Source organism: Sphingomonas sp. GW821-FHT09E03 (assembly GCF_059416225.1).
On the sequence record NZ_JBWKOS010000006.1, the window covers coordinates 114242 to 158610 of the forward strand.

The window sequence follows — 44369 nt, forward strand, 5'->3', positions numbered from 1 at the left end:
CGCCGTCGGCATAAGCGGCGGCGAGGCCGCGTCCGATGAGCCCTATGTCCGCGTCGACGATGGCGTGGTCGAGGGCGGCGAGGTCAGCATGTTCTACGACCCGATGATCGCCAAGCTGATCACCTGGGCACCGACGCGTGACGCGGCGGCCGATCTGCAGATCGCCGCGCTCGACGCGTTCGAGCTCGAGGGTGTCGGCAACAACGTGGATTTCCTGTCGGCGCTGATGCAGCACCCGCGCTTCCGTGCCGGCGCGCTGACCACCGGCTTCATCGCCGAGGAATATCCCGACGGCTTCCACGGCGCACCCGCCGACGCGGCGCTGCTGCAAACGCTCGCCGCGGTGGCGGCGTTCGCGGCGACCGCCGAGGCGGATCGGGCGCGGCGGATCGACGGGCAGCTCGGGCGGCGGCTGCACCCGCCGGCGGACTGGGTGGTGCGGATCGGCGGGGTGGATCACGCCGTGACCGTGTCGCCCGATGCGATCAGCGTCGATGGTGCCGATCTCGACCTCGACATCGCCTATACGCCGGGTGATCGGATGATCGCGGTTGAGCATGGCGACGAGGCGCTGACGGTGCGGCTGGCGCGGGCTGCCGGCGGCTTCCGCCTCACCGCGCGCGGCGCCAGCCATGCCGCCCGGGTGCTGCCGGCGCGGTTCGCAGCCTATGCCGAGCATATGATCGAGAAGATCCCGCCCGATCTGTCGAAGTTCCTGATCGCGCCGATGCCGGGGCTGCTCGTCCGCCTCGATGTCGCGGCGGGCGACGCGGTCGAGGCCGGCCAGCCGCTGGCGGTGGTGGAGGCGATGAAGATGGAGAATATCCTGCGGGCGCAGAAATCCGGCACGATCAAGTCTGTCGAGGCCGCCGCCGGCGACAGCCTCGCGGTCGATCAGGTCATCCTCGAACTCGATTAGCGTGGTTTGTGTCGGCGTCGACACCGGCCGGCGACATGATGTGATATGAATTGGCTGGACTAGCGACGGTGCGCTGGCCACACAGCCTGACATGTCGCGTGTCCTCGTCCTGCTGCTTGCCACCGCCGCGCTTGGCGGGTGCACCGTCGGCCCCGATTACCATCCCCAGGGCGCCGCCGAGCTTGGCGTGCCGACCGGCTATTCGGTGCCCGCCGCGCAGACCGCCGAGGATCTGACCCGCTGGTGGGGCAAGTTCGATGATCCGACGCTCGGAGCGCTGGTCGAGCAGGCGCGGGTCGCCAACACCGACGTGGGCCAGGCGGTCGCGCGGCTGCGCCAGGCCCGCGAGGCACTGGTGCAGAACCGCGCGCAGCTGCTGCCGACGCTGACCGGCTCGGCGGGCTACAACCGGTCGCAGAATCTGATCGGCGGTACCCGCAACATCCAATTGTCGGATGGCAGCATCACCACCGTCAGCAACAGCGGCGGCAGCAGCTTCTCGCTGGGGCTCGACGCGCAATATCAGCTCGGCCTGTTCGGCGAGCTGCGCCGTACCGTCGAGGCGAGCCGGGCGAGCTACCAGGCCTCGGGCTTCGATTATGCGACCACGCTGATCTCGGTGGAGAGCGAGGTCGCGCGCAATTACGTGCTGGCGCGCGCCTATCAGGCGCAGATCGCCAATGCGCGGGCGAGCCTCGCCATCCAGGACGACAATCTCGAGATCGCCGGCTTCAGGGTGCAGGCGGGGCTGGTGTCGTCGGTGGATGCCGAGCAGGCACGCGCGACGCGGGCGCAGACCGCCGCGACCGTGCCGCAGATCGAGCAGCAATATAGCGCCGCGGTCGCGCGGCTCGGCGTGCTCACCGGCCAGGCGCCGGGCGCGCTGCGCGAGGCGCTCGCTGCGACGCGGCCGATCCCGATCGGGCCTCAGACCGTAGGGGTGGGGATCCCCGCCGATACGCTGCGCCAGCGCCCCGACGTGCGCGCCGCCGAGCGGACGCTCGCCGCCGCCACCGCGCAGATCGGCGTCAGCAAGGCGGCGCTCTACCCGGCGCTGGCGATCACCGGCAACATCCAGACCAACGCGACGTCGTTCGGCAATCTCGGCGATGCGATCACCGGCGGGCTGTTCGCGGGCGTGACCCAGGCGATCTTCAACGGCGGCCGGCTGCGCAGCGCGGTGCGCTCGAGCGAAGCCGCCGCCGACGCCTCGCTCGCCGCCTACAAGGGTATCGTGCTGACCGCGCTGGAGGATGTCGAAAATGCGATCGTCGCGCTGGACACCGCGCGCCAGCGCGAGGCGCAGTTCCGCATCGCCTATGATGCCGCCAATGCCTCGGCGATCCTCAGCCGCAGCCAGTATCGCTCGGGGCTGACCGATTTCACCACGCTCAACACCCAGGAGACCGCGCTGCTCTCCGCGCAGAACGGCCTCACCCAGGCGCAGTCCGACCAGGCGACCGCGCTGATCGCGCTCTATGCCGCGCTCGGCGGCGGCTGGGATGCGACCGCCATTCCCGAGGCGCCGGCCCGCGGCACTCCTATTCCCGTTCCCGCGCCCCCCGTTTCCGCGACAGAGACCCGCTGATGGCCGATGCACAACTCGACGACTTCCTCGGCGTGAAGCCGACGCCGGCGTGGCGGCGTTATGCGAAATGGGTGGCGATCGTCGCCGGCCTGATCGTGCTCGCGCTGCTGCTGTCGCGCTGCCTCGGCGGCAAGGCGCCGATCAATTACGCCACCCAGACCGCGGATCGCGGCAATCTGACGGTGACGGTGTCGGCGACCGGCAAGCTCGCGCCGACCAATCAGGTGACGGTCGGCTCGCAGCTGTCCGGCCTCGTCACCAAGGTGGTGGTGGACGTCAACGACCGGGTGGTCGCCGGCCAGCCGCTGGCGCTGATCGACCCCGAGCAGCTCGACGACCAGATCCGCCAGGGCCAGGCGACGCTCGATGCCAATCTCGCCCAGGTCAACCAGGCGCAGGCCACCGTGGCCGAAAGCCAGGCGCAGCTCGCGCGGCTTCAGGAGGTGTACCGCCTATCCAACGGCCGCGTGCCGTCCGCCACCGAGTTGCAGACCGGCCGTGCCGACGCGCAGCGCGCGGTCGCCGCGCTCAAGGTCGCCCAGGCCAATGTCGTCGCCAGCCGCGCGTCGCTCGCGCAGAGCCAGACGCAGCGCGCGCGCGCGATCATCCGCTCGCCCGTCAACGGCGTGATCCTCGCCCGCCAGGTCGATCCGGGGCAGACCGTGGCGGCGTCGTTCAGCACGCCGACGCTGTTCGTGATCGCCGAGGACCTCAGCAAGATGAAGCTCGAGGTCGCGATCGACGAGGCCGACGTCGGCGAGGTCCAGGTCGGCCAGAAGGCCAATTTCACCGTCGATGCCTTCCCAGGCAAGACCTTCCCGGCGGTGATCACCCGGGTGGATCTCGGCTCCAACCTGACGGTGAGCTCGGCGACCTCGTCCAGCACGACGACCACAACCTCCACCACCGGCCAGGTCGTCTCCTATGCCGCGGACCTGACGGTCGGCAATCCGACGCTGCAGCTGCGCCCCGGGATGACCGCGACCGCCGACATCGTCACCTCCGATAAGCAGGGCGTGCTGCTTGTTCCCAATGCCGCGCTGCGCTTCAAGCCGAGTGCCGGGGGTGCCGGCAGCGGCATCGCCGGCGCGATCGTGCCACGCGGACCGCGCCGCGACACCGGCGCGACCCGCACCGCGACGGTCGGCCGCGGCGGCACCCAGACGGTGTACGTCAAGGGCGCCGACGGCACGCCGCAGCCGGTCCAGATCACCACCGGCGACACCAACGGCACCGTCACCGAGGTGCTCGGCGGCGATCTCAAGCCCGGTGCCGAGGTGATCACCGGTCAGTTGGCGGAGGGCAGCGCGGCAAGCAGCAAGCGCGGCGGTACGGGACAGCGCAAGGCGGGAGGGGGCGGTGGCCAGTAACCCTGCCGATCCGATCGCCGAGGCGCCGCTGATCAGCATGCGCGGCGTCACCAAGACCTATGGTAGCGGCGCGACCCTGTTCCAGGCGCTCAAGGGCGTCGACCTCGACATCGCCGGCGGGGACTTCGTCGCGGTGATGGGCCCGTCGGGCTCGGGCAAGTCGACAACGATGAACATCCTCGGCTGCCTCGACGTGCCGAGCGAGGGAAGCTTCACGTTCCGCGGCCACCATGTCGAGGCGCTCGACCGCGACCAGCGTGCGCTGCTGCGGCGCCGCTATCTCGGCTTCGTGTTCCAGGGCTTCAACCTGCTGAGCCGGACGAGCGCACTCGAGAATGTCGAGCTGCCGTTGCTCTACCGCGGCGACGAGAAGAAGGCGCGCCGCGAGATCGCGATGGCGGCGCTAGAGAAGGTCGGGCTCGACCGCTGGTGGGATCACACCCCGGCGGAACTGTCCGGCGGCCAGCAGCAGCGCGTTGCCATCGCCCGCGCGATCGTCACCCAGCCCGATGTGCTGCTCGCCGACGAGCCGACCGGCAACCTCGATTCCGAGCGATCGATCGAGATCATGGAATTGCTCACCGATCTCAACCGCGGCAGCAACATCACGGTGCTGATGGTCACCCACGAGCCCGACATGGCGGCGTTCGCGCGCACCGTGGTGCACTTCAAGGACGGGCTGGTCGAGCGGATCGAGGCGCAGCACCCGCCGGGCGTCGTCCCGGAGATGCATTGATGATCGGCACGACCTTCGTGCTCGCGCTGCGTTCGATCCGGCGGCACATCCTGCGCTCGTTCCTGACCATCCTCGGCATCGTCATCGGTGTCGGCGCGGTGGTGACGATGGTGACGCTCGGCAAGGCGACCACCGCGGCGGTGCAGAGCCAGATCGCCGCGCTCGGCACCAACATCCTCCAGGTCCGGCCCGGCCAGGGCTTCGGCCGCGGCGGCGGCGGGCCGCAGCCGCCCAACTTCAAGCCCGAGGACGTCGAGGCGATCGCCAACCAGATCGCCGGCGTCACCGCGGTCGCGCCGCAGGCGCAGAGCACCGCCACCGCGATTTACGAGGGCGCCAATTGGTCGACCACGATCAACGGCACCACCAGCGCCTATTTCCAGGTGCAGCCGTGGCCGCTGGTGTCGGGCCGAACGTGGACGCCGGCGGAGGAAGCCGCGGGCAAGGCGGTGTGCATCATCGGCAACACCGTGCGCACCAACCTGTGGCATGGCGCCGATCCGGTGGGGAACCGGTTTCGGATCGGCTCGATCAGCTGCGACGTGATCGGCGTGCTCTCCACCCGCGGCCAGGCCGGGTTCGGCGGCGACCAGGACGATGTGGTGATCATGCCGATCAAGACGGTGCAGCGCCGCTTCACCGGCAGCCGCGACATCAGGCTGATGCTGGTCGGCGTCGACCAGGCCTTTTCCACCGCCGCCGTGCAATCGTCGATCTCCGATCTGCTGCGCGAGCGGCGCAGCATCACCGGCGGCAAGGAAGACGATTTCAACATCTTCGACACCAAGCAGATCTCCGACACGCTGACCGGCACGACGACGCTGCTGACCCGCATCGTCGCCGCGGTGGCGGCGATCAGCCTGGTGGTCGGTGGCATCGGCATCATGAACATCATGCTGGTGTCGGTCACCGAGCGAACCCGCGAGATTGGCATCCGCCTCGCGATCGGCGCGGTGGCGCGCGAGGTGCTGCTGCAGTTCCTGGTCGAGGCGGTGGCGCTGTCGTGCCTCGGCGGCGTGATCGGGCTGGTGATCGCGCAGGGGACAATCGCCGCGATCACCCCACTGATGCAGGTGCCATGGACGTTCGATCTGCAGATCAACCTGATCGCCTTCGCGATCTCGGCGGTGATCGGCGTGGTGTTCGGTTACTTCCCGGCGCGGCGCGCGGCGGCGCTCAACCCGATCGACGCGCTGCGGCACGAATAAGCCCGCGGCGCCGACCGGGGAGGGCTGAGGCTAGGTGAGGTCGCCGAGCGCGGTGCTGGTCGTTGCCGGCCGGGTCCGCGCCTCGGGGGCATGGACCAGCTCGCGCAGCCGCTCGAGCTCTTCGGGCGTGTCGACGTCGATCAGCTCGGCCGGGGTGGTGACGACATGGCGGCCGGCGCGGACTAGGTCGCGCGCGCCGGCGTCGCCCTCCAGCGTCAGCAGGAAGTCGAACTGGTCGCGCCCGAACACCGCCGGCGGCTTGGGAGAGTGGCCGTCGCTCGAGGCGACCACCGCATCGCTCGAATCGGCGGCGTCGAGCAGGCGATAGATGTGGCTCGCGGTCACCCGCGGCATGTCGGCGAGCGCGATCACCACTGCCTCGGCGCCGACCGATTTGGCGAAGGCGACACCCCGCCTGACCGATACCGCCATGCCGACTGCGGGATCGTCATTCTCGACCACGGTGAAGCCGTGGCCGGCGTAATCGCATCGCGTGCCGGCGGTCACCGCCACCCGGTGCTTGAACGGCATGTCTTCGAGCGCGATCGCGACATGGAGGCCGAGCGGGCGGTTGAGGAAGGGCTGGTCGAGCTTGCTGCCGATGTCGCCCATTCGTTCGGAGCGACCGGCGGCGAGCAGGACGAGGACGCAGTCTTCAGCGGCGATCATGAAAGGCTCCCACCATGGCTGCCGCGATCGACAGCGCGATCTCGGAGGGGCCGATCGCGCCGATGTCGATGCCGACCGGTGCGTCGATCCTGTCGAGTTGTTCGGGGGTAACGCCGGCAGCGGCGAGACGCTCCCGCCGCGCCGCATGGCTGCGCCGGCTGCCAAGCGCGCCAACGTACGGCGCGTTGCTGGCGAGCGCGGCGATCAGCGCCGGATCGTCGATCTTGATGTCGTGGCTGAGCGTCACCACCGCGGTCGACGGGCCGGGGCGATAGGCCTCGATCGCTTCGTCCGGCCAGCGATCGTCCAGCGTCACCCCCGGAAAACGCTCCTCGGTGAGGAAGCGCGCGCGCGGATCGATCACCACCGTGTCGATACCGAGCGTGGTGGTCAGCTGCGCCAACGCCTGGGCGATCTGCACCGCGCCGACGATCAGCAGCCGGCGCGGCGGATCGTAGCGGTTGAGGAACGCCTCGCCCGTTTCCTGCGGGCGGACGTCGCTGTGGCCGGTGGCAAGGTCGGTTGTCACCGTCAGCGCCTGGCCGGTCTCGCGCGCCTCGACAATGCGCTCGAACAATTCGGGATCGAAGCCTGCGGCCGAGACCGGCTGGACCATCACCGCGATCTCGCCGCCGCATGGCAGGCCGACTTCCCAGGCGGCAGCATCGGCGACGCCGTAGTTCTTCACCTGGAAGGGCGCGCCCGCGATCACCTCGGCGGCGGTCTGCAGGATGTCGCTCTCGACACAGCCGCCAGACACCGAGCCCTCGAACCGGCCATCGGCATGGACCAGCATGTGGCTGCCCTTGGGCCGGGGCGCCGAGCCCCAGGTGGAGACCACCGTGGCGATCGCCATCGGCTCGCCGTGCCAGTCGCGCGCCGCTGCCAGGACGCTGTCGTTTTCCGCCATAGGTCGTTCTTCCGTGATGCTGGGGCTGGAGGTGCGAACGTCCATAGCGGGTTTCAAGCGCGCCGCGACGATTGCCGCGGTGGAGAATATCCGTCCCTACACCGTCGCCCCAGCGAACACTGGGGCCTCCCGGTTGGCGGGCGATTTGCGCGCCACGAGGAGATCCCAGCTTTCGCTGGGACGACGGTGGGGGCTAAACCGCCGGCAGACCGTCCAGCAATTTGTCCAGCGTCAGCGGATAGTCGCGCACGCGCACGCCGGTGGCGTTGTAGATCGCATTGGCGATGGCCGCGCCGGCGCCCGAGATCCCGAGCTCGCCGATGCCCTTGGCGTGGAGCGGGTTGGAATGGATGTCGCGCTCGGGGAGGAACATCACCTCGAGCTGCGGCACGTCGGCGTTCACCGGAACGTGATATTCCCCGAGATCGTGGTTGACGACCTTGCCGTTGCGATGGTCGTGAACCAACTCCTCGGTCAGCGCCGCGCCGATGCCGAAGGTCATGCCGCCGAGGCATTGCGATCGCGCGGTCTTCTCGTTGAGGATGCGGCCGGCGGCGAACACGCCGAGCATCCGGCGTACCCGGACCTCGCCGGTGACGGCGTTGACCCCGACCTCGCAGAAATGCGCGCCGTACGAGGCTTGGGTGGTCTCGTCCTTCTGCTTGCCGGGCTTGATCTCGCCGGTCGCCTCGATCCCCTCGCCGGCGAGCTCCGCCAGCCGGGTCGAGCGATTGTCGGCGATGACCATGCCATCCTTGAAGGTGATCGCCTCGGGGCTGACGTCGAGCTTCTTGGCGATCTGGTTGCGGATGTCCTCGCACGCCAGATACACCGCCGAGCCCGAGCCGCACGCGCCCCAGGAGCCGCCCGAGCCGCCCGAGGCGGGGCTGTCGCTGTCGCCGAGCTTGATCGTGATCTGATCGGGGGTGAGCCCCAGCAGCTCGCCGGCGACCTGGGCGAGGATGGTGTAGGTGCCGGTGCCGATGTCGGTCATTGCCGTCTCGATGGTGAGATGCCCGGCGGCGTCGAGCGATGCCTTGGCCGAATCGGTCTGCAGCTGGTTGTTGCGCGTCGCCGCGGCCATGCCCATGCCGATCAGCCATTCACCCTCGCGGCGCTGGCCCGGCGTCGCCTGGCGCTCGCTCCAGCCGAATTGCTTTGCGCCCTCGTCGAGGCAGCGGCTGAGCTGGCGGCTGGAGAAGGGGACGTTCTTCTCGGGATCGATCGTCATGTCGTTGCGCTTGCGCAGCTCGACGGGATCGAGGCCGATCTTTTCCGCCAGCTCGTCCATCGCGCCTTCGAGCGCGAGCATGCCCGAGGCTTCGCCCGGCGCGCGCATCGAGCCGGACAGGCCGAGGTTGAGGCGGACGAGGTCGTGATTGATGATGCGGTGTTCGCCCGGGTAGAGCGAATGAGTGCCGATGCCGGCGGGCTCAAAGAAGCCCTCGCCGGGCAGGTTCGAGCACAAGGTTTCGTGGCCGATGCCGACCAGCCGGCCGTCAGCATTGGCCGCAAGCCGGATGCGCTGCTCGGTGTTGGAGCGGCGCGGGGTGATCTCGAACACCTGCGGGCGCAGCATCACCGCCTTGACCGGGCGGCCGAGCTGCTTGGCGGCAATCGCCGCCGCCGCGCTCTCGGGGGAGATGCCGAGCTTGGAACCGAAGCCGCCGCCGACGAACGGAGCGACGATCCGCACCTTCCCCGCCGAGACGCCGAGCGCCTTGGCCAATGCCTGCGCGTCCTGGGTGGGCATCTGGTAGGAGCCGTACAGCGTCAGCTTGCCCTCGTCCCAATAAGCGAGGCTGGCGTGCGGCTCCATCGCCACCGAATTCTGGCTGGGCGTGGTGAAGGTCGCGTCGATCGTCACCGCGGCATCGATCATCGCTTGGTCGAGGTCGCCCTGGCTGAAGTGCGAGGGGATGTTGTTGAACGGTGGCTTGTCGGTCTCGCCGCGATGGGCGTTGAAGTCGTAGCGACCGGGCGTGGCGTCATAGCTGACCGGGAGCTGCAACGCCGCGTCGCGCGCGGCCTCGTAGCTTTCGCCGAGCACGATCGCGATCACCTGGCCGAAATAGGCGATCTCCTCGACCCCCTGGGTGGGCGCCTTGGTCTCTCCGCCCTGGCCGGCGTTGCGCAGGAAGTGCTTGAAGTCGGTGACGACGTCGATCACGCCGGGGAGCGACTTGACCGCTTCGGCGTCGATCGCGCTGACCTTGCCCGAGCCGATCCCCGCGCTGACCAGCACGCCATAGGCCATGTTGTCGACGCGATATTCGGCCGAATAGGTCGCGGTGCCGGTAACCTTGCGCGGCCCCTCGTAGCGGCTGACCGGCTTGGTGATGACGCCCTGGACGCCAGTATCGAGCAGGCTGGTCGGCTGCGGCTCGTCCATCTTGAGCGTGTTAGTGTGGCCCATGCCGAACATCAGCGTGTCTCCGTCAGTTCGCGCAGGCACGCAATCAGCGTGCGGCGGGCGAGGGGAATCTTGAAATCGTTGGTGCCCTGGCCCTTGGCGTTGGCGACCAGAGCGTCGGCGGCGGCGGCGAAGACGGCGTCGGACGGCGCCTGGCCGATCAGCGCGGCTTCCACCGCGGGATCGCGCCACGGCATGTGCGCGACGCCGCCGAAGGCGAGCGACGCCGAGGCGATCCTGCCGTCCTCGACGCTGACCACGCCGGCCACCGAGACCAGGGCGAAGGCGTAGGACGCGCGGTCACGCACCTTGCGGTAGAGCTGCTTGCCGGCAGGCGGCGCGGGCAGCTCGACATGGGTGATCAGCTCGCCCGGCTCGAGCACCGTCTCGATCTGCGGTGTGTCGCCGGGCAGGCGGTAGAAATCGCCGATCGGGATGCGGCGCTTGTCGCCATCGGCCTTGAGGGTGATGATCACCGCGTCGAGCGCGCGCATCGCTACCGGCATGTCGCCGGGGTGGGTGGCGATGCACTGCTCGCTCGCGCCGAGGATGGCGTGGACGCGGGTGAAGCCGCCGATCGCCGAACAGCCGCTGCCGGGCTCGCGCTTGTTGCACGCCATGGCGGTGTCGTAGAAGTAATAGCAGCGGGTGCGCTGGAGCAGATTGCCGCCGGTGGTGGCCTTGTTGCGCAGCTGGCCCGATGCGCCGGCGAGCAATGCGCGGCTGAGCACCTCATATTTGGCGATCACGCGCGGGTCGGCGGCGAGATCGCTGTTCGGGACCAGCGCACCGATGGTGAGGCCGCCGTCCTCGCGCTCCTCGATCTCGCCGAGCGGCAGCCGGCTGATGTCGACCAGCTTGTCGGGCGTTTCCACCTGCAGCTTCATCAGGTCGAGCAGGTTGGTGCCGCCGGCGATAAACTTGGCGCCGACGGTGACATCGGCGACCGCGGCCTCGGGGGTCGCGGCTTTCTCATAGACGAAGGTCTTCATGCCGTGGCTCCTTCCGCTTCGGCGACGTCGCGGATGGCATCGACGATGTTGGGATAGGCCGAGCAGCGGCAGATGTTGCCGCTCATCCGCTCGGAGATCTCGCCGTCGTCGAATGCGGGATCGGAGAGGTCGCCGCTGACGTGGCTCGGCCAACCCTTCTTGACCTCGTCGAGCATGCCGACCGCCGAGCAGATCTGCCCCGGGGTGCAATAGCCACACTGATAACCGTCGTGGCGCACGAAGGCGTCCTGGAGCGGGTGGAGGTTGTCGGGCGTGCCCAATCCTTCGATCGTCACGATCTCGTCATCCTGATGCATCACGGCGAGCGTCAGGCAGCTGTTCACGCGGCGGCCGTTGATCAGCACCGTGCACGCGCCACACTGGCCGTGATCACACCCCTTCTTGCTCCCGGTGAGGCCCAGATGCTCGCGACACAAATCGAGAACCGACGTACGGATATCGGGTTCGGCCTCGTACGACCGCCCGTTGATGGTGAATTGCATGGCCTGCGCCCCTTCTTGCTTGGAGGGGGTAACGCGCTCCCCCGGCTTGGGCTCCGGTTGCGAATCGCTCTCATGTCATTGATCGCGCTGGCGACATCGCCGGCGCTCGCGCAGGATGGTGCCATGACTGCAACGCCGCTCTCACCGCCGATCCTGATCGCCCACCGCGGCGCCAGCGGCTATCGTCCCGAGCACACGCTCGCCGCGTATGAACTGGCGATCGAGCAGGGCGCCGACTTCATCGAGCCCGATCTGGTGCCGACCAAGGATGGCGTGCTGGTCGCGCGCCACGAGAATGAGATCTCCGGCACCACCGATGTCGCCGCGCGGCCCGAGTTTGCCGCGCGGCGCGCCACCAAGACTATCGACGGCGAAAAGCTGACCGGCTGGTTCACCGAGGATTTCACCCTCGCCGAGCTGAAGACGCTGCGCGCCAAGGAGCGGTTGCCGCAGCTGCGCGCCGCCAATGCCGCCTATGACGGCCGCTTTACCATCCCGACGCTGGCCGAGATCATCGCGCTCGCCAAGCAGCATGGTGTCGGCATCTATCCCGAGACCAAGCATCCGACCTATTTCGCCAGCATCGGCCTCGGCACCGATGCGCCCCTGGTCGCGCAGCTCAAGGCGGCGGGCTGGGACTCGGCGTCGGCACCGGTGTTCATCCAGTCGTTCGAGGTCGCCAATTTGCGCCGGATCCACGGCATGACCGGCATCCGCCTGATCCAGCTGATGGCGGGCGAGGGCGGCCCGGCGGATGGCGCGGCGCCCTCCTATGCGGCGATGCTCACCCCTGAGGGGCTGAAGGCGGTGGCGGCCTATGCCTATGGCATCGGCCCCGACAAGGCGCAGCTGTGGCGCACCGATCGGCCCGAGCTGCCCTCGACGCTGGTCGCCGACGCGCATGCCGCCGGCTTACGCGTCCACCCCTGGACCTATCGCGCGGAAAACTACTTCCTGCCGACCCGCTTCCGCCACGGCACCGATCCCGCGGCCCATGGCGACATCCAGGCCGAGATCAGCGCGGGGCTTGGTCTTGGCATCGACGGCTTCTTCACCGATTATCCCGCGATCGGAACGGCGGCGCTCACGGCTGCCAAGGGAAAATAGTATGCGTGCTTCAATCCTTCTCCTGCCGCTGCTCGCGCTCGCGGCGAGCGGCTGTGTCGCCCAGACGGCGTGGAACGTCGCGACCCTGCCGGTGAAGGCGACCGGCAAGGCGATCGACTGGACCACCACCAGCCAGTCGGAGTCCGACCGCAACTATGGTCGCAAGATGCGCAAGCAGGAGGCGGAGGAGGGCAAGCAGCGCCGCAAGGCGGCCGAGCGCTGCAAGAAGCATCCCGACGACCAGGATGCCTGCCATTATCAGGGGTATCGCGCGGGGTATTGAAGCGGCGCCCGGGGCACATCGCGACAGGCACGAAAAAGGGGAGGGGTGCGAACCCCTCCCCCTCTGTTGTTCGTTGCGTCGCCGATCAGGCAGCCAGGTTGCGCAGCACGTACTGGAGGATGCCGCCGTTGAGGAAATATTCGAGCTCGTTGACGGTATCGATCCGGCAGCGGGTCTCAAAGGTTTCGGTGGTGCCGTCGGCGCGGGTGAGGGTCACCGTCACCGCCTGGCGCGGGCGCAGGCCGGCGACGTTGGTGATGGTGAAGGTCTCCGAGCCGTCGAGCTTCAGCGTCTCGCGGGTGATGCCATCGGCAAACTGCAGCGGCAGCACGCCCATGCCGACCAGGTTCGAGCGGTGGATGCGCTCGAAGCTTTCGGTGATCACGGCGCGGACGCCGAGCAGGTTGGTGCCCTTGGCCGCCCAGTCGCGCGACGAGCCGGTGCCATATTCCTTGCCGGCGACGATAACGAGCGGGGTGCCGTCCGCCTTGTGGCGCATCGCGGCGTCATAGATCGCCATGGTCTCGCCGTCATATTTGGTCATGCCGCCCTCGATGCCGGGGACCATCTCGTTCTTGATGCGGATGTTGGCGAAGGTGCCGCGGACCATGACCTCGTCGTTGCCGCGGCGTGCGCCGTAGCTGTTGAAATCCGACTTGCTGACCTGGCGCTCCTGGAGGAACGAGCCCGCCGGGCTGTCCGCCTTAATGCTGCCGGCCGGCGAGATGTGGTCGGTGGTGATCGAATCGCCGAGGATCGCCAGCGGCTTGGCCTCGATGATGTCGTTCACCGGCGCCGGCGTCATCGACATGCCCTCGAAATAGGGCGGGTTGTGGATGTAGGTCGAGCTGGTCGGCCAGCTGTAGGTGTCCGAGGCGGTGACGGTGATGCCCTGCCAGTGGCGGTCGCCGGCATAGACGTTGCCGTAGCGGCTGCGGAACATCTCGTCGTCGATGTTCGCCGCCATCACGTCGGCGATCTCCTGGTTGGTCGGCCACACGTCCTTGAGGTAGACGTCCTGCCCGTCGGTACCCTGGCCGAGCGGGGTCTCGATCATGTCGGTGGTGACGGTGCCCTTCAGCGCATAGGCAACGACCAGCGGCGGCGAGGCGAGGAAGTTGGCGCGCACGTCCGGCGAGACGCGGCCCTCGAAGTTGCGGTTACCCGACAGCACCGAGGCGGCGACGATGTCGTTGCCGTTGATCGCCGCCGAGATGGCAGGCGCGAGCGGGCCCGAATTGCCGATGCAGGTGGTGCAGCCATAGCCGACCAGGTTGAAGCCCAAAGCGTCGAGATCGGCGCTGAGCCCGGCCTTGTTGAGATAGTCGGTGACGACTTGGCTGCCCGGCGCCAGCGACGTCTTCACCCAGGGCTTGGGCTTGAGGCCGAGCGCATTGGCCTTGCGCGCGACCAGGCCCGCGGCGACCAGCACCGAGGGATTGGAGGTGTTGGTGCACGAGGTGATCGCGGCGATCACCACGTCGCCATCGCCGATGTCATGGTCGCGGCTCTCGACCGCGGTGCGCTCGGGGCGCTCCTTGTGGTAGATCTTGAACAGATCGCCGTTGAACACCTCGTCCACCTTGCCGAGGCTGACGCGGTCCTGCGGACGCTTGGGGCCGGCGAGGCTGGCGGTGACGCTGCCCATGTCGAGCTCGAGCGTGTCGGTGAACACCGGATCCTCGGCGCCGTCGTGGCGCCAGAAGCCGTTCGCCTTGGCATAGGCCTCGACCAGCTCGACCGTCTCGGTCGAGCGCGCGGTGAGGCGCATATAGTCCATGGTCTTGTCGTCGATCGGGAAGAAGCCGCAGGTGGCGCCATATTCGGGCGCCATGTTGGCGATGGTCGCACGATCGGCGAGCGTCATCGAGGCGAGGCCCGGGCCGAAGAACTCGACGAAGCGGCCGACCACGCCCTTGGCGCGGAGCATCTGGGTGACGGTGAGCACCAGATCGGTCGCGGTGATGCCCTCGGCAAGCGCGCCGGTGAGCTTGAAGCCGACCACCTCGGGGATCAGCATGCTGACCGGCTGGCCGAGCATCGCCGCTTCCGCCTCGATGCCGCCGACGCCCCAGCCGAGCACGCCGAGGCCGTTGACCATGGTGGTGTGGCTGTCGGTGCCGACCAGCGTGTCCGGGTAAGCGATGGCGTTGCCGCCCTTGGCGTTGTCGCCGGTCTCGACCGACGACCAGATCGCCTGGCTGACATATTCGAGGTTGACCTGGTGGCAGATGCCGGTGCCGGGAGGAACGACCTGGAAGTTGTCGAGTGCCTTGGAGCCCCATTTGAGGAACTCATAGCGCTCGGCGTTGCGCTGATATTCGAGATCGACATTGTCCTCGAACGCCTTGGGCGTGCCGAACTCGTCGACCATCACCGAGTGATCGATGACGAGGTGGACGGGGACCTGCGGGTTGATCTTGGCCGGGTCGCCGCCGAGCTTGGTGATCGCATCGCGCATCGCGGCGAGATCGACAACGCAGGGCACGCCGGTGAAATCCTGCATCAGCACGCGCGCGGGGCGATACTGGATCTCGCGGTCGCTGCGGCGCTCCTTCTGCCAGTCGACCACCGCCTGGATGTCGGCCTCGGTGACGGTGACGCCATCTTCGAAGCGGAGCATGTTCTCGAGCAGCACCTTCATCGAGAAGGGCAGGCGGCTGATATCGCCGTACTTCTCGGCAGCCTTGGCGAGGCTGTAATAATCGTAGCTCTTGCTGCCGACGCTGAGCGTCGTGCGAGCGTTGAGGTTGTCCTGGCCGATCGCGGTCATGTGCTTTCCCTTCTGGTTCCTGGCTCAAGGCGCTCGGGGAGGCGGCATGGGGCCGCGCGGGCGCGCGTGAACGCTCTAGGCGAATGCGAATGTCGCCGCGGGCCTTAGCAAGGGGTTAGCGGCGGGGGAAGGGCGGCGGCGCGGTTAAGCGATGTCGCCCGTGTTTCAGGAGGTTGCCGGCATTCAGCGGCGGGCGAGGCGAAGCCGGTCGATCTGATCGATCACTTCCTCAAGCCGGGCGAGCGGCGCGGTGGCATTGACCTGGTCGAGGGCCGCGGCGGCCTGGATCAGATGCTCGCTGGCCCGCTCCAGCCAGGGGAGATCGTGGTCGCCGATCTCGCCGCCGTGCAGCATCGCCTCTACCGTCGCGGCGCGGTGATGGCGCATCTCGCGGCGCATCTCGAACGCCGCGACCGTGCGCCGGGCGAGATCGCGCAACGCGGCCTGCTCGTCTTCATCGAGCCCAGCGCGCGGCTCGACATCGATCACGCACAAGGTGCCGATGCATACGCCATTGTCCATCCGCAGCGGTGCGCCGGCATAGAAGCGGATGTTGGGCTCGCCGGTGACATTGGCAAAATCCTGGAAGCGCGGATCGGCGGTAGCATCGGCGACGATGAACAGATCGTCGCCCTGGATCGCATGCGCGCAGAAGCTCTGCTCGATCGGCGTTTCGTCTGCCTCGAGCCCGATCCGTGCCTTGAACCACTGGCGATCGTCGTCGACCAGGGTGATGGTGGAGATGGGGGCGCCGGTGCGATAGGCCGCGGCACCGACGATGGCGTCATATTGCGGCTCGGGCGGCGTATCGAGGATCTCATATTCCACCAGCGTGGCAAGCCGGTCGGCTTCAAGCGAGACGTCGATCATGGCAGTTCCGTTCTCCCCCATCATGCGGCACACGTGCGATCTGGCCGCAGATCACTGGTGGGTAGCGGGTGCATGGCAGCGAGAAGGTAAGAAATTATCAACGCGGGCGTCAACGCACGGATTAACCAACCTTGATCAAGCGAATTGGCTGAACCGTCGCATTCAGCTGGTCAGCGCACCGCCGGTGGCCAGCGATTTGCCGCGGGTGATGATCACCCGGTCGCCCAGCCGTGCTTCGCCGAACAGCTTTTGCGCGAAGGCAAGCGGTACGCCGATGCAGCCATGGGTGGCATAGCCCCATTCCACCTTGCTGCCGTGGATCGAGACGCCATCGTTGGTCAGGCGCAGCATGTACGGCATCGGCGCATCGTAGAGGTTGGAGACGTGATGCGCGTCCTTCTGGGTGATCGGGAAGGTGCCGAGCGGGGTCGGCTTGTCGTCCGCGCCATAGAGGATCGCGGTGGCGCCGATCTCATAGCCGTTGCGGAACACCGAGAGCGTCTGCGCGGCGAGATCGACGGTGATGATCAGCGGTCCGGCGGGCACGCCTGCCTCGTCCCAGGTGAAGTCGCCGAACTTGATCGGGCCAATATCGAGCACGCGCTTGACCATCAGCGGCTCGGCGGTGGGGTGAGGAAGCGGCGCCGGCGCGGCGGGGACGACGACCGGCTGCGTCGTGGCCGGACTGGGCTGCGCAGGTGAGCGAGGAGCCGCCGCGAAGGTGGCGCGGGGGCTGTGTGCCGGCAGACTTGCGGCAAGGATCCCGGCGAGGCCTGCACAGGCGAGGATCAGCTTGGCGGCGATCGTCTGTCGTCTCACGTCATCTCCTTTCCCGGCTGTCGAGGTGGCGGCTAACAGCTTAGCGGCGGCGCGCCGCTTGGCGAGGGGGGTAAATCGCGCTGTTCCGCTGCGGGACGAAGCCGAGGGTCGTCAACGTCTGCGTGTTTGTCGCCGTCGCTGCCGGTGGACGCTGCCGCCGTCCGCCGCCTAGAAGGCGGGGATGCCGCGCCAGCTAAAGGTCTATCGCACCCCGATCGGGTTCCATGACGCCTATGTCGCGGCACCCAGCCAGAAGGCGGCACTGGCGGCATGGGGCAGCGCCAAGGACCTGTTTGCCCGCGGCGCGGCCGAGCTGGTGACCGATCCGGCGCTGACCGCGGCGCCGCTGGCAACCCCGGGCGTGGTGGTGAAGCTGTCGCGCGGGACCGCCGCCGAGCAGATCGCGGCGCTGCCGCCGTCGCGACCAAAGAGGCGCGCGGCCGAGCCGGTCGGCGAGGGTGAGGCCGCCCCTGCCAGGCCGGCACCGGCACCGGCATCGGCACCGCTGCCAATGCCTAAACCGAGCCGCCAGGGTTTGGAGAAGGCGGAGCAGGCGCTCGCGGAGGCGGAAACGCGCCATCGCCAGGCCGACCGTGCGCTTGCCGCCGAAGAAGCGGCGCTGGCCAAACGGCGCAAGGAGCAGGACCGCGCGAGCGCGGCCGAGCGCGCCAGCCTCGAGGAGGAGCGCGACCACGAGCGACGCACTTATGACAAGGCGATGGCCGCCTGGCGCGGCTGATCGGCAGCGGCCGGGCGGCGTCGGTGGCGGCGCAGGGAACCCGGTCGCGCCGCGCTCTGTTGTGGTCGCGAAAGGATCATCCATGTCGCACATTCCCAATTCGGCCATGAAGCACGCCGGCCCGACCCATCATGAGGAGAAGGCCAAGCCTGCCAAGCCGGCGCCACGCCCCGGTATCAGCGGCTCGCTGATCGCACTCGGCGGGACCCTGCTGGTCGGCGCGGTGGCCGCGGTAGCGGTGCCGCTGTGGCGTCGCCGTGCCGATGCGGACAAGACCCCCGAGCGCAAGCCGCGCGCGCGCAAGCCCGCGGCGGCGAAGGCCACCGGCAAGGGCGCGGCCAAGCACGGTGGCGCCAAGGCGGCCAAAGCGGATGCAGGCGCGAAGGCCAGCACCCACAAATCGGCCGCGCACAAGCCAGCGGATGCCTGAACGGATCGCGGCGATAGTCAGGCGGCCCTTCCAGGTGCCGCCGCATCGCCGCTCGATCCGTCGTGCCGTGGTCCAAGGTCCCGTGCCGCAGCGGAGGGTTTTGGCGGCGTCGCCAATTCATGATAGCCCCCGCTCAACAGGCGGGGGGCTAAGGGAGCGATGACGGAGGCAGGATCACGGGCTGGTGGGATGACGCGTGCGTCGTCCCCGGGGGCCGCCTCCGCATCGCCGGTGGACCAAGCGATGGAGTCACCGCCGACCGGCGATCCGGCGCGGTTCGCCCGGCTCGGCCGTCGTCATCGCGAATGCCTGCAGGCCGTGCGCCAGCTCAAGGGCTCCAAGGAAATTGCCGAGCAGCTCGGCATCGAGAAATCGACGGTCGACGGCTACATCACCGAAGCGGTCAAGCTGCTCGGCGCGCGCAACCGCCGCGAAGCCGCCTTGTGGTTTGCCGAGCATGACGCGACCCGGCTGCCGACCGTGGCCGGCGATGCCTCGATGTCCGCTGATCTTCCACCGCACGACGCCCCCGATAAAATAAGGGGTGATTCTGCGCGGCTAGCCTTGCCGGCCATGTCGCTGGCACCCGGTGCCGCGCCGGACGAGCCATTCGTCGGGCAACCGGGGGGAACCGGGGACGCGCCGTCGAGGCTGCGCTCCCCGGGGATCCGGTTGCCGTTCCGGCGGAAGGGACAAGCGGGCAACGAGCTGTCGATCGGCAGCCGGCTGATCTGGATCCAGGCCATTACCCTGGGCATCGCCATCGGCTTTGGCATGCTCATGATCGGCCTCCAGATCCTCACGGGGATGATCGAATCCGTCACCCGCCACCTTTCCTGATCTTGGCGAACAAACCCGATGAGGGGCCCGAGCAGGGCGGAGGGGTGGTCATGGAATACGCAAATACCCGCGAGGCAGCCCGCAGTGTCGCCGATCTGTTGTGGCGGCTCGAGGCCCAGCTCGACGAGGCGTTCGCGACCAGCGGCGAGCTTCTCGCCTCGCTGCCGCGGGCGCGCCACACCGCCCAGCTGCCGGCGATCGTCGGCCAGCAGGCGTTCGAGCTGTTCAGCCAGGCAGTGGTGGCGATCGGCGCCGCGCGCGGCCACACCGTCGCCGGGCATCGCATCGTCGAGAAAGTGGGCAGGCAGATCGGATTTGAAACGAGCTTCGGTGACGAACAACCCAAGCCCGCGGCAGCCCCGATGGGTACCGACGGCGGTCACTTGCGCGTCGCTGCCTAGGTGTCATGGCTTGGCCGCTAGATTGCTCCTTTGGCAGGCCAAGCCATGATCCACATCCTGTTGTTCAATGCCGTGCTGGTGATCGCCTGCGGCTATGCGCTGATAGTCGGCGGGGCGCCGGAGCGGTTGACCGCGGCGACCTTCCTGCTCGGCGCCGCGGCGACCTTTGCCGTGCCATTCCAGCCGCGGCAGAGCTTCTATGCGGTGCATGGCGTAATCCTGACGATCGATGTCGTCATGCTGGCGGTGCTGGTCGGCATCGCGCTCCGGGCGGACCGCTACTGGCCGCTCTACGTCAGCTCGTTGCACCTGATCACCATCGCGATCCATGGCGTGAAGGCCTACCAGCCGACGCTGGTGCCGTGGATGTACGCCGCTGCGAGTGCCAAGATTGCCTATCCGATGCTGCTGCTGCTGCTGATCGGCGCAGTCCGCCACCGCGACCGCCGGGTCCGGTTCGGGTCCGATCCCGATTGGTCTCCGCTGACGTGAGCAGGATCCTGCGATGACCGCCGATACCCGGTTGCTCCGCTGGCCCGAGCGCGACCGCGACGATTACCAGCGGCTGGCCGCCGCGCTGGAACAGGTGCGCCTGTCCGCGGCGCAGGCGCGCGGCGAACTGGTGGCGCCGCAGTTCGTCGGCCCCGAAGAGCCGAGCGACCTCGATCGTGCCCGCGCGCTGTTTGCCCAGCGGCGCGCCCGCGACGCGGCGGCGGGGCAGGACACCGATCTGTTCTCGGATCCGGCCTGGGACATCCTGCTCGCGTTGTTCATCGCCCAGGCCGAGGGGCGCAGCCTGGCTGATACCGATGCCTGCGCGGCCGCATGCGTAGCGCCGGCGGCGGCGCTGCGCTGGCTGGATGCGCTCGGCGCACGGGGCCTGGCGAGCTTCCGCGCCGGCAATCTGGGTAGGCGAGCGATGCTGACCGCAGCAGGACATGCCCTGGTGGTCCGCTGCATCGGCGAGACGTGACCGCCGCTGCGCTCAGCCGGCGCGGTCGGCCTGGTCGCGCATCATCTCGACACCCTGGCTGATGTGATTGCCCGCGATCGAACAGCCTAGATCGTCAGCGAGCCGCATCAGTTCCTCGCCCAGCGCCACCGCGCGGCGAAGCAGTTCCGCCCGGATCCGTTGTTCCGCCACCGTCCTGTTATGCTGCATCGCGCCGGTGTAGCGGGGTTCGACGACCGCACAACCGCCGCACCCGCGATGCGCGTCCCGCCGTGGCGCAGCAGCGCCGGGCTGCCGCTAGCGGCGCGGCAGTACCGCCGCGACGATCTCGGCGGCAATCGCCTGCGGCGGGCGCATCGCGACGCCATCGAACGTGCCCACCCGCAGCCAGTCGCCGAGCAGATCGGTGTCGCTCAGCGCGGCATAGCGATCTCGCACCCGTCCCTGCAGCGAGCGATCGGCCTCATGCTGGTCGAACACCAGTTCGGTATAGGAGCGTTGCTGCTTCTGCGCGATCTGGCGGCGGGCGGTATCCAGCGGCGTATCGAGGTAGATCGACAGATCGGGCGGCGGCAGCGCGAAACTGCCGGTCTCCAGTGCGACGATCCAGCGCATCAGCGCGTCCGCCTCGTCATCGGCTACCTTGGCGGCCTGGTAGACGATGTTGGAGGCGATATAACGATCGAACACGACGACGTCGTTCGCGGCCGCGACGGCGGCGATGTGATCGCGCGATTCGAACCGGTCGAGCGCGTAGAGCACCGCCGCCGCCTGCGGCGTCACCGGGCGGGGCAGGGTGCCGGCGAGGAACTCGCCGAGCACATGGCCACCGACGGTCGCGGTGTAGCGCGGAAAGGAAATCACCGCGGCGCGCAGCCCCGCCGCCTCGAGTTGGCGGACCACCTCGGCAGCGGTCGTCGCCTTGCCGGCGCCATCGGCGCCTTCGATCGCGAGCAGCAGGCTCATTCGCGCCGCCACAGCTGAGACTTGCAGATCAGGCCGCCGATCAGGCAGCCCTTCACGTTGAGCGTGTTGGCGTCGACCATGGTGATGGTCGAGCCGAACGCCCGCCCCATGTCGGGGATCCACACCTGGCCCGACCAGCGACCGCGACCGCTCGGCTTGTAGCCGCGCAGCAGCGCGGTGCCGATCAGCGGTGGCGCGCCCTTGGCGGCGGCGTCGTTCCTGGCCTTGTCGCTTGCGCGCACGATCCAGCCGCACAGCTTGTCGCCGCACGCGCCGGTGCGCACCGCGACCGAATTCTTCGGATTGTGCCACACGCCGAGAATGGCGGGCTGCGCGGCCGGCGACGCCGCAGCAAGCATGAGAGGTAACAGAACAGCGATCATGCGCGCCGCTCTAGCCGTCCACCGATGAATGAAGCGTGGCGAATCACCCACGCAGGCCCTGGTGGTGGCGGATCACCTCGTCGATGATGAAGCGCAGGAATTTTTCGCTGAATTCGGGATCGAGCTCGGCTTCCTCGGCGAGATGGCGCAGCCGCGCGATCTGGCGTTCCTCGCGGCCGGGATCGGCGGGCGGCAGCCCGGATTCGGCCTTGTAGCGGCCCACCGCCTGGGTGACCTTGAAGCGCTCGGCGAGCAGATGGACCAGCGCGGCATCGATATTGTCGATGCTCTTGCGATACCCCTGCAGCACATTGTCACTCATCGTGGCCCTCCCGCGGCGCGCGTCGAATGGCCGCCCCATGCGGCCTGGGCTTGCCTTTGCCAAGCCCAGCGGCCAGAGCCCCGCGAAGATGACCGCTACCATCCACCGTCTCGACAACCGCGAGCCGTCCCTGGAGCCGATGCTCCAGCTCGTCGCCACCGACATGAATTCGGTGAACGCGGTAATCCTGGACCGCATGCAGTCCGATATCCCGCTGATCCCCGAGCTTGCCGGGCATCTGATCGCCGGGGGCGGCAAACGGATGCGGCCGATGCTCACGCTCGCGAGCGCGCGGCTGATCGGCTACACCGGCTCGCGCCATCACCGGCTCGCCGCCGCGGTGGAGTTCATCCACACCGCGACGCTGCTCCACGACGACGTCGTCGATGGATCGGACCTCAGGCGCGGCAAGCGCACCGCCAATCTGATCTGGGGTAACCCGGCGAGCGTGCTGGTCGGCGATTTCCTGTTCTCGCGCAGCTTCGAGCTGATGGTGGAGGACGGCAGCCTCAAGGTGCTCAAGATCTTGTCGAGCACCTCGGCAATCATCGCCGAGGGCGAGGTCAACCAACTCACCGCGGCGCGGCGGATCGATCTCGGCGAGGACCGCTACCTCGACATCATCAACGCCAAGACGGCGGCGCTGTTCGCCGCGGCGTGCCGGATCTCGGCCGTGGTCGCCGAGCGCGGCGAGGGCGAGGAAACCGCGCTCGACGCCTATGGCCGCAATCTCGGCATCGCCTTTCAGCTGGTCGACGACGCGATCGACTATGTCTCGGATGCAGGCACGATGGGCAAGGATGCCGGCGACGATTTCCGCGAGGGCAAGATGACCCTGCCGGTGATCCTCGCCTACGCCCGCGGCAGCGCCGAGGATCGCAAGTTCTGGAAGGACGCGATGGAGGGCCGCCGCGCCTCCGACGAGGATTTCGTGCTGGCAGTCGATCTGGTGCGGCGGAGCCGGGCGGTCGACGACACGCTCGCCCGCGCCCGTCATTACGGTCAGCGCGCCGTGGACGCGATCGCCGGCTTCCCGGCAGGGCTGGCTAAGGATGCCATGATCCAGGCAGTCGAGTTCGCGGTGGCGCGGGCTTATTAAGGCCGGGGCGGCCTCGCCCCTCCATTGCGTCCTCCCGGGGCTCGATCCGGAAGGACGACCGATCTGCTCTAGACGCTGGCGGGGCTTTGCAGGCGGCAGTCGTGGCCGCCGGTCTCGCATTGCAGCGTCGCATGACCGATGCCGAAGCTGTCGTGGAGCATGGCCTGAGCGTTGACGAGAAAGTCGTCGCCGGGATGGCCGTTGGCCACCACCAGATGCGCCGTCAGCACCGGTTCGGTGGTCGACATCGGCCAGATGTGAAGGTCATGGACCCGATCGACCCCGGGCAGCGCCTCCAGCGCCGCGGTCACGGCATCATAGTCGATGTTGCGCGGCACCGCTGCCAAGGCCATCTCCACCGTCTCGCGGAGCAGTCCCCAGGTCTGCGCGAAGATCAGCGCGACGATCACCAGGCTGACGAGCGGATCGAGCCAGGTGACGCCGGTGTACCAGATGATCAGCCCAGCGACGACCACCCCGGCCGACACCAATGCGTCGGACAGCATGTGGAGATAGGCGCCGCGAATGTTGACATCGCCGTGGCGGCCGCGCGCGAATAGCCAGGCGGTGAAGGCGTTGACGGCGATGCCGACCGCCGCGATCGACGACACGGTCAGCCCTGCCACCGGGGAGGGCTCGGCAAAGCGTTGCACCGCTTCGAGCGTGATCGCCCCGAGCGCGACCAGCAGCAGCAGCGCGTTGGTCAGCGCCGCAAGGATGGTCGAGCCCTTCAGGCCGTAGGTGAAGCGCTTGCTCGGTGCGGTCCGTGCCAGCGCCGCGCCGCCCCAAGCCACCGCCAGCCCGAGCACATCCGACAGGTTGTGGCCTGCATCGGCCAGCAGCGCGACCGAGCCGGTCCAGAAGCCGGCGCCGCCCTCGCCGAGCACGTAGAGGATGTTGAGCGTGATCCCGATCGCGAAGGCGCGATCGAAGTTGGCGGGTGCGTGGGAATGGCCATGCGCGTGGCCGTGGCCGTGTCCGTGTCCGTGCGTATGACCATGATCGTGGCCGTGGTGATGATGTCCGCTCAACCGTCCCTCCGTCGCGGTCCGCCTAGCAGGTCGGGCGCGTGAGACACTAGGACGTGATGATGAGACCTTAGTCATCGCGGGACGAGCGCGAGAGCAAGGAACGAGTCGCGGCTGCTGGCCACCTGCGCCGATGCTGCTAGGACGCCCGCGTGACCGCCGCCTTGCCGATCCATGCCGTTCTGCCCGAGCTGCTCGCCGCCCTACGCGCGTCGCCCAACGCGGTGCTGGTGGCGCCGCCCGGCGCCGGCAAGACCACCGCGGTCGCGCCGGCGCTGCTCGACGAGCCGTGGTGCGACGGCGAGATCCTGCTGCTGTCGCCGCGGCGACTCGCCGCGCGGGCCGCGGCCGAGCGGATGGCGGCGATCGCCGGCGAGCCGGTCGGGCAGACCATCGGCTATGCGACGCGGATGGATTCGAAGCGTTCGGCCGCGACACGTGTCACCGTGATCACCGAGGGCATCTTCGTCGCTCGGATCCAGGCCGATCCCGAGCTCGCCGGCATCACGGCGGTGCTGTTCGACGAGGTGCATGAGCGCAGTCTCGACGGCGACTTCGGCCTTGCGCTCGCGCTAGACACCCAGGCCGCCTGGCGGCCCGACCTGCGGCTGGTGGCGATGTCGGCGACGCTCGACGGCGCGCGGTTTGCGACTCTGATGGGGGCAGGGGGAGCGCCTGCGCCGGTGATCGAGAGCGAAGGCCGCAGCCATCCGCTCGAGCTGCGCCATATCGGCCGGCGTGCGGAGGCGCGAATCGAGGACGAGGTCGCCGCAGCGGTGCGGCGGGCGCTGGGTGACGTGGACGGCGGCGTGCTCGCCTTCCTGCCCGGCGTCGCCGAGATCGAGCGGACCGCCGAGCGACTCGCCGGCCTGCCCGATGACATCGTCATTCACGAGTTGCACGGCAGCCTCGATCCCGCCGCGCAGCGCGCCGCCATCGCGCGCGAACCCGATGGCCGGCGCAAGGTGGTGCTCGCGACCTCGATCGCCGAAACCAGCCTGACGCTCGACGGCATCCGGATTGTGATCGATTCGGGGCTGGCGCGACGCCCGCGTTACGATCGCGCCGCGGGGATGACGCGGCTGGTGACGGAACGGGCGAGCCAGGCGGCGGTGATCCAGCGCGCCGGCCGCGCCGCGCGCCAGGGGCCGGGGGTCGCCTATCGCTTGTGGGAGGCGGCGGCGACCGCCGGCCTGCCGCGGTTCGATCCACCCGAGATCCTCGAGGCCGATCTCTCCTCGCTGGTGCTCGCGGCGGCGATCTGGGGCGTCGGCGACCCGCGCGATCTCGCCTGGATCGATCCGCCGCCGGCGGCGGCAATCGCGGAAGCGCGCGAGCGGCTGGCGACGCTCGGCGCGCTCGACGGCGACGGTCGCCCCACCGCGCATGGCCGGGCGATCGCAGCGCTGCCGATGCCGCCGCGACTCGCGCACATGCTGCTGCGCGCCGCCGCCATGGGATTGTCGGACACCGCCGCGCAGGTCGCGGTGCTGCTGTCAGAGCGCGGCATCGGCGGCAACGACGCCGATCTCGAGGCGCGGCTGCGGCGCTGGCGCGGCGAGCGCGGCACCAAGGCGCAGGCGGCGCGGCGGCTTGCAGAGCGCTGGGCCGGGCTGGCGCGGGAGATACGCAGCACCGCTGCCTTCGCCGGCACGCCCGACGAGGCGATTGCCGCCTGCGTAGCGCTCGCCTTTCCCGATCGGGTGGCGCGGCGGCGCGACGCCTCGGGTGAGCAATGGGCCTCGGTCGGTGGTCGCGGCTTCCGGCTCGATGGCGCCACCGCGCTGGCCCGCGCCGAATGGCTCGCGGTCGCCGATACGCAGGGTGCCGCCTCGGGCGCGCGGATCCTTGCGGCGGCGCCGCTCACCCTCGAGCTGATCGAGCGACTGTTCGCCGATCGGATCGAGACGCGGCGTACGGTCGGTTTCGATCCGGCGACCGGCGGCGTGGTCGCGCTGCGCGAGCGCCGACTCGGCAGCCTGCGTCTCGCCACCGGCCCCGACAGCAACGCCGATCCCGACGCGATCGCCGCGGCGCTGCTGGAGGGCGTGCGCCGCCACGGCCTCGGCTTGCTGCCTTGGAGCCCCGGCGCGCGGGCGCTGCTCACCCGCGGCATCTACGCCGGGCTGGCACTCGATGACGCCGCGCTGCTCGCCCGGCTCGACGAATGGCTGCCGGCGTTGCTGCCGGGCAAGCGCCGGCTCGATGCGATTGCCCCCGGCGCGCTGGCCGATGCCGTGCGCAGCTTGGTCGGCTGGGACGACCTGCGCCGGATCGACCGACTCGCGCCCGCCGAGTTTACCAGCCCCGCGGGCAGCACCCATACAATCGACTATGCCGCCGAGGGTGGGCCGCGCGTCGAGCTGCGCGTCCAGGCGCTGTTCGGGCTCGCCGAGCATCCGATGATCGGCGAGGCGCGGGTGCCGCTGGTGCTGAGCCTCACCTCGCCCGCCGGGCGGCCGATCCAGACCACCCGCGATCTGCCGGGCTTCTGGACCGGCAGCTGGACCGCGGTCGCCAAGGAGATGCGCGGCCGCTATCCCAAGCATCCCTGGCCCGACGATCCCGCCGCGGCCTCGGCGACGCTGCGCACCAAAAAGGCGGATGCGCGCGGCGGCGGGACGCGCTAAGGACGGCTGCATGCCTATCGCCCGTATTTTCCAGCGCCCCAAGAACGCGATGCAGTCCGGCAAGTACCGGACCGACCATTGGCAGCTCGAGTTCGAGCCTGCCGAGGCCAAGCACCCCGATCCGCTCACCGGCTGGGCCGGCAGCGGCGACACCCGCGATCAGATCCGCATGGGCTTTTCCAGCCAGGACGCCGCGATTGCCTTCTGCGAAGCCCAGGGGCTCGACTACGAGGTGATCCCGGCGCCGGTGCGCACGCTCAAGCTGCAGGCCTACGCCGACAACTTCCGCTGAGGTTGGGCGAGCGAGACGCTCGTCCCCGCCACCCTAGAGATTTGCCAGCAGGTCGCCCGCGAGCACCAGCAGCATCTTGGCGTCGATCGCCAGTCCGTCGCGACGCTTGGCGGCGACGAAGTCGGCGACCTCGGCGAGCGGCACGCGGTGCACGGTGATTTTCTCGTCCGCATCGCCGCCGCCGTCGCCGATCCGCTGGAGCTCGGTCGCCAGCACCAGCGTGAAGCGTTCCGAGGTCATGCCCGGCGACGAGTAGAATTCGCCGCGCTCCTCGACGAGCGCCGCGCGATAGCCGGTCTCCTCCTCGAGCTCGCGGCGTGCGGCCTCGGCGACCGCCTCACCGGCGCTCTCGTCACCGACCAGGCCCGCGGGCAACTCCAGGCAGGCGCGACCGACCGGCACGCGAAACTGCTCGACCAGCAGCAGTTCGCGCTCGCCGGTGACCGCGACGATCACCGCGGCGGTGATGTCGCCGACGCGCTCGGCATATTCCCAGGTGCCACTCTTCTTGGCGGAGAGGTATTTCCCCTCCCAGACTGTATCGCTCATAGGATGATCAAACGGTCCGGCAGCTCGTTGGTGTCATCCGCACGGGGCGGAAAATGCTCGGCGAGGACGATGCCGATCTGCGCCACAGCGGCGGCCATGCCGTCGCCCGGCCGGCCGTCGCGTACCGCCACGACCAGCGCCGCCATCGCCTCGCCCCACACCTCGGCGGTGACGCGCGAGTGGATCGCGTCATCGGCGATGATCTCGGCGCGGCGCTCGTCGAGGGAGAGGTACAGCAGCACGCCGGTCGAGTCGCGGGTGCGCTGCTCGGCGCCGGTGCGGAACAGCGTCAGCGCGCGGGCATGGACACGGCGCGCCTCGGTGCTGCCCGGGGTGAGCGCGAGGCGCAGCGGCATCCAGGCGAGCGCCAGCCGGGCGACGAGGAAGGTGATCGCGGTGAGCACCAGCGCCACGGTATAGAGTGCACCGGGCGTCGGTTCGCCCGCCCATGGATCGGCGACCAGCGCGTGGAGCGAATAGGCGACGCCCGGCCACAAGGCGAGCAGCGCCAGCACCAGCAGCATCGCCAGCACTGCCCAGTGCAGCGCGACGTCGTGGTAGGAATCCGAGCGCCGGGCGACGATCGTGACGATCTCGCCGGCAGTATTGCGCTCGGCCTCGGTCACCGCGGCGGTGACCCGGGCATGATCCGCTTCGCTGAGCTGCATCACCATCCTCCCGAGGCGCCGCCGCCGCCGCCGGAGCCGCCGCCGCCACCGGAGAAGCCACCGCCGCCCCAGCCGCCGCTATCACCGCCGCCGCCGGAGCCGCCGCCCCAGCCACCGCCACCGCCGCCCGAGCGACCGATCTCGTTGGCGATCGACCACAGGACGATCGGCAGCGTGCCGCCGCCGCCGCCGCTTTGGTAGCGCTGGCCCCACGGGCCCGCACGCTTGCGGCCGCGCAGCAGCGGCAGCAGCACGAACAGCAGGATCACGCCCCAGAAGATCATCCCGATCGGGACGCCGCCGCCACGCTGCGCGGTGCGGCGATGGGACTTGTCGAAGGCCCGGACTGCGGCATCGGTGCGCGCCTTGGCCTCGTCGGGGCTGGCGCGCAGCTGCGCGATCATCGCGTCGGTGCCTGCGGTCATCGCCCCGGGCACATCGCCGGCGCGCAGCTTGGGGATCATGTCCTGGTTGATGATCACGCTCGACAGCGCGTCGGTCAGGAACGGCTCGAGCCCGTAGCCGACCTCGATCCGCGGGCCGCGATGACCGGCAGGCTCGTTGGGCGCGATGAACAGGATCGCGCCGTTGTTGACGTCCTTGAGCCCGACACCCCAGCTGCGGATCAGCTTGTTGCCATAATCCTCCAGCGGCAGGCCCTGAAGATCGGGGATGGTCGCCACCACCAGCTGGCGATGGGTGTCGCGCTGCAGCGCCTGCAGCTTGGCGGTGAGATCCGCTTCGGTCTGCGGCGGCAGCACGTTGGCGGCGTCCACCACCAGGCCGGTAAATTTGGGTGGGTTGAACGCCGCCGAGGTCTGCGCCTGTGCGGGGACCATCCAGCACAGCGCCAGCAGCAAGGCTGCGAGCCATGGCAGGCCGGATGTCCGCTGCTCGAGAAAACGCCGCACTATCTGGCTCCGCATGGCAAAAGGCGGCGGGCGCCGGTCCGGCCCCGCCCCGTCAGTCGATCGGCGTCGCTCAGCCGTTATTGCCAAAGTTGACGCTGGGAGCGGTTTCGGCGTTGGGCGAGGTGGCCTGGAACGGCGTCAGCGGCTTGGCGCCGTAAAAGATCCGTGCGCCGACCGCATCGGGGAAGGTGCGGATGCGGGTGTTATACGCCTGCACCGCGCCGTTATAGTCGTTGCGGGCGATGGTGATGCGGTTCTCGGTGCCTTCGAGCTGGCTCATCAGCGTGGTGTAATTGCCCTGGCTCTTGAGCTCGGGATAGGCCTCCTGCAACCGCTGCAGCGACATCGTCACCGCGCCCTGCGCCTGCTGGAAGCGCGTCATCTTGGCGGGATCGGCGAGATCATCGCCGCTGAGCTGCACCTGGCTGGCACCGGCGCGGGCCTGGGTCACCTCGACCAGGATCGACTTCTCCTGCGCGCCTGCCGCCTTCACGGTGGCGACGAGGTTGGGGATCAGATCGGCGCGGCGCTGATACTGGTTCTGCACGTCCGCCCAGCGTGCCTTCGCATTCTCCTCCGCGGTGGGCACCGAATTGATGCCGCAGCCGGCGAGGGCGACGGCGAGCGTGACGGCGGCAACGGGACGAAAAGACATGAACAACCCTCCTGGTGTCTGTGCTACCTATATAGGACAGCTCAAGGGGTTGGCGAAGGGCAAATCGCGGCATAGGCTTTGTGTTATTTCGTGAACGAGGGATGTGGCGAATGCTTAAGGAATTCAGGGCCTTCATCATGCGCGGCAACGTGCTTGATCTGGCAGTGGCAGTGATCATCGGCGCGGCGTTCAGCAAGATCGTCAGTTCGTTGACCGACGACATCCTGATGCCGATCATCGGCAGGATCTTCGGCGGCCTCGATTTCTCCAGCTATTTCCTCGCGCTCGGCCCCATTCCCGCGGCGATGCGCGGCTCCACCGATTATGCCGCGCTCAAGAAGGCCGGGGTGCCGCTGCTCGGCTATGGCCAGTTCATCACCCAGGCGGTCAACTTCGTCATCGTCGCCTTCATCATCTTCATGCTGCTGCGCACCATCACCCGGGCGAGCGCGCTGATCGAGCGCGAGGCGGCCAAGCTGCGCCATGCCGAGGAGGCGGCGGCGCCGCCCAAGCCCGAGCCGGTGGAGATCGGGCTGCTCCGCCAGATCCTCGACGAGCTCAAGGCGCGGCCGAAGGACTGATCACCCCGCCCGTGCCAAGGATACGCGTCGACTACCGTCACCTGCGCCCGTTCCACTGGCGCGAGGCGGCGCTGTGCGTGCCGGCGATGCCGCTGCTGATCCTCGTCGGCCTCTTTACCGCTCACCCCGCGCAGGGCGCGATCGCGGCGGGCGCCGCCTTTGCGGTCGGGTTCGGCGCGGCGCGTGAACTCGGCGGACGGCGCTGGGGCGCGATGCTCTCGGCGATGCTGGGCATGGCGATCGCGGCGTTTACCGGCACCGTGCTCGGCCAGGACAGCGCGCTGTTCATCATCGTCGCCGCGGCGTCGGCAGCGGGCTGCGCGGCGCTGGCGCTGTATGACGAGGACGCCTGGTGGGTGGTGCTCCAGGTGGTGATCGTGTTCTTCGTCGCCGGCTATTACGCAGGCGACGCTCATGCAGGGCTGATCCGCGGCGGCCTGACGTTGGCCGGCGGCGCGGTGCAGATGCTCGTGGTGGTGGCGCTCGCCCGGCTGTTTCCCCGCGCCGCCGAGGCGACGATCCGCCCGGCGCCGCTGGCCAACGACGATCGTGCCCTGCTGATCGCCCACATGGCGCGGGCCGCGCTATGCGTCGCGATCAGCCTGTGGCTGGTCAAGCCGCTCGGGCTCGCCAACGGCTATTGGGCCCCTATGACGGCGCTGATCGTGCTGAAGCCGCGGCTCAGCGAGACCCGCGCGCGGGGATTGGCGAGGATCGGCGGCACGCTCGGCGGCTGCGCGCTCGCGACCGGCTTTGCCGTGCTGTGCCGCGATCAGTCCGGCTGGCTGCTGGCGGGCGCGGGCACCGCCGCGGGCGCGGCCTTTGCGCTGCAGAAGGCGCATTATGCCAGCCTTACCGCGTCGATCACCGCGACCATCGTGCTGCTGACCTCGCTAGGCCAGACCAGCGCGCTCGGTAGCGCCGAACATCGGATCGCCGCGACATTGCTCGGCGGCGGGCTGGCGTTGCTGGTGGCGCTGATCGTGCCGCACAAGCTGCCGCGGCGGCGGCTCAAGCCCGACCGGGTCGGCGGCTGACGGCGTCAGGCGGCGGCGAGTTCCTCGGCGGTGGCATCGGCCAGGCTGGTGCCGTCGAGGATCCGCGCGGTCTCGTCGCGGACGCGCATCATCGCATGACGGATCGCGCAATCCGCCTCGCTCTTGCAATCGTGGCAGGGGCGATAGGCGGTGCGGCTGACGCAGGGGACCAGCGCCAGCGGCCCCTCGATGATGCGGATGATGTCGCCGAGCGAGATCAGATGGCTCGGCCGTGCCAGGCGATAACCGCCCATCTTGCCGCGATGGCTGTGGAGCAGCCCGGCATCGCGCAGATCGGCGAGGATCAGCTCGAGGAACTTGCGCGGCACGTTCGCCTCGGCGGCGATCCGCGTCATCGGCGTGGGTGGGCCGGCAGGTGGCGCCTTGGCGAGAAACAGCATCGCGCGCAACGCGTAACGGGAACGCTGGGTTAACATGATCGAGCCGATATGGGCCAATATTGTGGCAAGCGGAAGGCGCTCTGTGCCGATTGTCGGCCGGCGTGGATTGCGGCCGGCGCGGCAGGTCCCTATATCGGCCGTGCCGGGTTCGCCCGGCTATGGCGATAAACGGTGGTGTCAAATAGACATCGCGGACCCGGGGGCAGTACCCGGCGGCTCCACCAAAACCGGCCTTCCAGGCCGGCTTTGACGGGGCCGAACCAGGATCGACGGGTGTTGAAAAACGCTATCTTTCGCTCGGAATGGGACCACCGCAACGGCCCATTACACAAGTGCCAACGATAACGAAGCACTCGCCATTGCAGCGTAACCCCACGGCTTAACGGCCTAAGGTTACTCTAAAATAGCGCGGTTGAGCCGCACCGGGCAACAGAAGCGGATTTCAGCGGCTCCCGGGGGGGCCGGGCAACAGAACCCCCCGGACCTTCCGTGATGCGGAAGGTCCAGGCGTCGCCTTCGCGGCGCGTTCCCCCTTCATCACTGCGCCAGCGACAAGCTCAGGCGAGGATCTTGATCGCCGGCGTTGCCGTCGGCAGCTCCTCCGCTGCGAGATCCGCATAAGCATCGGCCAGTCGCTGGTGGATACGTCGGCTTTCCGGGTGAGTCGCGCGGGCCGCCGCCACCAGTTCCTGGTTCTGGCGAGCGAGGTAGAATTCAGCTCGATCCATGTTCGTCATGATTGCCCCCAGGCATCGTGCCGCTTGCTCGCTGCCGCATCGGCACTGCAAGCATCTGGACAATAATGAAAAATAGCCAGGTCCGCGTTAACCGGGATTAAGTGTCCAGATAGTTTGCGAATATTTGCAGTCTGGCGCCGCGGGCGTACACTGGGCGACAATCATAAAGGAGAGGATGGATGGCGACGCTCGCATCGGTTGATGCCGCGATGGCGCCTGGCGAATGGGAGGCGCGGGTTGATCTCGCGGCCGCTTACCGCTTGGTCGCGCTCTATGGCTGGGATGATCTCATCTTCACGCACCTGTCGGCGCGGGTGCCGGGCCCCGAACACCACTTCCTGATAAACCCCTATGACATGATGTTCGAGGAGATCACCGCGTCGAGCCTGGTCAAGATCGATGTGACGGGCGCGCCGATCGGGCGCAGCGACCATCCGGTCAATCCCGCGGGCTTCACCATCCATTCGGCGATCCACATGGCGCGCGAGGATGCGGGCGCGGTGATGCATCTCCACACGCCGCATGGCCAGGCGGTGTCGGCGATGACATTCGGGCTGTTGCCGCATACGCAGACGGCGATGATCGCCGGCCACGATGTCGCCTATCACGACTATGAGGGCATCGCGACCGACCTTGGCGAGCGTGAACGGCTGGTGCGCGATCTCGGCAGCAAGAACGCGATGATCCTGCGCAACCACGGCACGCTCACCGTCGGTGCGACGATCGGCGCCTGTTTCGTGCGGCTCTATTTCCTCGAGCGGGCGTGCGAAGCGCAGGTGCTGATGCTGGCGGCGGGGCGCGAGAACCTCAACCCGCCGGGCGACGGGATCGAGGAGAAGGTCGCGGGCCAGTCCAATCCCCAAGGACTGGGCATGCTGGCGCAGGCGCTGGCCTGGCCGGCGCTGCTGCGCAAGCTCGATCGGATCGACCCCGGCTTCCGCGACTGATCAGGGCGTTGGCAGCGGGATCGCCATGGTGCAGTGGAGCCCGTTGGCGTGGAAATCGAGCGAAACGTCGGCGCCGAGCTCATAAGGCAGGCTGCGCTGGAGCAGCTCGACGCCAAAGCCCTCATGATCGGGCCGGGCGATGTCGCGCGCGGCAATGGTCTCGCGCCAGTCGACGTGGAGGACGGGCGCGCCGGCTTGCGTGGCGACCCACCAGCTCACCGCCAGCCGCCCGCCGCGCGCGCCCAGCGCGCCGAACTTAACCGCGTTGGTGGTCAGCTCATGGATTGCCAGCCCCACCTGGTCCGCCACCCGCGGCGCCAGGCGAACAGACGGACCCTCAAAGGCGGCGCGCTGACCATCGCCCAATTGATGGGTCAGCAATTCGTCGGCAATCAGGGCGCCGAGATCCACCCCCAGGCCGGGATTACGGGTGAGATAACCTTGGGTGCGCGCGAACGCCGCCAGCCGGCCGTCAAAGTGCATGCGATACTGATCCACCGTCTCGCTATGGTCGGCGGTGCGCCGTGCGATCGAGCGGATCACCGCGAGCGTGTTGCGGACCCGATGCTGGACCTCGGTGGCAAGCTGGCGCTGGTTGCGCTGGACGTTGCCGGCTTCGGCCATGCACAGCAGGCCGCCGACCGCGCCGTGCTCGTCGCGGACCGGCGTCCAGGTGCATCCGAGTTGGTCGTCCGGGTCCGCGGCGTCGATGGACGGCAGGCTGTCGGACGAGATCGCGTGCCCGCTCAGCGCCTGCTCGATAAACGGCAGGTTGCGGTTCCACTGCTGCTGCCATGCCACCGACGCGGCGAGGCCGAGGTCGGCCGGGTGGCGTGCGCCGAGCAGCTTGGCATAGCCGTCATTGTAGAGAAGCAGCAGCTCCGGCCCCCAAGCGAGGCAACTGGGGAGGGGGCTGTCGAGCATGAACAGCAGGATGATGCGTAGCACCGGCGGCCAGTCGTCGAGCGGCCCCAGGGGGGTCGCCGACCAGTCATGCTGATCGAGCGCCGCACCCACCCCCGTTCTCGCGCCGAGCCACGACGTGCCGGCAAGCGCGGGTCGATCGCTGGTCAGGCCTGCCGGGTCATCCATTGGCGTCGAGGTGGGCACCCTCGCGGTTCAGGTGGAGGTAGTTCGGGTTGAACATCGCCACATCGCACAGGGCCTCCATATCCAGCACCTCGACCTCGCGGCCTTTCCAGCGAATCAGGCCGCGGGCGCGCAATTCCTGGATCATGCGGTTGACGTGGACCGGTGTCATCCCCGTTGCTTCAGCAACATCGGATTGGGTGAGCGGCATCTCGCACCGGTTCTGGTCGGTGAGCCGGACGGCGCGGAGCCGGAAGAACAGTTCGCACAGGAGATGGGCGAGACGCTCGATCGCATCGCGCTGCCCGAGATTGAGGGTCCATTCCCGCTGGATCGCCGCGGCGACCAGCCCGTCCCAGCGCAGCGCCTGGGTGAGCCGCGGGTGCTGGGAGGTGAGCGCCTCGATCTTGTCGCGGCCGAGCTCGACGTAGCGCACCGCGGTCAGCGCACCGATCGAGTGATCCATCTCCTGGAGGATGTAGACATAGGGATCGCAGATATCGCCGGGGAGCAGGAACGAGATGATCTGGCGGCGGCCGTCCGCCAGCGTCTTGTAGCGAAACGCCCAGCCATCGAGGATCAGATTGGCAACCCGGGAACGCTCGCCCTCGCGCACGATATCGCGGCGGGGCCTGACGCTGAGCACAGGTCCTGCCGTCGCCGCCTCGAGCGCCTCGCGATCATCGGCGGACAGCCGGGCGAAATGCCCCAGGCGATCCATGAGAGGATTTCGGGTCTCGACTAAATCCATCGGCCCTATCTGACAGGATCGACGGCGAACATTCGTTCACCCATGTTAGCGACGCCAGCGGCCGCGGCGCGATGATGCGGCTAAATTGGATCAAGCTCAAGCTGTGGTGATCACGGTGTGGCGAGGTGGCGGCTGATCGCGACGGCGCCACCAAAAAGGGCCCGGCATTGCTGCCGGGCCCTCCTTGCTAGGCGATGCCGAGCAGGATCAGTCGCGATCGTTGGTCAGGAACGCGGGCGCGAACTCGGGCGCGGGGCCGTCGCTGTTGCCGCCTTCGCTGCGCTCGCGGCGCGGGCCACGACCGCCGTCGCCGTCGCGACGCGGGCCACGCGGGCCGTCACCGTCGCGACGCGGACCACGGGGACCGCGATCGCCGCCGCCGTCGCCACGGGGGCCACGGCCGCCGTCGCCGTCACGGCGCGGGCCGCGCGGACCACGATCGCCACCCTCGCGCGGCTCGCGCGCGGGACGGGTGTCCTCGAGCTCGGCGCCGGTTTCCTGATCGACGACGCGCATCGACAGGCGAACCTTGCCGCGCGGATCGATCTCGAGGACCTTGACCTTGACTTCCTGGCCCTCGGTGAGCGCGTCCGAGACCTTCTCGACCCGCTCGTTCTTGATCTCGCTGACGTGAACGAGACCGTCCTTGCCGCCCATGAAGTTCACGAAGGCACCGAAATCGACCAGATTGACGACCTTGCCGTCATAAACCTTGCCGACTTCCGCTTCCTCGACGAGGCCCTTGATCCACTTGATCGCGGCGTCGATCTGCGACGGATCGGACGAGGAGACCTTGATCACGCCCTCGTCGTCGATGTCGACCTTGGCGCCGGTCTGCGCGACGATCTCGCGGATCACCTTGCCGCCGGTGCCGATCACTTCGCGGATCTTCGACTTGTCGATGGTGAAGGTCTCGATGCGCGGGGCATGCGCCGACAGCTCGGAGCGGGTCTCGCCCAGCGCCTTGGCCATTTCGTCGAGGATGTGCGCGCGGCCGGCGTGTGCCTGCTTCAGCGCGACCTTCATGATCTCCTCGGTGATGCCCGAGATCTTGATGTCCATCTGCAGCGCGGTGATGCCCTCGCTGGTGCCGGCGACCTTGAAGTCCATGTCGCCGAGATGATCCTCGTCGCCGAGGATGTCGCTGAGAACCGCAAAGTCCTTGCCCTCGAGGATCAGGCCCATCGCGATGCCCGAGACCGGGCGCTTGAGCGGCACGCCGGCGTCCATCATCGACAGCGAACCGCCGCACACCGTCGCCATCGACGAGGAGCCGTTGCTCTCGGTGATGTCGCTGGTGACGCGGATCGTGTACGGGAACTCCTCCTTGGTCGGCAGCACCGGGTGCAGCGCGCGCCAGGCGAGCTTGCCGTGGCCGACTTCGCGACGGCCGGGCGCACCGAAGCGACCCACTTCACCGACCGAATAGGGCGGGAAGTTATAGTGGAGCATGAAGTTCTGGTAGCTGAGGCCGTTGAGGCCATCGATCATCTGCTCGGCGTCGCGGGTGCCGAGCGTGGTGGTGGCGATGGTCTGGGTCTCACCGCGGGTGAACAGGGCGGAGCCATGCGCGCGCGGCAGGAAGTGAACCTCGGCCTCGATCGGGCGCACCGTGGTGGTGTCGCGGCCGTCGATGCGGCGGCCGGTCTTGAGGATCGCGGTGCGGACGATGTCCGCCTCGAGCTTCTTGACCAGCTTGAGCGACGCCAGATACGCCTGGGGATCGCTGTCCTTGAGGTCGGCCATGCCGTCACGCGCCTTGGCGCGGGCCTCGTTGATCGCGGTCTGGCGCTGCTGCTTGTCGGTCAGCTTGTAAGCGGCCTCCAGGTCTTTGCCGATGAGCTTCTTGAGCTTGGCCTTGACCTCGACCTTGTCGTCCTGGACCTTGAGCTCCCAGGGCTCCTTGGCGGCCTGCTCGGCGAGCTTGATGATCGCGTCAATGACCTGCTGGCTCGCCTTGTGGGCGAACATCACGGCGCCGAGCATGACGTCCTCGGACAGCTCCTTGGCTTCCGACTCCACCATCATCACCGCGTCATGGGTGGCGGCGACCATCAGGTCGAGCTCGCCGGTGGCGACTTCGCTGTCCGACGGATTGAGGATGTACTCGCCGTCCTTGTAGCCGACGCGCGCGGCGCCGATCGGGCCCATGAACGGCACGCCCGACAGCGTCATCGCCGCCGAGGCGGCGATCATCGCCAGCAGATCGGGCTCGTTCTCGCCGTCATAGCTCATCACCTGCGCAATGCAGTTGATCTCGTTGTAGAAGCCTTCGGGGAACAGCGGACGGATCGGGCGATCGATCAGGCGGCTAACCAGCGTCTCACGCTCGGTCGCGCCACGCTCGCGCTTGAAGAAGCCGCCGGGAATGCGGCCGCTGGAGGAGAACTTCTCCTGGTAGTGGACGGTCAGCGGGAAGAAGTCCTGGCCTTCCTTGACGTGCTTGGCGGCGGTGACCGCGCAGAGCACCACGGTCTCGCCGAGCGTCGCGATTACCGCGCCATCGGCCTGGCGGGCGACCTTGCCCGTCTCGAGGGTCAGCGTCTGGCCGCCCCACTCGATATCTACCTTCTTGGTATCGAACATCGTATTTCCTTCACTCCCACCGCCCAATGCGGTGGGGGCCTATCTGCGGGCTTAGCCGGCCCGCGCGGTGTGGGGCGAGTTGTCGCCCCGCGCCAGAATGCCGAATTGCATCCTGACGGATATGAAAACGGCGCCCGAAGGCGCCGCTTCCGTTACTTGCGAAGCCCGAGCTTCGCGATGAGATCGAGGTAACGCTGCCCCTCCGTCTTGCGGAGATAGTCGAGCAGCGAACGACGCTTGTTGACCATCATCAGCAGGCCGCGGCGCGAATGGTTGTCCTTGGCGTGGCCCTTGAAGTGCTCGGTCAGGTTGCGGATCCGCTCGGTGAGGATCGCGACCTGGACCTCGGGGGAGCCGGTGTCGCCTTCCTGGCGGCCGTGTTCCTTGATCAGCGCGTCCTTGCGCTCTGCGGTAATCGTCATCTGTCTTCCTTCGACATCACAGGTTGAACCCGCGCACGACGCGGACCTCGCGGTCCACCACCTCCACCAACGCGACGGGCTGGTCGCCCAGCAGCGCGAAACGGAGGCCATCGTCAGCGGCGATCCCGGCCAACACACGCCCCTGTCGGAGCGCTCCTGCCTGGTCGGGATCGAGGATCAGAGCCGGGATGTCGTCCAGCCCCGCCCTCAACGGCAGGAGTAACTGTTCAAGGGTGCGCGCCATACCGGCCTCAGCCAAATTGTCCAGCGATATCGCGCCATCGAGGGTAAACGGCCCCGCCTTGAGGCGCCGCAGCATGGTGACATGACCGACGGTGCCGAGCGCCAGCGCGATGTCGCGCGCGAGGCTGCGGATGTAGGTACCCTTGGAGACATGGGCGACCAGGGTGACCTCGTCGAGGCCTTCATGTGCCGGAATACCGTCGCCAGCGTTGCCTGCGTCACCAACCGTCAACTCGTCACCCCAGCGCAAGCTGGGGTCTCCTGCGGTTCTTTCCCCCGCACGATCCCGGCTGTCGCCGGGATGACGGATGTGGAGCGAATGGATGGTGACGTTGCGGCTCGCCAGCGTCACTTCCTCGCCGGCCCGTGCCAGGTCATACGCCCGTTCGCCGTCCACCTTGAGCGCGGAATAAGCCGGCGGCACCTGCGCGATCGGGCCGGTGAAGTGCGGGAGCACCGCCGCCACCGCGCCGAGCGTCGGGCGCTCGGGCGAAGTGGCGATGGGCACGCCCTCGGCATCAAGCGTGTCGGTCTGCTCGCCGAAGCGGATGGTGAAGGCATAGACCTTGTCGCTGTCGAGCATCCGCCCGGCCAGCTTGGTCGCCTCGCCGACCGCGATCGGCAGCACGCCGGTGGCGAGCGGATCGAGCGTGCCGCCGTGGCCGACCTTGAACTTGCCATAGCCGCCCTGGCGCAGCGCGCGCTTGACCGCCGAGACCGCCTGGGTCGAGCCGAGCCCGAGCGGCTTGTCGATGATGATCCATCCGTGCATCGCGCGGCCCTAGTCCAGGCCCGCGCCGATGCGAAGGGCGCTCAGGCGATCGCGCCGGCGAGCTTGAGGAACAGCTGGATCACCGCCTCGGCCGGAGGCCCGACGAGGCGCTGGACGATATTGGCCTGGGGCAGCGCCATCGGCAGCAGCACCAGCAGGCCGATCACCAGCAGGAAGCCGAACCGGCCGAGCTTGGCATAATGATAGGCAAGCCGGCGCGGCAGGATCCCTTCCACCACATGGCCGCCGTCCCACGGCGGCAGCGGCAGCAGGTTGAACAGCGCCAGGAAGACGTTGACGAGCAGGAAGTTGACGAGGTTGGCGAGCAGGAAGGCGGTGACGCCGGTGGGCGCGGTGCTGCCTACCGCCGCACCGGCAAGCCCGAGCGCCACGGCGGCGATCGTCGCCAGCGCTAGGTTCATCCCCGGCCCGGCGAGCGCGACCAGCACCATCCCCCAGCGCGGGTTGCGCAGCCGCTGCGCGACCACCGGCACCGGCTTGGCCCAGCCGAACACCGGCGCGCCGGCGATGGCGAGGCCGAGGGGCAGGATGATGGTGCCCACCGGATCGACATGCCGGATCGGGTTGAAGGTCAGCCGCCGGCGCTCGGCGGCGGTCGGGTCGCCCAGCCATTTCGCGACCCAGCCATGGGCGACTTCGTGGAAGACGATCGCGATCACCAGCGGGATGATCCACACGGCGGTGCGATAGACGATGTTGTCGGGGTTCATGCATGGGATATGGCGTGCCGGCGAGGCTGGCGCCAGCGGCGCGCAGAGATCCATGCCGGTCCGTTCGCCCTGAGCCTGTCGAAGGGCATGAGTCTCACCGTGCTTCGACAGGCTCAGCACGAACGGGAAAAGAAGAATTATCCCCCCAGCGCTTCGGTAAAATGGCGCCGGCACAGCGCGACGTAGAGGTCGTTACCGCCGATCTCGGTCTGCTGGCCCTCGGCGATCGCCTTGCCCGCGGCGTCCACGCGCAGGTTCATGATCGCCTTGCGCCCGCACATGCACACGGACTTGATCTCGACCAACGAGTCTGCGGTGGCGAGCAGCCGCGCCGAGCCTTCGAACAGCCGCCCCTGGAAGTCGGTGCGCAGGCCGTAGGCGAGCACCGGGATGCCGAGCACGTCGCAGACATAGGCGAGCTGCGCGACCTGAGCCGCCGACAGGAACTGCGCCTCGTCGACCAGCACGCAGGCGAGCAACTCCGTGGCGTGGCGCGCGGCGATGCTGGTGGCGAGATCGGTGGTGGCATCGAACGGTGTCGCCGCCGCTTCCAGCCCGATCCGCGAGGTGATGGTTCCCGCCCGGAAGCGATCGTCGACCGCCGCGGTGAACAACATCGTCGCCATCCCCCGCTCGCGATAGTTGAAGTCCGCCTGCAGCAGGTTGGTCGATTTGCCCGCGTTCATCGACGCGTAATAGAAATAGAGCTTGGCCACGGTGGGTCATCCCACGGGCCGGGCAGGGGATCAATCCATCCTTGCGGAGCGATATCGCCGTCGCTCTCGTTTGCCCTGAGCCTGTCGAAGGGCATGTGTCTCATGTGCTTCGACATGCACAGCACGGACGGGCAGGGGGCGGTGCGGTAGGCGGTGCTATTCGGTGAAGAACATCGCCACTGCGGGGCGATGGCCCTGGCTCTTGATCGTGCCGTAGGAAAAGCCGGCGCGGGCGTAGGCGCGCCGCGCGCGGGTGTTGCGGATATCGGGATCGAGCGTCACCACCGGCACGCCGCTCGCGCGCAGCTGCTGGGCGAGCAGGCGGACAAAGGCGGTGCCGTGGCCGCGGCCGATCATCGCCGGATTGCCGATGAACACGTCGATCGCCCGCGAGCCGCGCGGCAGATGCGCGAACTGCGGCTGCGGCCATTCGTGGACGTTGTAATGCTGGGCAAAGGCAAAGGCGATGCCGCGATGCTCGACGATCAGCATCGTCATCGCCGGCTCGTCGAGGTCTTCGACCAGGAAGGCCGCTTCCTTAATGGGGTTGCCCCACCAGCGCCGCGCCGCAGGCGTCTCCAGCCACCGGCGCACCATCGGCATGTCGGTGCCGGTCATCGCCCGAAAGCGATACTCAGCCGAGATCGCGGGAGACCTGAGGGTTGCGGAGCAAGGCATCGATATGGCTGCCTTCGTCGAAGCTGTCGTCAGCGAGGAACTTGAGCTTGGCGGCGTATTTGAGCGTCATCTTCGCCGCAACCTCGCGCTGGAGATAGGCGGTGTTGGTGCGCAGCGCCTTGAGCACCTCCTCCTCGTCCTTGCCGAGCAACGGCTTCACGAACGCGGTCGCATGGCGCAGATCGGGCGACATCCGCACCTCGGTGATCGAGATGACGTGCTTGGCGAGCGTCGCATCATGGACGTCGCCGCGCTGCAGGATCTCGCTGAGGATATGGCGGACCTGCTCGCCGACCCGCAGCGAGCGGACCGACTTTTCCTGGGGTTCTTGGCGCATTTTGGTGCTCCCACAAGCGCGTCACCCCAGCGCAAGCTGGGGTCTCAGGCCGCAGGGGAAACGGCGATCGTTTCGGCCTGCGGCACGAGATGCCAGCGTTCGCTGGCATGACGGTCGATCTTACAGCGTGCGTTCGCGCATCTCGACTTCGAACGTTTCCAGGAAGTCGCCTGCCCGGATGTCGACGAAGTTGTTCGAGAAGGTGACGCCGCACTCCAGGCCGGCGCGCACTTCGGCGACATCGTCCTTGAAGCGGCGCAGCGACGCGATCTCGCCCTGGTAGATGATGACGTCGTTGCGCGTGATGCGGGCCTTGAGCGCCTTGCGGATGATCCCGTCGACCACCAGCAGACCGGCAGCCCGGCCGTGCTTGCCCGCCGAGAACACTTCGCGGATTTCGGCGCGGCCGACCACCGTCTCGAACGCTTCCGGCCCGAGCTCGCCCGCCATGCCGGCGCGGATCTCGTCGATCAGGTCGTAGATGACGTCGTAATATTTCAACGCCACCTTCTGCCGCTCGGCGATTTCGCGTGCCTTGGAATTGGCGCGGACGTTGAAGCCGATGATCGGCGCGCCCGATGCCCCTGCCAGGGTGACGTCGCTCTCGGTGATGCCGCCAACGCCCGAGTGCAGCACGCGGGCCTTGATGAGATCGGTCGAGATCTTGTTGATCGACGCGACGATCGCCTCGACCGTGCCCTGCGTATCGGCCTTGACGACGAGCGGATACTCGATCGCCTGATTGGCCTTGAGCGCGGAGAACATGCTCTCCAGGCTCGCCGGTGCCGAGGTGGTGCGCTTCTGCGTCAGCACGCTCTGGCGATATTCGGCGACCTCGCGGGCACGCGCCTCGTTCTCGACCACCTGCAGCGGATCACCCGCTGACGGCACGCCGGACAGGCCGAGCACCTCGACCGGCATCGACGGACCGGCTTCCTTGAGCTGGCGACCCTTGTCGTCGACCAGCGCACGGACCTTGCCGCTCTCGGCGCCGATCACGAACACGTCGCCGACCCTGAGCGTGCCACGATTGACGAGCACGGTCGCGACCGGGCCGCGGCCCTTGTCGAGCTTGGCCTCGATCACGGTGCCTTCGGCAGCGCGATCGGGGTTGGCCTGCAGCTCGAGCAGTTCGGCCTGGAGCTGGATCTTTTCGATCAGCGTGTCCAGCCCGGTCTTCTTGAGCGCGGAGACCTCGACGTCCTGGACGTCGCCGCCCATTTCCTCGACCACCACTTCCTCGCTGAGCAGCCGCTCGCGGATCTTCTGGGCATTGGCCTCATGCTTGTCGATCTTGTTGATCGCCACGATCATCGGCACGCCCGCCGCCTTGGTGTGGTTGATCGCCTCGATCGTCTGCGGCATCAGCCCGTCGTCGGCCGCCACCACCAGCACCACGATGTCGGTGATGTCGGCACCGCGGGCACGCATGGCGGTGAACGCCTCATGACCCGGGGTGTCGAGGAAGGTGACCTTGGACTTGTCCTTCAGCGTGACCTGATAGGCGCCGATATGCTGGGTGATGCCACCGGCCTCACCGCGCACCACATCGGTGCCGCGCAGCGCGTCGAGCAGGCTGGTCTTGCCGTGATCGACATGGCCCATGATCGTCACCACCGGCGGACGCGGCTTCAGCGTCTCGACCGCATCCTCGACGGTGTCGATCGCGAGATCGATGTCGGCATCGGACACGCGGACGATGTTGTGGCCGAATTCGGTCACCAGCAGCTCGGCAGTATCCTGGTCGATCACCTGGTTCATGGTGACGGGCGAGCCCATCTTGAACAGGGTCTTGACCAGATCGGCGCCCTTCTCGGCCATGCGGTTGGCGAGTTCCTGGACGGTGATCGCCTCAGGCACCTGAACGTCGCGGACCTGCTTGGCCTGCTGCTCGCGCGGGCCGCCGAAGTGGCGCTTTTCCTTTTCACGGGCACGCTTCAGCGCGGCGAGGCTGCGCGAGCGCGCACCATCGTCACCCAGCGCGCGGTTGACCGTGAGCTTGCCGCCACGGCGCTCGTCGCCCTTGCGGTCACGCTGCTGCGGCCGTGCGGGCGGCGCGTTGTTGCGCGGGGTCGCCTGACCCGAGGGCAGCGGACGGCTGGTGCCGCCAGCCGGGGCGGTCGTGCCCTGCTGCGGTGCCGCGGGGGCTGCTGCTGCGGGAGCGGGGGCCGCCTTGGGGGGCGGGGGCGGAGGACGCTCGGGACGCGCGACCGGCGAGAACCGGCGCGGTGCCGGCATCGACGGATCACGGGCCAGGCCCAGCGGCGCGGCAGGCGCCGGCGCGGCGGCGCGCGGCGGGGCTGCCGGTGCCGGCGC

The 44369-nt window shown here is 68.4% G+C and carries 48 protein-coding genes and 1 other RNA gene (1 of these 49 cut by a window edge); 20 read left to right on the forward strand and 29 right to left on the reverse strand.

From position 1 onward, the window contains the following. The 5 genes from AC07M8_RS14110 to AC07M8_RS14130 form a co-directional block, all read left to right on the forward strand. Positions 1-919: the 3' end of an ATP-binding protein gene (locus tag AC07M8_RS14110; protein ID WP_495175008.1), read on the forward strand. Its footprint begins 1067 nt before the window's first position; the window shows 919 of its 1986 coding nt (coding positions 1068-1986); the start codon falls outside the window, past its left edge; it ends in the stop codon at positions 917-919. 91 nt (positions 920-1010) lie between these two features. After that, on the forward strand, positions 1011-2507 hold the full coding sequence (locus AC07M8_RS14115; RefSeq protein WP_495174963.1) for an efflux transporter outer membrane subunit: 1497 nt from the start codon (positions 1011-1013) through the stop codon (positions 2505-2507). Further along, positions 2507-3877 (forward strand): efflux RND transporter periplasmic adaptor subunit, encoded by a 1371-nt coding sequence (locus tag AC07M8_RS14120; protein ID WP_495174964.1) that lies wholly within the window; start codon positions 2507-2509, stop codon positions 3875-3877. The genes AC07M8_RS14115 and AC07M8_RS14120 overlap by 1 nt, the downstream gene beginning before the upstream one ends. A gap of 37 nt (positions 3878-3914) precedes the next feature. Further along, entirely contained in the window at positions 3915-4613 is a 699-nt protein-coding gene (locus AC07M8_RS14125) for an ABC transporter ATP-binding protein (RefSeq protein WP_495175009.1), read from the forward strand. Then, positions 4613-5821 (forward strand): ABC transporter permease, encoded by a 1209-nt coding sequence (locus AC07M8_RS14130; protein WP_495174965.1) that lies wholly within the window; start codon positions 4613-4615, stop codon positions 5819-5821. The genes AC07M8_RS14125 and AC07M8_RS14130 overlap by 1 nt, the downstream gene beginning before the upstream one ends. 30 nt (positions 5822-5851) lie before the next feature. Here AC07M8_RS14130 and AC07M8_RS14135 read toward each other — a convergent pair whose 3' ends face one another. The 5 genes from AC07M8_RS14135 to AC07M8_RS14155 form a co-directional block, all read right to left on the reverse strand. Beyond that, entirely contained in the window at positions 5852-6490 is a 639-nt protein-coding gene (locus AC07M8_RS14135) for a nucleotidyltransferase family protein (RefSeq protein ID WP_495174966.1), read from the reverse strand. Continuing rightward, a complete protein-coding gene (locus AC07M8_RS14140; RefSeq protein ID WP_495174967.1) occupies positions 6477-7400 on the reverse strand; it encodes an XdhC family protein in 924 nt (307 codons plus the stop codon). The genes AC07M8_RS14135 and AC07M8_RS14140 overlap by 14 nt, the downstream gene beginning before the upstream one ends. 193 nt (positions 7401-7593) lie before the next feature. Continuing rightward, positions 7594-9816: a xanthine dehydrogenase family protein molybdopterin-binding subunit gene (locus tag AC07M8_RS14145; protein WP_495175010.1), complete on the reverse strand. Its 2223-nt coding sequence runs from the start codon at positions 9814-9816 to the stop codon at positions 7594-7596. 8 nt (positions 9817-9824) lie between these two features. Continuing rightward, a complete protein-coding gene (locus AC07M8_RS14150; protein WP_495174968.1) occupies positions 9825-10805 on the reverse strand; it encodes an FAD binding domain-containing protein in 981 nt (326 codons plus the stop codon). After that, a complete protein-coding gene (locus AC07M8_RS14155) occupies positions 10802-11308 on the reverse strand; it encodes a 2Fe-2S iron-sulfur cluster-binding protein (RefSeq protein ID WP_495174969.1) in 507 nt (168 codons plus the stop codon). The genes AC07M8_RS14150 and AC07M8_RS14155 overlap by 4 nt, the downstream gene beginning before the upstream one ends. Before the next feature lie 123 nt (positions 11309-11431). On the opposite strand from AC07M8_RS14155, the gene AC07M8_RS14160 reads away from it, so the two are divergent. Then, entirely contained in the window at positions 11432-12415 is a 984-nt protein-coding gene (locus tag AC07M8_RS14160) for a glycerophosphodiester phosphodiesterase (RefSeq protein ID WP_495174970.1), read from the forward strand. 1 nt (position 12416) lies between these two features. After that, positions 12417-12698, forward strand: a complete 282-nt coding sequence (locus AC07M8_RS14165) for a hypothetical protein (protein ID WP_495174971.1) — start codon at positions 12417-12419, stop codon at positions 12696-12698. A gap of 85 nt (positions 12699-12783) precedes the next feature. Here the strand turns inward: AC07M8_RS14165 and acnA are convergent, their stop codons facing one another. From acnA to AC07M8_RS14180, 3 genes are all read right to left on the reverse strand, one after another. Then, a complete protein-coding gene (gene acnA, locus AC07M8_RS14170; RefSeq protein WP_495174972.1) occupies positions 12784-15471 on the reverse strand; it encodes an aconitate hydratase AcnA in 2688 nt (895 codons plus the stop codon). Between the two features lie 183 nt (positions 15472-15654). Further along, positions 15655-16341 carry a GAF domain-containing protein gene (locus AC07M8_RS14175; RefSeq protein WP_495174973.1) on the reverse strand — a complete coding sequence of 229 codons (687 nt, stop codon included), beginning with the start codon at positions 16339-16341 and terminating at the stop codon, positions 15655-15657. Positions 16342-16503: 162 nt separating this feature from the next. Next, a complete protein-coding gene (locus AC07M8_RS14180; protein ID WP_495174974.1) occupies positions 16504-17160 on the reverse strand; it encodes a L,D-transpeptidase family protein in 657 nt (218 codons plus the stop codon). Between the two features lie 181 nt (positions 17161-17341). Between AC07M8_RS14180 and AC07M8_RS14185 the strand changes: the two genes are divergently transcribed. From AC07M8_RS14185 to AC07M8_RS14210, 6 genes are all read left to right on the forward strand, one after another. Beyond that, positions 17342-17899: a hypothetical protein gene (locus AC07M8_RS14185; RefSeq protein WP_495174975.1), complete on the forward strand. Its 558-nt coding sequence runs from the start codon at positions 17342-17344 to the stop codon at positions 17897-17899. Between the two features lie 82 nt (positions 17900-17981). Next, positions 17982-18329 (forward strand): hypothetical protein, encoded by a 348-nt coding sequence (locus AC07M8_RS14190; protein ID WP_495174976.1) that lies wholly within the window; start codon positions 17982-17984, stop codon positions 18327-18329. A 231-nt stretch (positions 18330-18560) separates the two neighbouring features. Continuing rightward, complete coding sequence (locus tag AC07M8_RS14195) at positions 18561-19169, forward strand: LuxR C-terminal-related transcriptional regulator (protein ID WP_495174977.1); 609 nt, start codon at positions 18561-18563, stop codon at positions 19167-19169. A 50-nt stretch (positions 19170-19219) separates the two neighbouring features. Then, complete coding sequence (locus tag AC07M8_RS14200) at positions 19220-19570, forward strand: hypothetical protein (protein WP_495174978.1); 351 nt, start codon at positions 19220-19222, stop codon at positions 19568-19570. 45 nt (positions 19571-19615) lie between these two features. Further along, complete coding sequence (locus AC07M8_RS14205) at positions 19616-20062, forward strand: hypothetical protein (protein ID WP_495174979.1); 447 nt, start codon at positions 19616-19618, stop codon at positions 20060-20062. Between the two features lie 13 nt (positions 20063-20075). Beyond that, positions 20076-20543, forward strand: coding sequence for a hypothetical protein (locus AC07M8_RS14210; RefSeq protein WP_495174980.1), 468 nt, complete (start codon positions 20076-20078; stop codon positions 20541-20543). Between the two features lie 12 nt (positions 20544-20555). Here the strand turns inward: AC07M8_RS14210 and AC07M8_RS14215 are convergent, their stop codons facing one another. The 4 genes from AC07M8_RS14215 to AC07M8_RS14230 all read right to left on the reverse strand — a co-directional run bounded on the left by AC07M8_RS14215 (position 20556) and on the right by AC07M8_RS14230 (position 22193). Next, entirely contained in the window at positions 20556-20732 is a 177-nt protein-coding gene (locus AC07M8_RS14215; protein ID WP_495174981.1) for a hypothetical protein, read from the reverse strand. A gap of 87 nt (positions 20733-20819) precedes the next feature. Further along, entirely contained in the window at positions 20820-21488 is a 669-nt protein-coding gene (locus tag AC07M8_RS14220) for a nucleoside/nucleotide kinase family protein (protein ID WP_495174982.1), read from the reverse strand. Further along, complete coding sequence (locus tag AC07M8_RS14225) at positions 21485-21847, reverse strand: DUF2147 domain-containing protein (RefSeq protein WP_495174983.1); 363 nt, start codon at positions 21845-21847, stop codon at positions 21485-21487. The genes AC07M8_RS14220 and AC07M8_RS14225 overlap by 4 nt, the downstream gene beginning before the upstream one ends. A 67-nt stretch (positions 21848-21914) precedes the next feature. Beyond that, on the reverse strand, positions 21915-22193 hold the full coding sequence (locus AC07M8_RS14230; RefSeq protein WP_267394666.1) for a chorismate mutase: 279 nt from the start codon (positions 22191-22193) through the stop codon (positions 21915-21917). A gap of 88 nt (positions 22194-22281) precedes the next feature. Between AC07M8_RS14230 and AC07M8_RS14235 the strand changes: the two genes are divergently transcribed. Beyond that, positions 22282-23292 (forward strand): polyprenyl synthetase family protein, encoded by a 1011-nt coding sequence (locus AC07M8_RS14235; protein ID WP_495174984.1) that lies wholly within the window; start codon positions 22282-22284, stop codon positions 23290-23292. A 68-nt stretch (positions 23293-23360) separates the two neighbouring features. Here AC07M8_RS14235 and AC07M8_RS14240 read toward each other — a convergent pair whose 3' ends face one another. Beyond that, the gene (locus AC07M8_RS14240; protein ID WP_495174985.1) at positions 23361-24323 is read right to left on the reverse strand and encodes a cation diffusion facilitator family transporter; all 963 of its coding nucleotides are present in this window, start codon (positions 24321-24323) and stop codon (positions 23361-23363) included. Positions 24324-24472: 149 nt separating this feature from the next. On the opposite strand from AC07M8_RS14240, the gene hrpB reads away from it, so the two are divergent. Together hrpB and AC07M8_RS14250 are read left to right on the forward strand one after the other, a co-directional pair. After that, positions 24473-26950: an ATP-dependent helicase HrpB gene (hrpB, locus tag AC07M8_RS14245; RefSeq protein ID WP_495174986.1), complete on the forward strand. Its 2478-nt coding sequence runs from the start codon at positions 24473-24475 to the stop codon at positions 26948-26950. Between the two features lie 10 nt (positions 26951-26960). Beyond that, complete coding sequence (locus AC07M8_RS14250) at positions 26961-27242, forward strand: ETC complex I subunit (protein WP_495174987.1); 282 nt, start codon at positions 26961-26963, stop codon at positions 27240-27242. A gap of 33 nt (positions 27243-27275) precedes the next feature. On the opposite strand, the gene AC07M8_RS14255 is transcribed toward AC07M8_RS14250, so the two are convergent. The 4 genes from AC07M8_RS14255 to AC07M8_RS14270 form a co-directional block, all read right to left on the reverse strand. After that, on the reverse strand, positions 27276-27791 hold the full coding sequence (locus AC07M8_RS14255; RefSeq protein ID WP_495174988.1) for an NUDIX hydrolase: 516 nt from the start codon (positions 27789-27791) through the stop codon (positions 27276-27278). Next, the gene (locus AC07M8_RS14260) at positions 27788-28459 is read right to left on the reverse strand and encodes a TPM domain-containing protein (RefSeq protein ID WP_495174989.1); all 672 of its coding nucleotides are present in this window, start codon (positions 28457-28459) and stop codon (positions 27788-27790) included. Before AC07M8_RS14260 ends, AC07M8_RS14255 begins: the two co-directional genes overlap by 4 nt. Beyond that, on the reverse strand, positions 28459-29298 hold the full coding sequence (locus AC07M8_RS14265; RefSeq protein WP_495175011.1) for a TPM domain-containing protein: 840 nt from the start codon (positions 29296-29298) through the stop codon (positions 28459-28461). The genes AC07M8_RS14260 and AC07M8_RS14265 overlap by 1 nt, the downstream gene beginning before the upstream one ends. 142 nt (positions 29299-29440) lie before the next feature. Beyond that, positions 29441-30025, reverse strand: coding sequence for a LemA family protein (locus AC07M8_RS14270; protein ID WP_495174990.1), 585 nt, complete (start codon positions 30023-30025; stop codon positions 29441-29443). 110 nt (positions 30026-30135) lie between these two features. Between AC07M8_RS14270 and mscL the strand changes: the two genes are divergently transcribed. Together mscL and AC07M8_RS14280 are read left to right on the forward strand one after the other, a co-directional pair. Next, on the forward strand, positions 30136-30606 hold the full coding sequence (mscL, locus tag AC07M8_RS14275; RefSeq protein ID WP_495174991.1) for a large conductance mechanosensitive channel protein MscL: 471 nt from the start codon (positions 30136-30138) through the stop codon (positions 30604-30606). A gap of 11 nt (positions 30607-30617) precedes the next feature. Beyond that, positions 30618-31643 (forward strand): FUSC family protein, encoded by a 1026-nt coding sequence (locus AC07M8_RS14280; RefSeq protein ID WP_495174992.1) that lies wholly within the window; start codon positions 30618-30620, stop codon positions 31641-31643. Between the two features lie 5 nt (positions 31644-31648). Here the strand turns inward: AC07M8_RS14280 and AC07M8_RS14285 are convergent, their stop codons facing one another. Next, positions 31649-32080: an RrF2 family transcriptional regulator gene (locus AC07M8_RS14285; protein ID WP_495174993.1), complete on the reverse strand. Its 432-nt coding sequence runs from the start codon at positions 32078-32080 to the stop codon at positions 31649-31651. 66 nt (positions 32081-32146) lie between these two features. On the opposite strand from AC07M8_RS14285, the gene ssrA reads away from it, so the two are divergent. Continuing rightward, positions 32147-32489, forward strand: a transfer-messenger RNA (tmRNA) gene (gene ssrA, locus AC07M8_RS14290). 112 nt (positions 32490-32601) lie between these two features. On the opposite strand, the gene AC07M8_RS14295 is transcribed toward ssrA, so the two are convergent. Then, positions 32602-32781: a hypothetical protein gene (locus AC07M8_RS14295; protein WP_495174994.1), complete on the reverse strand. Its 180-nt coding sequence runs from the start codon at positions 32779-32781 to the stop codon at positions 32602-32604. Between the two features lie 179 nt (positions 32782-32960). Between AC07M8_RS14295 and AC07M8_RS14300 the strand changes: the two genes are divergently transcribed. Next, positions 32961-33728, forward strand: coding sequence for a class II aldolase/adducin family protein (locus AC07M8_RS14300; protein WP_495174995.1), 768 nt, complete (start codon positions 32961-32963; stop codon positions 33726-33728). On the opposite strand, the gene AC07M8_RS14305 is transcribed toward AC07M8_RS14300, so the two are convergent. From AC07M8_RS14305 to infB, 10 genes are all read right to left on the reverse strand, one after another. Then, positions 33729-34820, reverse strand: coding sequence for a sensor histidine kinase (locus AC07M8_RS14305; RefSeq protein WP_495174996.1), 1092 nt, complete (start codon positions 34818-34820; stop codon positions 33729-33731). Continuing rightward, complete coding sequence (locus AC07M8_RS14310) at positions 34813-35538, reverse strand: Crp/Fnr family transcriptional regulator (RefSeq protein WP_495174997.1); 726 nt, start codon at positions 35536-35538, stop codon at positions 34813-34815. The genes AC07M8_RS14305 and AC07M8_RS14310 overlap by 8 nt, the downstream gene beginning before the upstream one ends. Before the next feature lie 237 nt (positions 35539-35775). Further along, positions 35776-38154, reverse strand: a complete 2379-nt coding sequence (gene pnp, locus AC07M8_RS14315) for a polyribonucleotide nucleotidyltransferase (RefSeq protein ID WP_495174998.1) — start codon at positions 38152-38154, stop codon at positions 35776-35778. Between the two features lie 152 nt (positions 38155-38306). Then, positions 38307-38576: a 30S ribosomal protein S15 gene (gene rpsO / locus AC07M8_RS14320; RefSeq protein WP_267394681.1), complete on the reverse strand. Its 270-nt coding sequence runs from the start codon at positions 38574-38576 to the stop codon at positions 38307-38309. A gap of 16 nt (positions 38577-38592) precedes the next feature. Continuing rightward, a complete protein-coding gene (gene truB, locus AC07M8_RS14325; RefSeq protein WP_495174999.1) occupies positions 38593-39591 on the reverse strand; it encodes a tRNA pseudouridine(55) synthase TruB in 999 nt (332 codons plus the stop codon). Between the two features lie 41 nt (positions 39592-39632). Then, the gene (locus AC07M8_RS14330; RefSeq protein WP_495175000.1) at positions 39633-40322 is read right to left on the reverse strand and encodes a site-2 protease family protein; all 690 of its coding nucleotides are present in this window, start codon (positions 40320-40322) and stop codon (positions 39633-39635) included. A 137-nt stretch (positions 40323-40459) separates the two neighbouring features. After that, entirely contained in the window at positions 40460-41038 is a 579-nt protein-coding gene (locus tag AC07M8_RS14335; protein ID WP_495175001.1) for a thymidine kinase, read from the reverse strand. Positions 41039-41194: 156 nt separating this feature from the next. Further along, complete coding sequence (locus AC07M8_RS14340; RefSeq protein ID WP_495175002.1) at positions 41195-41656, reverse strand: GNAT family N-acetyltransferase; 462 nt, start codon at positions 41654-41656, stop codon at positions 41195-41197. A 16-nt stretch (positions 41657-41672) separates the two neighbouring features. Then, a complete protein-coding gene (gene rbfA / locus AC07M8_RS14345; protein ID WP_495175003.1) occupies positions 41673-42053 on the reverse strand; it encodes a 30S ribosome-binding factor RbfA in 381 nt (126 codons plus the stop codon). A gap of 120 nt (positions 42054-42173) precedes the next feature. After that, positions 42174-44369 (reverse strand): translation initiation factor IF-2 (infB, locus tag AC07M8_RS14350; RefSeq protein WP_495175004.1); only part of this gene is annotated, 2196 nt, incomplete at its 5' end.

What these genes read in the sequence shown, in the direction of transcription:
- AC07M8_RS14115 (WP_495174963.1), top strand. Translation starts at nt 1,011, where the DNA reads ATGTCGCGTGTCCTCGTCCTGCTGCTTGCCACCGCCGCGCTTGGCGGG.
- AC07M8_RS14120 (WP_495174964.1), top strand. Translation starts at nt 2,507, where the DNA reads ATGGCCGATGCACAACTCGACGACTTCCTCGGCGTGAAGCCGACGCCG.
- AC07M8_RS14125 (WP_495175009.1), top strand. Translation starts at nt 3,915, where the DNA reads ATGCGCGGCGTCACCAAGACCTATGGTAGCGGCGCGACCCTGTTCCAG.
- AC07M8_RS14130 (WP_495174965.1), top strand. Translation starts at nt 4,613, where the DNA reads ATGATCGGCACGACCTTCGTGCTCGCGCTGCGTTCGATCCGGCGGCAC.
- AC07M8_RS14135 (WP_495174966.1), bottom strand. Translation starts at nt 6,490, where the DNA reads ATGATCGCCGCTGAAGACTGCGTCCTCGTCCTGCTCGCCGCCGGTCGC.
- AC07M8_RS14140 (WP_495174967.1), bottom strand. Translation starts at nt 7,400, where the DNA reads ATGGCGGAAAACGACAGCGTCCTGGCAGCGGCGCGCGACTGGCACGGC.
- AC07M8_RS14145 (WP_495175010.1), bottom strand. Translation starts at nt 9,816, where the DNA reads ATGGGCCACACTAACACGCTCAAGATGGACGAGCCGCAGCCGACCAGC.
- AC07M8_RS14150 (WP_495174968.1), bottom strand. Translation starts at nt 10,805, where the DNA reads ATGAAGACCTTCGTCTATGAGAAAGCCGCGACCCCCGAGGCCGCGGTC.
- AC07M8_RS14155 (WP_495174969.1), bottom strand. Translation starts at nt 11,308, where the DNA reads ATGCAATTCACCATCAACGGGCGGTCGTACGAGGCCGAACCCGATATC.
- AC07M8_RS14160 (WP_495174970.1), top strand. Translation starts at nt 11,432, where the DNA reads ATGACTGCAACGCCGCTCTCACCGCCGATCCTGATCGCCCACCGCGGC.
- AC07M8_RS14165 (WP_495174971.1), top strand. Translation starts at nt 12,417, where the DNA reads ATGCGTGCTTCAATCCTTCTCCTGCCGCTGCTCGCGCTCGCGGCGAGC.
- acnA (WP_495174972.1), bottom strand. Translation starts at nt 15,471, where the DNA reads ATGACCGCGATCGGCCAGGACAACCTCAACGCTCGCACGACGCTCAGC.
- AC07M8_RS14175 (WP_495174973.1), bottom strand. Translation starts at nt 16,341, where the DNA reads ATGATCGACGTCTCGCTTGAAGCCGACCGGCTTGCCACGCTGGTGGAA.
- AC07M8_RS14185 (WP_495174975.1), top strand. Translation starts at nt 17,342, where the DNA reads ATGCCGCGCCAGCTAAAGGTCTATCGCACCCCGATCGGGTTCCATGAC.
- AC07M8_RS14190 (WP_495174976.1), top strand. Translation starts at nt 17,982, where the DNA reads ATGTCGCACATTCCCAATTCGGCCATGAAGCACGCCGGCCCGACCCAT.
- AC07M8_RS14200 (WP_495174978.1), top strand. Translation starts at nt 19,220, where the DNA reads ATGGAATACGCAAATACCCGCGAGGCAGCCCGCAGTGTCGCCGATCTG.
- AC07M8_RS14205 (WP_495174979.1), top strand. Translation starts at nt 19,616, where the DNA reads ATGATCCACATCCTGTTGTTCAATGCCGTGCTGGTGATCGCCTGCGGC.
- AC07M8_RS14210 (WP_495174980.1), top strand. Translation starts at nt 20,076, where the DNA reads ATGACCGCCGATACCCGGTTGCTCCGCTGGCCCGAGCGCGACCGCGAC.
- AC07M8_RS14215 (WP_495174981.1), bottom strand. Translation starts at nt 20,732, where the DNA reads ATGCAGCATAACAGGACGGTGGCGGAACAACGGATCCGGGCGGAACTG.
- AC07M8_RS14220 (WP_495174982.1), bottom strand. Translation starts at nt 21,488, where the DNA reads ATGAGCCTGCTGCTCGCGATCGAAGGCGCCGATGGCGCCGGCAAGGCG.
- AC07M8_RS14225 (WP_495174983.1), bottom strand. Translation starts at nt 21,847, where the DNA reads ATGCTTGCTGCGGCGTCGCCGGCCGCGCAGCCCGCCATTCTCGGCGTG.
- AC07M8_RS14230 (WP_267394666.1), bottom strand. Translation starts at nt 22,193, where the DNA reads ATGAGTGACAATGTGCTGCAGGGGTATCGCAAGAGCATCGACAATATC.
- AC07M8_RS14235 (WP_495174984.1), top strand. Translation starts at nt 22,282, where the DNA reads ATGACCGCTACCATCCACCGTCTCGACAACCGCGAGCCGTCCCTGGAG.
- AC07M8_RS14250 (WP_495174987.1), top strand. Translation starts at nt 26,961, where the DNA reads ATGCCTATCGCCCGTATTTTCCAGCGCCCCAAGAACGCGATGCAGTCC.
- AC07M8_RS14255 (WP_495174988.1), bottom strand. Translation starts at nt 27,791, where the DNA reads ATGAGCGATACAGTCTGGGAGGGGAAATACCTCTCCGCCAAGAAGAGT.
- AC07M8_RS14260 (WP_495174989.1), bottom strand. Translation starts at nt 28,459, where the DNA reads ATGCAGCTCAGCGAAGCGGATCATGCCCGGGTCACCGCCGCGGTGACC.
- AC07M8_RS14265 (WP_495175011.1), bottom strand. Translation starts at nt 29,298, where the DNA reads ATGGTCCCCGCACAGGCGCAGACCTCGGCGGCGTTCAACCCACCCAAA.
- AC07M8_RS14270 (WP_495174990.1), bottom strand. Translation starts at nt 30,025, where the DNA reads ATGTCTTTTCGTCCCGTTGCCGCCGTCACGCTCGCCGTCGCCCTCGCC.
- mscL (WP_495174991.1), top strand. Translation starts at nt 30,136, where the DNA reads ATGCTTAAGGAATTCAGGGCCTTCATCATGCGCGGCAACGTGCTTGAT.
- AC07M8_RS14285 (WP_495174993.1), bottom strand. Translation starts at nt 32,080, where the DNA reads ATGTTAACCCAGCGTTCCCGTTACGCGTTGCGCGCGATGCTGTTTCTC.
- AC07M8_RS14295 (WP_495174994.1), bottom strand. Translation starts at nt 32,781, where the DNA reads ATGACGAACATGGATCGAGCTGAATTCTACCTCGCTCGCCAGAACCAG.
- AC07M8_RS14300 (WP_495174995.1), top strand. Translation starts at nt 32,961, where the DNA reads ATGGCGACGCTCGCATCGGTTGATGCCGCGATGGCGCCTGGCGAATGG.
- AC07M8_RS14305 (WP_495174996.1), bottom strand. Translation starts at nt 34,820, where the DNA reads ATGGATGACCCGGCAGGCCTGACCAGCGATCGACCCGCGCTTGCCGGC.
- AC07M8_RS14310 (WP_495174997.1), bottom strand. Translation starts at nt 35,538, where the DNA reads ATGGATCGCCTGGGGCATTTCGCCCGGCTGTCCGCCGATGATCGCGAG.
- pnp (WP_495174998.1), bottom strand. Translation starts at nt 38,154, where the DNA reads ATGTTCGATACCAAGAAGGTAGATATCGAGTGGGGCGGCCAGACGCTG.
- rpsO (WP_267394681.1), bottom strand. Translation starts at nt 38,576, where the DNA reads ATGACGATTACCGCAGAGCGCAAGGACGCGCTGATCAAGGAACACGGC.
- truB (WP_495174999.1), bottom strand. Translation starts at nt 39,591, where the DNA reads ATGCACGGATGGATCATCATCGACAAGCCGCTCGGGCTCGGCTCGACC.
- AC07M8_RS14330 (WP_495175000.1), bottom strand. Translation starts at nt 40,322, where the DNA reads ATGAACCCCGACAACATCGTCTATCGCACCGCCGTGTGGATCATCCCG.
- AC07M8_RS14340 (WP_495175002.1), bottom strand. Translation starts at nt 41,656, where the DNA reads ATGACCGGCACCGACATGCCGATGGTGCGCCGGTGGCTGGAGACGCCT.
- rbfA (WP_495175003.1), bottom strand. Translation starts at nt 42,053, where the DNA reads ATGCGCCAAGAACCCCAGGAAAAGTCGGTCCGCTCGCTGCGGGTCGGC.